62 protein-coding genes and 5 pseudogenes (2 of these 67 running past the window's edge) are annotated in these 57,671 nt (G+C 36.4%); 17 read left to right on the forward strand and 50 right to left on the reverse strand.

Going from position 1 to position 57,671, the window contains the following annotated elements; all coding sequences use genetic code 11:
- Positions 1-356: the 3' portion of a polysaccharide deacetylase family protein gene (locus tag NV377_RS05950; RefSeq protein ID WP_258200229.1), read on the forward strand. 742 nt of this gene lie to the left of the window's left edge; 356 of the gene's 1,098 nt are visible here — the last part of the coding sequence; the start codon falls outside the window, past its left edge; it ends in the stop codon at positions 354-356.
- Positions 357-432: 76 nt separating this feature from the next.
- Here the strand turns inward: NV377_RS05950 and NV377_RS05955 are convergent, their stop codons facing one another.
- Positions 433-858, reverse strand: a complete 426-nt coding sequence (locus NV377_RS05955) for a hypothetical protein (protein ID WP_258200230.1) — start codon at positions 856-858, stop codon at positions 433-435.
- Positions 859-1,128: 270 nt separating this feature from the next.
- Here NV377_RS05955 and NV377_RS05960 point away from each other — a divergent pair, with 270 nt between their 5' ends.
- Positions 1,129-1,422, forward strand: coding sequence for a phosphatidylinositol kinase (locus NV377_RS05960; RefSeq protein WP_258200231.1), 294 nt, complete (start codon positions 1,129-1,131; stop codon positions 1,420-1,422).
- Positions 1,423-1,872: 450 nt separating this feature from the next.
- On the opposite strand, the gene NV377_RS05965 is transcribed toward NV377_RS05960, so the two are convergent.
- The 4 genes from NV377_RS05965 to NV377_RS05980 form a co-directional block, all read right to left on the reverse strand.
- Positions 1,873-3,378 (reverse strand): helix-turn-helix domain-containing protein, encoded by a 1,506-nt coding sequence (locus NV377_RS05965; RefSeq protein WP_258200232.1) that lies wholly within the window; start codon positions 3,376-3,378, stop codon positions 1,873-1,875.
- A 142-nt stretch (positions 3,379-3,520) separates the two neighbouring features.
- Positions 3,521-4,528 carry a FecCD family ABC transporter permease gene (locus tag NV377_RS05970; RefSeq protein WP_258200233.1) on the reverse strand — a complete coding sequence of 336 codons (1,008 nt, stop codon included), beginning with the start codon at positions 4,526-4,528 and terminating at the stop codon, positions 3,521-3,523.
- Positions 4,525-5,520 (reverse strand): FecCD family ABC transporter permease, encoded by a 996-nt coding sequence (locus NV377_RS05975; protein ID WP_258200234.1) that lies wholly within the window; start codon positions 5,518-5,520, stop codon positions 4,525-4,527. The genes NV377_RS05970 and NV377_RS05975 overlap by 4 nt, the downstream gene beginning before the upstream one ends.
- A gap of 127 nt (positions 5,521-5,647) precedes the next feature.
- The gene (locus NV377_RS05980; RefSeq protein WP_258200235.1) at positions 5,648-6,658 is read right to left on the reverse strand and encodes an ABC transporter substrate-binding protein; all 1,011 of its coding nucleotides are present in this window, start codon (positions 6,656-6,658) and stop codon (positions 5,648-5,650) included.
- Positions 6,659-7,069: 411 nt separating this feature from the next.
- Between NV377_RS05980 and NV377_RS05985 the strand changes: the two genes are divergently transcribed.
- A complete protein-coding gene (locus NV377_RS05985) occupies positions 7,070-7,363 on the forward strand; it encodes a hypothetical protein (protein ID WP_258200236.1) in 294 nt (97 codons plus the stop codon).
- Between the two features lie 977 nt (positions 7,364-8,340).
- Here the strand turns inward: NV377_RS05985 and NV377_RS05990 are convergent.
- The 5 genes from NV377_RS05990 to NV377_RS06010 form a co-directional block, all read right to left on the reverse strand.
- Positions 8,341-8,475: a hypothetical protein gene (locus NV377_RS05990; protein ID WP_258200237.1), complete on the reverse strand. Its 135-nt coding sequence runs from the start codon at positions 8,473-8,475 to the stop codon at positions 8,341-8,343.
- A gap of 71 nt (positions 8,476-8,546) precedes the next feature.
- On the reverse strand, positions 8,547-9,152 hold the full coding sequence (locus NV377_RS05995; RefSeq protein WP_258200238.1) for a DUF1349 domain-containing protein: 606 nt from the start codon (positions 9,150-9,152) through the stop codon (positions 8,547-8,549).
- Positions 9,153-10,070: 918 nt separating this feature from the next.
- Positions 10,071-10,490: a GNAT family N-acetyltransferase gene (locus NV377_RS06000; RefSeq protein ID WP_258200239.1), complete on the reverse strand. Its 420-nt coding sequence runs from the start codon at positions 10,488-10,490 to the stop codon at positions 10,071-10,073.
- A gap of 128 nt (positions 10,491-10,618) precedes the next feature.
- Positions 10,619-10,915: a hypothetical protein gene (locus NV377_RS06005; protein WP_258200240.1), complete on the reverse strand. Its 297-nt coding sequence runs from the start codon at positions 10,913-10,915 to the stop codon at positions 10,619-10,621.
- Positions 10,916-11,190: 275 nt separating this feature from the next.
- Positions 11,191-11,370 (reverse strand): hypothetical protein, encoded by a 180-nt coding sequence (locus tag NV377_RS06010; RefSeq protein WP_258200241.1) that lies wholly within the window; start codon positions 11,368-11,370, stop codon positions 11,191-11,193.
- 94 nt (positions 11,371-11,464) lie between these two features.
- On the opposite strand from NV377_RS06010, the gene NV377_RS06015 reads away from it, so the two are divergent.
- Positions 11,465-11,791 carry a DUF4352 domain-containing protein gene (locus tag NV377_RS06015; protein WP_258200384.1) on the forward strand — a complete coding sequence of 109 codons (327 nt, stop codon included), beginning with the start codon at positions 11,465-11,467 and terminating at the stop codon, positions 11,789-11,791.
- Between the two features lie 409 nt (positions 11,792-12,200).
- Here the strand turns inward: NV377_RS06015 and NV377_RS06020 are convergent, their stop codons facing one another.
- The 6 genes from NV377_RS06020 to NV377_RS06045 all read right to left on the reverse strand — a co-directional run bounded on the left by NV377_RS06020 (position 12,201) and on the right by NV377_RS06045 (position 16,892).
- A complete protein-coding gene (locus NV377_RS06020) occupies positions 12,201-12,845 on the reverse strand; it encodes a CPBP family intramembrane glutamic endopeptidase (RefSeq protein WP_258200242.1) in 645 nt (214 codons plus the stop codon).
- A gap of 58 nt (positions 12,846-12,903) precedes the next feature.
- Positions 12,904-13,659: an ABC transporter permease gene (locus tag NV377_RS06025; protein ID WP_258200243.1), complete on the reverse strand. Its 756-nt coding sequence runs from the start codon at positions 13,657-13,659 to the stop codon at positions 12,904-12,906.
- A complete protein-coding gene (locus tag NV377_RS06030) occupies positions 13,656-14,405 on the reverse strand; it encodes an ABC transporter permease (RefSeq protein ID WP_258200244.1) in 750 nt (249 codons plus the stop codon). Before NV377_RS06030 ends, NV377_RS06025 begins: the two co-directional genes overlap by 4 nt.
- The gene (locus NV377_RS06035) at positions 14,402-15,115 is read right to left on the reverse strand and encodes an ABC transporter ATP-binding protein (RefSeq protein WP_258200245.1); all 714 of its coding nucleotides are present in this window, start codon (positions 15,113-15,115) and stop codon (positions 14,402-14,404) included. Before NV377_RS06035 ends, NV377_RS06030 begins: the two co-directional genes overlap by 4 nt.
- Positions 15,116-15,207: 92 nt before the next feature.
- Entirely contained in the window at positions 15,208-16,218 is a 1,011-nt protein-coding gene (locus NV377_RS06040) for a sensor histidine kinase (RefSeq protein WP_258200246.1), read from the reverse strand.
- Positions 16,215-16,892, reverse strand: a complete 678-nt coding sequence (locus tag NV377_RS06045; RefSeq protein WP_258200247.1) for a response regulator transcription factor — start codon at positions 16,890-16,892, stop codon at positions 16,215-16,217. Before NV377_RS06045 ends, NV377_RS06040 begins: the two co-directional genes overlap by 4 nt.
- A 73-nt stretch (positions 16,893-16,965) precedes the next feature.
- On the opposite strand from NV377_RS06045, the pseudogene NV377_RS06050 reads away from it, so the two are divergent.
- Positions 16,966-17,178: pseudogene (locus NV377_RS06050) on the forward strand (Ku protein); the annotation flags it as partial.
- A 225-nt stretch (positions 17,179-17,403) separates the two neighbouring features.
- Here NV377_RS06050 and NV377_RS06055 read toward each other — a convergent pair.
- Positions 17,404-17,475, reverse strand: a pseudogene (locus tag NV377_RS06055) (DUF3189 family protein); the annotation flags it as partial.
- Positions 17,476-17,962: 487 nt separating this feature from the next.
- On the opposite strand from NV377_RS06055, the gene NV377_RS06060 reads away from it, so the two are divergent.
- From NV377_RS06060 to NV377_RS06070, 3 genes are all read left to right on the forward strand, one after another.
- On the forward strand, positions 17,963-18,529 hold the full coding sequence (locus tag NV377_RS06060) for a C1q-like domain-containing protein (protein ID WP_258200248.1): 567 nt from the start codon (positions 17,963-17,965) through the stop codon (positions 18,527-18,529).
- A gap of 692 nt (positions 18,530-19,221) precedes the next feature.
- Positions 19,222-19,392: a hypothetical protein gene (locus NV377_RS06065; RefSeq protein ID WP_258200249.1), complete on the forward strand. Its 171-nt coding sequence runs from the start codon at positions 19,222-19,224 to the stop codon at positions 19,390-19,392.
- Between the two features lie 350 nt (positions 19,393-19,742).
- Positions 19,743-19,934, forward strand: coding sequence for a hypothetical protein (locus tag NV377_RS06070; protein ID WP_258200250.1), 192 nt, complete (start codon positions 19,743-19,745; stop codon positions 19,932-19,934).
- Positions 19,935-20,388: 454 nt separating this feature from the next.
- Here the strand turns inward: NV377_RS06070 and NV377_RS06075 are convergent, their stop codons facing one another.
- The 4 genes from NV377_RS06075 to NV377_RS06090 all read right to left on the reverse strand — a co-directional run bounded on the left by NV377_RS06075 (position 20,389) and on the right by NV377_RS06090 (position 23,212).
- Entirely contained in the window at positions 20,389-21,132 is a 744-nt protein-coding gene (locus NV377_RS06075) for an amino acid ABC transporter ATP-binding protein (RefSeq protein WP_258200251.1), read from the reverse strand.
- The gene (locus NV377_RS06080) at positions 21,129-21,812 is read right to left on the reverse strand and encodes an amino acid ABC transporter permease (RefSeq protein WP_258200252.1); all 684 of its coding nucleotides are present in this window, start codon (positions 21,810-21,812) and stop codon (positions 21,129-21,131) included. The genes NV377_RS06075 and NV377_RS06080 overlap by 4 nt, the downstream gene beginning before the upstream one ends.
- 69 nt (positions 21,813-21,881) lie before the next feature.
- The gene (locus NV377_RS06085; protein ID WP_258200253.1) at positions 21,882-22,685 is read right to left on the reverse strand and encodes a transporter substrate-binding domain-containing protein; all 804 of its coding nucleotides are present in this window, start codon (positions 22,683-22,685) and stop codon (positions 21,882-21,884) included.
- Positions 22,682-23,212: a thioredoxin domain-containing protein gene (locus NV377_RS06090; protein ID WP_258200254.1), complete on the reverse strand. Its 531-nt coding sequence runs from the start codon at positions 23,210-23,212 to the stop codon at positions 22,682-22,684. The genes NV377_RS06085 and NV377_RS06090 overlap by 4 nt, the downstream gene beginning before the upstream one ends.
- 749 nt (positions 23,213-23,961) lie before the next feature.
- On the opposite strand from NV377_RS06090, the gene NV377_RS06095 reads away from it, so the two are divergent.
- Complete coding sequence (locus tag NV377_RS06095) at positions 23,962-24,954, forward strand: S41 family peptidase (RefSeq protein ID WP_258200255.1); 993 nt, start codon at positions 23,962-23,964, stop codon at positions 24,952-24,954.
- A 134-nt stretch (positions 24,955-25,088) separates the two neighbouring features.
- On the opposite strand, the gene NV377_RS06100 is transcribed toward NV377_RS06095, so the two are convergent.
- The 8 genes and pseudogenes from NV377_RS06100 to NV377_RS06135 form a co-directional block, all read right to left on the reverse strand.
- On the reverse strand, positions 25,089-25,724 hold the full coding sequence (locus NV377_RS06100) for a hypothetical protein (protein WP_258200256.1): 636 nt from the start codon (positions 25,722-25,724) through the stop codon (positions 25,089-25,091).
- Between the two features lie 406 nt (positions 25,725-26,130).
- Complete coding sequence (locus NV377_RS06105; RefSeq protein ID WP_258200257.1) at positions 26,131-26,334, reverse strand: hypothetical protein; 204 nt, start codon at positions 26,332-26,334, stop codon at positions 26,131-26,133.
- Positions 26,335-26,409: 75 nt separating this feature from the next.
- Positions 26,410-27,183, reverse strand: coding sequence for a hypothetical protein (locus tag NV377_RS06110; RefSeq protein ID WP_258200258.1), 774 nt, complete (start codon positions 27,181-27,183; stop codon positions 26,410-26,412).
- A gap of 145 nt (positions 27,184-27,328) precedes the next feature.
- Positions 27,329-27,484 (reverse strand): DUF6199 family natural product biosynthesis protein, encoded by a 156-nt coding sequence (locus NV377_RS06115; RefSeq protein ID WP_258200259.1) that lies wholly within the window; start codon positions 27,482-27,484, stop codon positions 27,329-27,331.
- A 151-nt stretch (positions 27,485-27,635) separates the two neighbouring features.
- Positions 27,636-27,788 (reverse strand): hypothetical protein, encoded by a 153-nt coding sequence (locus tag NV377_RS06120; RefSeq protein WP_258200260.1) that lies wholly within the window; start codon positions 27,786-27,788, stop codon positions 27,636-27,638.
- A 252-nt stretch (positions 27,789-28,040) separates the two neighbouring features.
- Positions 28,041-28,415 carry a hypothetical protein gene (locus NV377_RS06125; protein WP_258200261.1) on the reverse strand — a complete coding sequence of 125 codons (375 nt, stop codon included), beginning with the start codon at positions 28,413-28,415 and terminating at the stop codon, positions 28,041-28,043.
- A 632-nt stretch (positions 28,416-29,047) separates the two neighbouring features.
- The gene (locus NV377_RS06130) at positions 29,048-29,296 is read right to left on the reverse strand and encodes a hypothetical protein (RefSeq protein ID WP_258200262.1); all 249 of its coding nucleotides are present in this window, start codon (positions 29,294-29,296) and stop codon (positions 29,048-29,050) included.
- Positions 29,297-30,497: 1,201 nt separating this feature from the next.
- A pseudogene (locus NV377_RS06135) lies at positions 30,498-31,118 on the reverse strand (class I SAM-dependent methyltransferase).
- A 668-nt stretch (positions 31,119-31,786) separates the two neighbouring features.
- On the opposite strand from NV377_RS06135, the gene NV377_RS06140 reads away from it, so the two are divergent.
- Both NV377_RS06140 and NV377_RS06145 read left to right on the forward strand, forming a co-directional pair.
- Positions 31,787-32,245, forward strand: a complete 459-nt coding sequence (locus NV377_RS06140) for a DinB family protein (protein WP_258200263.1) — start codon at positions 31,787-31,789, stop codon at positions 32,243-32,245.
- Positions 32,246-32,388: 143 nt separating this feature from the next.
- Positions 32,389-33,495 (forward strand): winged helix-turn-helix domain-containing protein, encoded by a 1,107-nt coding sequence (locus NV377_RS06145; RefSeq protein ID WP_258200264.1) that lies wholly within the window; start codon positions 32,389-32,391, stop codon positions 33,493-33,495.
- Positions 33,496-33,806: 311 nt separating this feature from the next.
- Here NV377_RS06145 and NV377_RS06150 read toward each other — a convergent pair whose 3' ends face one another.
- From NV377_RS06150 to NV377_RS06170, 5 genes and pseudogenes are all read right to left on the reverse strand, one after another.
- A complete protein-coding gene (locus NV377_RS06150; protein WP_258200265.1) occupies positions 33,807-34,334 on the reverse strand; it encodes a DUF4275 family protein in 528 nt (175 codons plus the stop codon).
- A gap of 296 nt (positions 34,335-34,630) precedes the next feature.
- Positions 34,631-35,092 (reverse strand): EVE domain-containing protein, encoded by a 462-nt coding sequence (locus NV377_RS06155; RefSeq protein WP_258200266.1) that lies wholly within the window; start codon positions 35,090-35,092, stop codon positions 34,631-34,633.
- A gap of 32 nt (positions 35,093-35,124) precedes the next feature.
- Positions 35,125-35,666: pseudogene (locus NV377_RS06160) on the reverse strand (DinB family protein).
- A gap of 68 nt (positions 35,667-35,734) precedes the next feature.
- Positions 35,735-36,682 (reverse strand): helix-turn-helix transcriptional regulator, encoded by a 948-nt coding sequence (locus NV377_RS06165; protein WP_258200267.1) that lies wholly within the window; start codon positions 36,680-36,682, stop codon positions 35,735-35,737.
- A 407-nt stretch (positions 36,683-37,089) separates the two neighbouring features.
- Positions 37,090-37,275, reverse strand: coding sequence for a hypothetical protein (locus NV377_RS06170; RefSeq protein ID WP_258200268.1), 186 nt, complete (start codon positions 37,273-37,275; stop codon positions 37,090-37,092).
- On the opposite strand from NV377_RS06170, the pseudogene NV377_RS25910 reads away from it, so the two are divergent.
- Positions 37,262-37,372 (forward strand): annotated as a pseudogene (locus NV377_RS25910) (tyrosine-type recombinase/integrase); the annotation flags it as partial. The gene NV377_RS06170 and the pseudogene NV377_RS25910 overlap by 14 nt on opposite strands.
- Positions 37,373-38,101: 729 nt before the next feature.
- On the opposite strand, the gene NV377_RS06175 reads toward NV377_RS25910, so the two are convergent.
- The 4 genes from NV377_RS06175 to NV377_RS06190 all read right to left on the reverse strand — a co-directional run bounded on the left by NV377_RS06175 (position 38,102) and on the right by NV377_RS06190 (position 40,807).
- Positions 38,102-38,425, reverse strand: coding sequence for a YolD-like family protein (locus NV377_RS06175; protein ID WP_258200269.1), 324 nt, complete (start codon positions 38,423-38,425; stop codon positions 38,102-38,104).
- Positions 38,422-39,690: a DNA polymerase IV gene (locus NV377_RS06180; RefSeq protein ID WP_258200270.1), complete on the reverse strand. Its 1,269-nt coding sequence runs from the start codon at positions 39,688-39,690 to the stop codon at positions 38,422-38,424. Before NV377_RS06180 ends, NV377_RS06175 begins: the two co-directional genes overlap by 4 nt.
- A complete protein-coding gene (locus NV377_RS06185) occupies positions 39,683-39,913 on the reverse strand; it encodes a hypothetical protein (RefSeq protein ID WP_258200271.1) in 231 nt (76 codons plus the stop codon). The genes NV377_RS06180 and NV377_RS06185 overlap by 8 nt, the downstream gene beginning before the upstream one ends.
- A gap of 489 nt (positions 39,914-40,402) precedes the next feature.
- On the reverse strand, positions 40,403-40,807 hold the full coding sequence (locus tag NV377_RS06190; protein ID WP_258200272.1) for a ribbon-helix-helix protein, CopG family: 405 nt from the start codon (positions 40,805-40,807) through the stop codon (positions 40,403-40,405).
- A gap of 236 nt (positions 40,808-41,043) precedes the next feature.
- Between NV377_RS06190 and ku the strand changes: the two genes are divergently transcribed.
- Both ku and NV377_RS06200 read left to right on the forward strand, forming a co-directional pair.
- On the forward strand, positions 41,044-41,880 hold the full coding sequence (gene ku, locus NV377_RS06195; protein ID WP_258200273.1) for a non-homologous end joining protein Ku: 837 nt from the start codon (positions 41,044-41,046) through the stop codon (positions 41,878-41,880).
- Positions 41,877-42,752: an ATP-dependent DNA ligase gene (locus tag NV377_RS06200; RefSeq protein ID WP_258200274.1), complete on the forward strand. Its 876-nt coding sequence runs from the start codon at positions 41,877-41,879 to the stop codon at positions 42,750-42,752. The genes ku and NV377_RS06200 overlap by 4 nt, the downstream gene beginning before the upstream one ends.
- 424 nt (positions 42,753-43,176) lie before the next feature.
- Here the strand turns inward: NV377_RS06200 and NV377_RS06205 are convergent, their stop codons facing one another.
- Positions 43,177-43,335 (reverse strand): hypothetical protein, encoded by a 159-nt coding sequence (locus NV377_RS06205; protein ID WP_258200275.1) that lies wholly within the window; start codon positions 43,333-43,335, stop codon positions 43,177-43,179.
- 137 nt (positions 43,336-43,472) lie between these two features.
- On the opposite strand from NV377_RS06205, the gene NV377_RS06210 reads away from it, so the two are divergent.
- Positions 43,473-45,170 carry a copper amine oxidase N-terminal domain-containing protein gene (locus tag NV377_RS06210; protein ID WP_258200276.1) on the forward strand — a complete coding sequence of 566 codons (1,698 nt, stop codon included), beginning with the start codon at positions 43,473-43,475 and terminating at the stop codon, positions 45,168-45,170.
- 324 nt (positions 45,171-45,494) lie between these two features.
- On the opposite strand, the gene NV377_RS06215 is transcribed toward NV377_RS06210, so the two are convergent.
- The gene (locus tag NV377_RS06215) at positions 45,495-46,283 is read right to left on the reverse strand and encodes a stalk domain-containing protein (protein WP_258200277.1); all 789 of its coding nucleotides are present in this window, start codon (positions 46,281-46,283) and stop codon (positions 45,495-45,497) included.
- A 467-nt stretch (positions 46,284-46,750) separates the two neighbouring features.
- Between NV377_RS06215 and NV377_RS06220 the strand changes: the two genes are divergently transcribed.
- On the forward strand, positions 46,751-47,197 hold the full coding sequence (locus tag NV377_RS06220) for a helix-turn-helix domain-containing protein (RefSeq protein WP_258200278.1): 447 nt from the start codon (positions 46,751-46,753) through the stop codon (positions 47,195-47,197).
- Positions 47,198-47,424: 227 nt separating this feature from the next.
- Positions 47,425-48,477 (forward strand): DUF8426 domain-containing protein, encoded by a 1,053-nt coding sequence (locus tag NV377_RS06225; RefSeq protein WP_258200279.1) that lies wholly within the window; start codon positions 47,425-47,427, stop codon positions 48,475-48,477.
- Positions 48,478-48,798: 321 nt separating this feature from the next.
- Here NV377_RS06225 and NV377_RS06230 read toward each other — a convergent pair whose 3' ends face one another.
- The 10 genes from NV377_RS06230 to NV377_RS06275 form a co-directional block, all read right to left on the reverse strand.
- A complete protein-coding gene (locus NV377_RS06230) occupies positions 48,799-49,503 on the reverse strand; it encodes a peptidoglycan recognition protein family protein (protein WP_258200385.1) in 705 nt (234 codons plus the stop codon).
- Positions 49,490-49,927, reverse strand: coding sequence for a phage holin family protein (locus NV377_RS06235; protein ID WP_258200280.1), 438 nt, complete (start codon positions 49,925-49,927; stop codon positions 49,490-49,492). The genes NV377_RS06230 and NV377_RS06235 overlap by 14 nt, the downstream gene beginning before the upstream one ends.
- Before the next feature lie 60 nt (positions 49,928-49,987).
- A complete protein-coding gene (locus NV377_RS06240) occupies positions 49,988-50,800 on the reverse strand; it encodes a DUF4393 domain-containing protein (RefSeq protein WP_258200281.1) in 813 nt (270 codons plus the stop codon).
- Between the two features lie 642 nt (positions 50,801-51,442).
- Positions 51,443-52,051, reverse strand: a complete 609-nt coding sequence (locus NV377_RS06245; RefSeq protein WP_258200282.1) for a hypothetical protein — start codon at positions 52,049-52,051, stop codon at positions 51,443-51,445.
- Positions 52,052-52,067: 16 nt separating this feature from the next.
- The gene (locus NV377_RS06250; RefSeq protein ID WP_258200283.1) at positions 52,068-53,315 is read right to left on the reverse strand and encodes a hypothetical protein; all 1,248 of its coding nucleotides are present in this window, start codon (positions 53,313-53,315) and stop codon (positions 52,068-52,070) included.
- A gap of 14 nt (positions 53,316-53,329) precedes the next feature.
- The gene (locus tag NV377_RS06255) at positions 53,330-54,979 is read right to left on the reverse strand and encodes a hypothetical protein (RefSeq protein ID WP_258200284.1); all 1,650 of its coding nucleotides are present in this window, start codon (positions 54,977-54,979) and stop codon (positions 53,330-53,332) included.
- A gap of 5 nt (positions 54,980-54,984) precedes the next feature.
- Positions 54,985-55,224: a hypothetical protein gene (locus NV377_RS06260; protein WP_258200285.1), complete on the reverse strand. Its 240-nt coding sequence runs from the start codon at positions 55,222-55,224 to the stop codon at positions 54,985-54,987.
- A 92-nt stretch (positions 55,225-55,316) separates the two neighbouring features.
- Positions 55,317-55,604, reverse strand: a complete 288-nt coding sequence (locus NV377_RS06265) for a hypothetical protein (RefSeq protein ID WP_258200286.1) — start codon at positions 55,602-55,604, stop codon at positions 55,317-55,319.
- A gap of 27 nt (positions 55,605-55,631) precedes the next feature.
- Positions 55,632-56,171 carry a stalk domain-containing protein gene (locus NV377_RS06270; protein ID WP_258200287.1) on the reverse strand — a complete coding sequence of 180 codons (540 nt, stop codon included), beginning with the start codon at positions 56,169-56,171 and terminating at the stop codon, positions 55,632-55,634.
- Between the two features lie 11 nt (positions 56,172-56,182).
- On the reverse strand, positions 56,183-57,671 hold the 3' portion of the coding sequence (locus NV377_RS06275) for a phage tail protein (protein ID WP_258200288.1). Its footprint extends 638 nt past the window's final position; the window shows 1,489 of its 2,127 coding nt (coding positions 639-2,127); the start codon falls outside the window, past its right edge; it ends in the stop codon at positions 56,183-56,185.

Genomic DNA, 57,671 nt, shown 5'->3' on the forward strand with positions numbered 1-57,671 from the left:
CTTATCAAATAAAGAAAGCAGATGATTTAATTACAGCAGTTATTGGTGTCAAGCCAGATTGGATCAGAGCGCCATATGGAGCTGTAAATGATATGGTGAAAGAGTCTATGAAAGACGATGATAGAAGTTTCATTGGATGGGACGTAGATACTCGCGACTGGGCTGGAAGTTCAGTTGAGGAAATGAGAAAGAACATTAACGAGAATACAAAGTCTAACAGTATTATTCTGATGCATTCATTTGGCGGTAAACATATTAAAAATACAGTTGAACTACTACCATATATCATTCAAGATTTACAGGATAAAGGTTTCACTCTTGTTACTTTAGACGAATTAAAAAAGAACAAGGCTTAAGTTTAAGCCTTGTTCTTTTTTTTGTAATAACATCTATTCATGAGAAAGCATAAAATTCAGCCTAGGCAACTTTAATTTACTTAATTTGTTTGAAAATTCTAATTGCTTCTTCATCTTTAGTCTCAATTGCAAATTTACCATTTGTAGGCCATTCAGTAAATTTAAATTCTGCCAGTGCTTTCTTCAGATCCGCTTCCGAATTAAATTCATAAATCTTTACTGGAGAATTATCCATATAAAAAACAACGCCGTCCATAGCATTAATAAGTCGAAACATCGGTTTTTCTTCCGCATCAACGTTTGTGCCAGTTTCGACATACGAATCTATAATAAATTGAAGTTTTCTTTCGTCTACATCAGCAGTTGATGGTTCATTAATTGGTATCTCATTAATCAGAGTTTCGTTACTAGATGATTTATTAACTCGTACTTCATTATTGGAACAAGCAGACATAACAAACATCGTTGAAAATACTATTAAACTTAAAAATAACTTTTTCAATACGGACTCTCCCCTGTACTTTTTTCTGAATTTTACAACAATTATAGCACTTGATTAATTAAAATCCATGGATATCTTCAAATCTATTAACATTACTCTTTGCTTTACCTTTATCTTCAATCATGAAGGACACTTCAATTGCAAATTGAAAACTTAACGTGCTGTGAGAGCATTCTTCTTTCCTTTTTTTTTCATTCATAGGCATATACCGTTTACATTATAGTTTCCAGTCCATAGACTATTGTGAATCATATGAATAGGAGGCTATTTATGAACAGTAATGATTATCAACAAATTTGTTGGAACTGTATGAATAAATATGTTGGCGTACAAACTACAGACGGTAAATCACATGATGGATTTATTGCACATGTTGACCAAAATTATGTCACACTTGCAATTCCTACTGATGAAATGGTTGATCGACTAACTGGTTTACCAGCACATGAAGCGTATAGGCAGTTTGGTTATCACCCAGGATTTTTCCCGAGACGTAGATTTTTCCAACGTCGAATTCCACTTTCAACTATCGGTGGTTTATTTTTACTCCCGTTTTTCTTCTAATCACTTAAGGGGGAATGATTACTCATTCCCTTTTCCCTTATAAAAACACATTTATAATCTCGTTCACCTATACTTAAATATTGATTTTTAATAGCTAATATATTGATCTACCTATTTTAACATTGCATTATATCCATCTAGAGCAAATCGAATGATATTACATATATTAGATTATCTTGATTAAAGGAGGTGCCCTTTATGAAACACAGAAAATTAATCGTTATCCGTGTTAGACCTGGTCAAAAGGTTCTTGTAATTGCTGAAAGACACCACCGTCGTCATCGTCCTCTAGTTTAATCATTAAATGATAGGGCATCAATATCATTTGGTGCTCTATTAACAATGACTTGAATAGCGCATTCTATCACTATTTTTACTTCTTACTTTACTTACATAATTATATCTTAATTGTAAACTTCCTATTTCTACCTGCATAGAGCGTTACTTTATTCATAAGTGAGAACGCTTATTTTGTTTTTTAAACGCAGTTAATAACTCTTCTATAATCCGTTGTCTGCCAAGCGGCGTCCAACTCATCACAAACCAATTGGGAATACGCATAACATTTCCGTCCCGCACCGCCTTGATTTGTGGCCACGCGTTCGTTTTCACTAGTCTCTCATAAACTTGCTCGCTTCCAGCGAGAGCATGATGATGATGAATCAACAAATGCTCGGTCTCTAGTACTGGGATGATTTCTGGCTGCATTTCTTGCCTCCACAGTTCACCTGAAGCTTGTGCGCCAGGATGCAAGGCAAGCTCTCCGAATACAAGCTCATTTAATGGGTGACGCTCTCTCCCTTGAATGCCAACAGATCGATGACTTACCTGCAAAATTGTAATTCGTTCTTCCCCTAATATTCCCCTGAGCGTCCGCCCTGCTGTTTCGATCTGAACATCTAGACGCGTTAGCATCTCAGATGCCTCTCGTTCCCGATTCACAAGCTCGGCAATTCTTTCAAAGTTTCGTTTCCAATCCCATACAGAAAAATCCATAAATACTGGTGCAGCCATTCGCTTGAATCGATCCTTAAATTCTGTATGATAATGATCCGCAATAATGAGGTCGGGCTTCGACCGCTCTAACTCTAGAAACTGACTGTTCAACCGCTCTATATACTGCTCGTGACTATGACCAGGATAATGAAACAAATTCACCTCGCATATCGGCTCTATTCCTAGCGATTTCAGATGATCTCCGAATCCAAGTGAAGAAGCTATCGCTACCTTCAGCTTCCCGCGCTTCATAAACAAAGTAGGCGAAACGCCAACCGTCCGCTGAAACATACGACTAAAATAAAATTCGCTTCGAAAACCAACGTCAGCAGCAACTTCTTTTACAAGACTGTTCTTCTTATTTAACTTCTGCTTGGCCAGATTCATTCGTAAATTACTTAAGTATTCCACTGGGGGTTGCCCTGTCTTCTGCCGGAATAAATTTGAAAAAGCGGCGAGCGACATACTACCCGCTGCTTCAGCCAATTGTTCGATGCTAACCTTCTCTTTATAATGTTGCTCCATATAAAAGATGCTTCGTTCCACTCGTTCGTCACGTACAGTCGCTGTTTGTTTGGATTCATTGAGCATAATGTCATGAAGCAGTTGTTCGAACTGGATCCTCAGAGCAGAGGAATCCATGCTTGAACCTTGTTTACTATGATGGTATAAATGAAGGATCTGTTGAAAAATCTGCTGAGGATGATGCACAGGAATATGACCTGAAGGCAATATATCAGACAAGGATGATTGCGCTTCATACTTTCCTTTAGCCTTGACAAGCATTAGAGGCTCAAACGTTATGGCGTAATATTCAATCGCAATTCCTATGTCAGGAAATTCCACGATCATTCCTGGAGTTAGCATATATAATTGAAAAGGTCGAATCTTCTTTAGAGTACCATCAATTACGACAATCTCTTCTCCCTCTGTTATAAAACAAAGCAGGTATACGGGCACCCGCATCCTCTTCGCTTTGCGAATTCCAGAAAATTTTCTCTTACGAATGGAAGATAGCAAGTAAATGTAATGAGACTCGTTCGCATAAGACGGCATTCAAAGTTGCACCATCCTTTCTCATTCATACTAAAATCATTCTTCATTATATAGCACGAAATCTTAATAATAAATAGAACATGTAAGGGACACCGATCAGCGCAGTAATTAATCCTGCTGGTATTTCATGCGGAGCAAACAACAGACGTCCCACGAGATCAGCTAGAATAACAATCAATCCTCCAAGTAGCGCTGCAACTGGCAAACGGATGAAACTGCGCGTACCGATTAAATGCTTGGCCATGTGCGGCGCCATTAATCCAACAAAACCAATGGTTCCCGCCATTGCAACGGCAGAACCTGCCAATCCCACACTAATTAGAATAAATAGCAGGCGCATAGTCTCCACCCTTAACCCCAAACCTACAGCCGACTGCGTATCCAAGAGAAGCAGATCCAGCGATCTAGATAACAACAAGACAACGACAATTAATATAATAATCCAATGTAGCAGTGGCCAGAAATGCTCCCATGTTCGTCCGTACAAGCTGCCTGCCATCCAAACCGATGCCTGAGATACGCGAAAGATTTTCCCTACCGTCAGTAGATAAGTAATTAACGCTCCCGCCATAGCAGAGATACCGACACCGATTAACAGCATACGTGTCGGGGAACTCGCTCCTCCTTTTCTCCAAGACAAGCCGTAAATAGCTGCGGCCGCAATAAAAGCACCGCCAAAAGCGATCCATGGCATATTACGTATAGGAAACGCAGGAGCCAGCACCATCACTGCCACAACCGCTGCAGCTGCTCCCGAGTTCAGTCCAATCACACCAGGAGAGGCGAGTGGATTTTTCATAATAACCTGCAGAATCGTTCCTGAAAGCGCAAGACCACATCCTACAAGAAACCCTGTGAGTACACGAGGAAGCCGAAGTTGATGAATCGTAAATCGGTATTCGTCGTTTCCGATTCCGAACATGCTCCGAAGGACTTCGTCTGGTGGGATGGAACGCTCTCCAAACATCACATGAAGTATAAGCACTCCGATATTCAAAAAAATCAATAAACCGATGACGATTATTGCCCGTCTCCTAGCAAAAGAAGACATCATAAAGATCTCTCCTTCCTCTGAGCTAGGTAGATGAGGATAGGAGCGCCAAAGAAAGCGGTAACTATCCCAGCTGGGATTTCCTGTCCAGGCAAAACAAAACGTGCTCCGATATCTGCAAGCAAAAGTAGCAGTGCCCCTAACAAAGCAGAATAAGGAACGACCCAGCGATAATCTCTGCCGACGATTAATCGAGAAATATGTGGAACGGCTAGTCCAACAAAACCGATTGGTCCCGCAAGTGCCACCGCACTGCCGACTAGCAAGACAACAGCACCTATACAAGCCGTCCGAATCAAAAGCATTCTCTGTCCAAGACCTTGTGCAACCTCATCGCCCAAAGCGAATACATTCAACTGCTTACTTAACGTAAACGCACTAAGTAACCCGATTAACAAATACGGGATCACTTTCATAAACAGCTCCATATCTCTGCCTGTCAACGAACCCGCCAGCCAATATCTCATCGTATCAAGTGATTGCTCATTTAAAATCAGGACCCCTTGTGTCAGCGAAGCAAATAACAGATTTAGCGTAGCTCCCGCCAAGACGAATCGAATTAAAGACATGGATGGTCCGCCCGTTGAACTAATTAAGAATACTGAAATACCTGCAACCGCAGCCCCTATTAGAGCGGACCATGCAAAAACGTTAAGAGAAGTACTTTCTAGCCAAAATGAAGTGATGACCGCCGCCAATGCTGCACCATTGCTAATTCCGAAAAGCTCTGGTCCCGCCAGTGCATTACGGCTCACCGCCTGCATTAAGCAACCTGCTACTGCAAGAGAGCCACCAATCATTATAGCTATCAGTGCTCTTGGCAGTCTAACCGTGAGAATAATCAATTGCTCACGCGAACCGTCATAAGCAAAAAAAGCGTCCCCTACAGCAAGGAACGGGATCTGTACGATGCCGAACATTATGCTGCATAGAAACGCGAAAAGCGTTAATAATGCCAATCCCATTAATCCTATTATTTTTTTTCGATTACTCAAGTACAAATTGCCCTTCCTCCGCCTAACGTCATCCGTATACAGTAAAATTGGATCGCTCATTCAAACGATCCAATTTTTGCGATTATGTTATACAAACTTTAGTTAACGTAAAATAACCTTACCTGGTTTATTTCACGCCTCCAACAAATGTATTCAGATCATCTACAACTTTGTTAACCGCTTGAATACCTAACCCACTCAGCCAATACTCCCAATCTACTGGATGTACCGCTTGATTCTGTACGCCTTTCAATGTTGCCCAAAGAGCGCTTTTTTCCAGCTTAGTGAATGCATCAGGTTCTCGGTTAAACCACAATATAACATCACCATCCACATCCGCAATTTGCTCTTCTGTCACATCCTTTGAAAAGCCAGCATCTTGCTGAGCAACAGGGCGAACGATTCCCGCTTCTTCCATAATAGTCCCAGCAAACGTTTCCTTAAGGTAAACTTGTATTTTGTCCGCTCTAGGTCGGAACAGTGAAACTTCCTTAATCTCCTGTCCTTCAAGTGCCGTTTTTAGAACTTCAATTCGCTGTTGGTACGTTTCTAGAAGCTTGTCCGCTTCAGCCTGCTTATTTACCGCTTCGGCATGAAGTTGCAAATTCTCCTTCCAAGTTACCCCCAATGTTTCTACAAACACAGTTGGAGCTATTTGCGATAATTGATCGTATATTGCGTCATGTGTATCTTTGTTACCAATGATCAAATCAGGTTGCAAAGCATCGATAACCTCTAGATTTGGTTCGTTTACTGAACCGATATTCTCAATACCTTCTGTTCCTTTCAGGTAAGCCGGGTATGGATCTCCTGCCGCCAAAATAGATGGCGCACCTACCGGCTTGATGCCAAGCTCAAGCAAATTATCTAAAGCTCCAATATCCAGCACTACTATCTTTTGCGGATTCTCGGGAACTTGAACTTCTCCATATGTATCCTTAATCAGACGCGTATCTCCATCACTTGTCGTTGTCTCCTCCTGCTTCAATTCTGTCGATGCAGGTATTGTGGGTTCAGGTGCGTTGCCACCATTGTCTTTTCCCCCATTACCGCAAGCCGACAGTACAAGCATCCATACGACCAACATCAAAACAAAAAATGTTTTGTTCCTACCATAACTACTAATCTTTCTGCGCATTCTGCTTCATCTCCTAGAACTAATTAATAATGATTATCATTATTAATTGTAGCTACTACTACTCGTTCTGTCCATGCAGTATTCTTTTGATTTCATATACTATTTTTAATACCTCTGTTATTAATGTAAATTTTATACATTTAATTGTTGGCAAAGTAATAATTATTAGTTGTATACATCAAATAGATGACTGATCAACGCTTATGATATGATCCGATGTTGCCAAGCTTATATAAATCGAACCTTTCGTGTGGATCACAAAGTTGTACAGCGGATTATGCAACAATATCGCGGCTTATACAATTAGTAATAAAGAAAACCCTCATCCAATCATTTCCCTCCGAATCTTTTTATCAAAATAATATTACTCTAATTGGGTACAATAAGGAAAAATTTGTAGGAGGTTCCAATATGACCAAAGAAGGCTTTATTAAAGAACAACGAAATCAGTACACCGATCTCGCTACTGTAGAATCTCAACGAAATGACTTAGTTGCCGAAGAATTCACAGACGGTCCATATGGGTCACCTGTTAATGCAGAATCATTAGGAAAAAGCACAGATTGGCGCGTTGATCAACGACCTCCTAATCGCTTTGATTATGAAAATCGGGAGTTACATTCCGGAAAGGAACGTAAATATCCAGGCGATCAAGGACAAGGTGACGCTGCCTTAGAAACTTTCAACGAACCCGGAACTGAGTAAGTTGATATTAGTACCCATCAGACCATTCCCCAAACAATGCTAGATGGGTCACTTAATTACTCACTAGTTTCACCCTAATTAGACCCTTTGAGGCAGGAACCAAAAGATTATAGGTAGTAATAGCGCTGTCCCGTATCCCCCTGCTTCTGCCTGAATACATTTACTTTTAAATGACTATATCTGTCTAGATCAAAATAAATTAAATTACATATATTAGGTTTATCTTGAAAAAAGGAGTTGAATTCTATGGGTATTGCAAGAAGAACTAAAGTTGTTAGAATTAGACCTGGGCAAAGAGTCCTTGTAATCGCTAAAAGACATCGCCGTCGTCTAGTCTAATCTTGTATATAGAGCGTCTGATTTTAGGCGCTCTAGTAAGATAGAATTAACTCCATTATCGGTTAGTCCAATCACTCAGCCTTACCGTAAAGTTAATTCGCTTTTTACTACATAGCGTATATGATGGATTGAAATGTATTAGTCTTTGAAACGAACAAATATGAATTGCATATTCGCCTATTGTTCCTTCACAAGCCCACTTTTAGAATGTCGGACATCGAGCGAATTAGCAGAATTAGAGTAAGCTTATATTAACAAAATTTAATTCTCATGCTTTGTAGATTTGATGTTAATTTCTTACCAGAGTCATCCCTAATTAACAGCTTTGAACGATTCTTTATTTAAGATGAACTCCCTAATCTACCTATCCACTCATTAAGTCTTCTTTATAATACAAACAAAGCCACTCTACAGAGAGTGGCTTTGTACTGATATTAGTAATTGTATGTTGTACAGACTGTTAGGTGTGATGATTTTAATCAGGCATGTTGAATACCCAATGAGTGAAAGTGACTTCAAAACCTTGTTTGGTTGGTGAACAGGCATATGGACAAGCCTGACTTATTGATGAGTGAGAAAAGCGCGCTCCGCAATGATTAGAGTTGAGACAAAACTTCTACTGCCGTGTTATTTTTCCATTATGCTATCAAGGCAGACCGATCTTCATACTCAAAACCATATAACGTCTTTTTCCAAAAATCGCCTTCTTTCTTGAATGGAAGAGGTGAATTAAGCCAACATGCAGCATCCCAATCCATTCTTATAATCCTCATTGATACCTCTACCGTTTTGCAATAAATTCTGTTAAGTAATCAACAGGCAATGAGTAAAAAGCGTTTTTTTCTTATTGTCCACTTCTTATATTCTTCACAGATCGAAGTTCTAATGTATAATTTTGATAAATGCGCTCCCCACCTTTTCCTGTAGGAGCTTGTGCTAATAACCCTACTTTTACGATATCGTCTATCGGAAGTGTGAAGAAACGCATCATATCGTATTTCACACCATCAACGGAGTAATGAAATGCAAATGAATTTCCAGATCTCGCCATTTGCAGCCATACTTCGTTACCACGTATGTTACAGCCGTTTGCATCATCTGATGTTTGATTAGTTACTACGCTAACTACAGCGTGAGTATCAAAATCGGTTAACTCCAAACAGGCTTTTGCCCAAACGGTAGAATCTTTCAAAACCATAATAGAAGTAGCATCGTATGTATCTTTGAAATCGTGACTTACTTTTACCCTCATAACAAAATCTCCGGAAACTTCAGTGTAATAAAAAGGAGCATTTGTAAGCGAATCTGGTGTAATCCCTTCTACTCCAATAGGTCCACTATTGTTAAAAAAGTCGGTTTTCCCTGGAGCATACATAATTAACTTATCTTCTTCAAAGCGGATACTGTCTTCATTTAGCCAAGTATAATTTTGAAACATTTCTTTATTCACTTAGCGTTCCTCCCCATACTTAAAGTTACTTTACTTTACAATATTACCATCATTTACTTCAACAAACTTGCTTAATTATGACCATTATTATTACTATTTTGATATTCGAATCTAATTATCTATATAGAACAATCAAGCCCCTCAGATAAAAAATCAACAGTTAATGAAACAATAAAGAACGATTCATTCACTCTATCTGCATTCTCCAGCAAATCTACTTATAAATATGGTGATAAAATTGAAATTAGGTCGCGTCTTTATAACCATACAGAGCAAACTTTAAATATATCGCACGGTGTATCTTTAATTGAATATTCTATTACAGATGTAGATGGATTTACCAGTGCAGAAATATATGGTTTAGCATTGGCGTCCAGTTCGTTCCAATCTGGTGATGAACTTAATTCTAGCATCAAACAAACTGCGTTCTTAACATATAATCTAAATAAAATCGGTTTTGATAATAAAGATGTTATAATGTCATTCCTAAATGACTCAGTACGACCTTCCGTTTTACCTCGAGGAATTATACAATTTCAGTAAAAGCAAAGTACTGGATTGAAGGAGATACTCTGGATAACTCAAAGTCTCTAGAAATATCAATTCCAATAATTATTGAATAGTTTCAATAAGAACAGTAACCATTTTGTTTACTTCAGTTAGACACACCTCTTATACTTAGAATCATTACTGTAGACTTGACCAAAGCAATAAATCTGCCAAAAAGAAAAAACCTTAATGCCAATAGCTTTAAGGTTTCCCCCTATTAGTAATGGGCCAAATACCGATCACGTTACCATTGGTGAACTTGTGTGCGGTACATGTTAGACACCACTTTCTAGCTTGTATTGAACTATCGTTACCCGATAACTTAACATCAAAGAACAACCTATTAAAACAGGCTATCATGTATATATTTTATTCATGTATCATAACCCAATATTTTTCTTCTGTTTTACCTTCTTCAACAACTTTCTTCCAACCATTATTTTCATAGAATTTCATTGCCTTTTGGTTTTCTGACACACACTTCAATCTTATTGGTTTATTCATTTTTTCTATGGAGGCATTAATCAGCTGACCACCAACACCCTTACCTGAGAAATCAGGATGAACAAACAAATTATGTATAAAATTATCTGGCAAGTACAAAGAAGCAAATCCAAGAATTTTAGCATCTTCCTCTGCTAAAATTATATACTCTTCTACAGTATGCTTTTCAAAATCTTCTAAAGTCATTTCTTCAATATCCGCCCAATAAAAACTTTTACGACGTGATTCTAGGTATATACGTCTTAAAGCAGGGTAGTCTAATTCACCTGCTACTCTAATATCCATATTTTCACTCTCACTTTCTTTTACAAAAGTAAATAATAACGTATCATCTAGAATTATTTCCCTCTATATTTTTTCGGGTTAAAATCAAGATTGTCCTTCTTCCAGCAAACTGCCCGTTAGAGGTTTTTTTATAATGACTTTCCTAAAAATTCCTTTACCTGACTCAAAAATGGGGTTTCCAACACGATCCCATTTATGTCAACGATAACGTACATAGGAAACTCCTTAACTCCGATTGCTGCTGCCCACTTAGAATCACGTTTTTGTTCTTGATCCCAAAATTGAACTTTTATTATTTCTTTCGTAAATTCGGGATTGAAGTTATGGAAGGTGTTCAATTCTGTTGTTTCACTATCAGGAAGATAGTTTTTATAAAACAAATGAATTACATATTTTTCTGTCTCTGCTGGTTTCAATTCTTTCATAACCTCTTCTTTTGTTGGACCTCCACAACCCGATCTTATAGTTGATCGCTTAATGACTATAGTCTAATACTATATTTTCCTATTCTGCAACTATAATTTCACAATACAACAATAGGACGATCAAAAGGTAATTTCACTAACAGTAAACTAGATTAGTTTAGTCTTATGTAAGGATAAATTTCCTAAACATGCAATTCAGCATTCACATGAATGTCATGACTGATCTACATAAAACATATAAACGCTCTGTATAACACAATAATCCCCTCCTACCATTAAGAAGTATGGGATTCTGCTAACAATACTATTCGTCTAGGCAATAGTACTAGCTCTGGGTCAGGCACTAATTCTGGTTCTAACACAGGGTCTAACACTGGATCTAATTCAAGTTCAGAAAATACTAAGCCAACTAGTTCAGTCGGCTTCTCACGTAAAGACCCAGCACCTCTAAACACTAAAATAATTTTCGAAATAGCTAATTACTCTAATAACTTTACTGGCGAAACTTCAATTTCAGAAACTATCAGAGGTGAAAAAGCTTGGCAATTAATTTATGAGGCTAATAGGTTTAATAACGCTCCACCTGAAGGATATGAATATCTCCTGGTTAAAATCAATTTTAAAGTAACAAAAAATCTTGTTGAAGATAAAGCAGTCTCTATAAGTGATTATGATTTCAAATTAGTGTCAGCTGAAGGTAAGGATTACGATCATAAGACCATTGTAGAACCAGATCCGGAATTTAGCGCTAATCTATATGAAGGAGCTTCTACCTCTGGATGGGCAGCTTATCTAGTTAAGAAAGATGACACTCCTTTATTGTCATTTGGACGTAATTACGATGGTACTGGTGGTATTTGGTTTAAGGTCGAATAACGCAAAATGCCTCTCTACAGTAATAGTAGAGGGGCATTGCTATGTGTATTGAGTTGCTAAGGAAATTTTTCCTTACCTCAACTATTTAGTAAATTACGTGCGGTACAGGAACCATGCTTATTTATAACGTGTAACATCAGTTAAAACACTGTATTATCAATAAAATTATTGTGATGAACCAGTTACAATATGTACCGAACTGCAATATTCGGGGACGTTTTGAGAATATGATTTCTAGATTTGAATATTGTAATAGGATGATGCATATTAGAATAAGCCACTTATTAATGAGTGGCTTATTTTTCATTCAAATATTTGATTAAGGCAACCAAATAAATAGGCGCACGAGATTAATTCTCATGTGGAGACCTTAAACCTACTTATGAACGTTCGACGAGCGGCACTATAGTTAGTTGAAGAGTACCACTAACAAATTATAAAAAGAATGAATAATAATTACTGACCAAAGAGAATTACTTTTCTTATATACAAACCCAAATATAATACTCAACACAAAAACTGTTAATATGGAACTTAAAATATAAGGGAATTCAAACAGACCTTTATAAAACCAAATAGGAAAATGAATCAATACAAAGAGTAAAGCTGTAATTGTATTTGCTTTCCAGAATCTATAAGAATCCATAAGTTTTCTTAATAAAAAACCTCTAAAGACAATTTCCTCAGTTATACCAACCAATAGAATAGTATTAAGCCATCCGTTAATTCCTATTTGAAAATCAATATTATTTTTTAAAACGATAAGATTTATTATTAAAAAATAGAATATCAAAGCTAAGGATACATAACATGTCCATTTTAGACCTTTTCTAAAGTTATGATGTAGCTGTAAATAGGAAAACGGTTTACTTTTTTCTATAAATTTAACTAATAAAATAACAGGAATGACCCAAATAACTATTTTAATAGTGGCTGATGTTATAGCTCTTGAAACGGGGTCCATCAAATCTAAATATTGAACCAACCATAATTCTTTGACCCACCATAGGGCATAAAATATTATAAAATATACCCAGATATATTTTTTATTCACTTTTAATTCTATCAGAAACTCCTCCTTTCATTATTTAGTAAAAATAATGAACCTAAACTTAGGCATCTCGTTTACGGTAAAACACAATAGCTACTGCAATAAAGATCAGTGTCCATAGCATTAAAATACCTGTCCCTTGAATTGGTGTAAGTACATTTATTTCATCAGAGGAAGGTCGCATATACATATAATATCCTGCCGTATCTGGAAAATAATTTTTAATATTAGGTAGAAAATCTCTCGACAATGGACTGACAATGAAATAATATCCAAGCAGTGTCACTAAAGCAGGAGTGGTTCGTCTTAATAAAGCACCTATAGCTGCACTGAGAAGTGTGGTTAATGTTAGATAGCCTGTTGCACCTACTAATGTTTTCATCGTGTCTATTTCAATCACTACTGCTGTGTCTCTCATCATAATAAAAACATATAGTACACCTGATGCAGCAATAATAAACGCCACAGGAATGGTCACAATTGCCAATGCCAAATGCTTCGTGGATAATTGAAACCCACGCCAAGGTATCGTAGTTAAAGTAGTTCGAATCTGTCCACCAGTATACTCCGAACAAGTAGCTAAGATACCAAGAATAATGAACCCTGCTTGAAGATATCCCATAGAGGCAAGTCCTATATTCAGTATACTTTGCGTTCCTGCTGCCCCTTGTAGACCAGCAGAAGTAAAAGCTGCGGCTAAAGCTAAATTAAAAATGAATGTACCAATAAGAGTGAGCCAAATCAATGGTAATGTAACTAATTTACCCAGTTCAGCACCAAGGATTTGTGTTATCTTTCTACTAGATGAGACATTCATGATGCAACGTCCCTCCTATGGAATACAATAGCTGCAATAAGGAAAATAATGACTAACCAAGCAAACATGACTAAACCGCCTGCGAACGGAGTGTGAAATCTTTCGCTCATAAACATAAACATATCAAGGCCAGCCCTATCTGGTAAGTAAAACGCTAACTTTGTAACCCTGGAAAGCAAGAAACTAAATGATACAATTGATGAATTTATCATGAGCACAGAAAGCGGAATAATACCATTCTTAGTTAGAACAGTAATCCCAAATGCTAACAGAGCCGTGAATGTCCAGTAACAAACTGCACCGATAAGTCTAGACCATACAAATGCAGGGGCATATTCACCAAGAATAAGATGCGTTGCTGACACAGTTGTTATAATAGCAACAATACAAAGCAGTATGCTCATCACTGTCACAGCGCCTGCTTTTGCCAGCAAAAAATGAAGTCGGGATGAAACAACAGTTAAACTTGTTGGAATCTGTTGTCCTCCACCAGCTTCACTGCTCTCAGTTAAATACTCACTGCTGACAGCAAGTACACCAAGAACAATGACACCTTGCACACCAAGACCTAATCCAATATAGCCAACTTCCGATAGCCGTGTGCTAACTCCAGTTATAATCTCTTCTTTTTGTGCTATGCTGTCCAAGGCAGCAATGACCGCTGGGATAAATGTTCCAATAAGAAAGGCAAGCCAAATGCCCGGCAAGGAGAACAATTTAGATAGCTCCGCATTGAATGCTCTCATACAACATCACATGCATTTTCAGATGTCAGGGCAAAAAAGGCCTCCTCCAGCGTAGCATGGTTACCTATTACTTCTTCCAATGTTCCATCTGCAACGATTTTTCCATGATTAATAATCACCACATCATCAACAGTCTCTGCAAGCTCTCCCAATAGATGACTGGATAATAACACCGTGTTTCCAGACTCAGCTCGTTCACGCAAAAATGTCCGAATCCACCGAATTCCTTCTGGGTCAAGCCCGTTTACGGGTTCATCTAAAATCAATATTTTTGGATCACCTAGTAGTGCAGCTGCCATTCCAAGTCTTCTCCCCATACCAAGGGAATAATTCCCAACTCGTTTACCGGCTGCATTAGTAAGACCTACTATTTTCAGAACTTCCTCAACACGTGAGCGTGACAATCCTGCGGCACGAGCAATCCAACGCAAATGTGCCCGTCCTGTTCGCATACGATGAGCTCCAAATCCATCAAGTGCGGCACCTACTGTTGTTATAGGATTATGTAATTCTACGAATGGCTTTCCATTAATTAGTGCGCTTCCTGAGGTGGCACGATCTAATCCAAGCAGGATTCGAAGTGTAGAACTTTTACCTGCCCCATTTGGACCTAAAAAACCAGTTACTCTACCTGGTCTAGCTTTAAAACTAATACCTGATAAGATTTCCCCAGTTCCTCGATGTTTGACTAAGTTATTAATTGTAAGCAACCATAACACTTCCTCTCTGTTATGGTTCTAATTATATAGAAGCAAAGTTACATCTCGGTTATCATGTTGTTTAATTCTGGGTTAACTTTAGGTTAAGCTTTGCTAATAGCTACTCTTGTGCCATTGTCATTTGATGTAAAGTCAGCTTTCAGCTTCATTTTTTTCAACATATAATTTGAAGTCGATAAACCAATCTCCGCCCCACGTTCATAGGAAGAGTTATCCATACCTGGACCTCTGTCTGCAACAATAATCAGTTCTTTTTCTATATCAACCACAATGTTTGCATATTTTCCTTCTGCTGCATGGCGAACAATATTCTGAAATAAATTATCCAGAACCCGTGTTATCCATTTAGGATCTGCTTCCCAATAAAAAGTCTCCTCTGTCGGTAAATCAACATCGAGCTGAATTTCTTTTTCTTCAAATACAGGATACCACGCAGCAACAGAAGCTCTTACTAAACGTCCAATATCTGTTGAAGTGGGTTGAAAAGGATGTTTCCCCGATGTAAGCAATGTATAGGAAAGTAAATCATCCATTAAATCTCCGACTCTTGTAATCGTATGGTTCATCTCTGTTAATGAGTTTTGTCCTTCTATACTCATTGATTCTTTATTTAATCTGGTGATATGTGCTCTCATAATGGTAAGTGGCGTACGTAAGTCGTGAGATAAATTCGCAATGAGTCGATGGCGTAATAATTCCTCTTCATATTCTCGCTTGCGACTATCTTCAAGCTGTTGAATCATCCAATTAAAAGAACTTCCTAACTGATCTATTTCATCCATACGATCCGTTTGAATAGATATTGGTTTAGGAAATGAGTTATTACTAGCTGAAAATGACATGACTTCCTGCAAGCGGATGAGACGTTTACGAAGTCTCAAGAAGAACATCCAAGATATTACAACAAATGCGACAATAATAAAACCAAACAAAAGAAGTGTAACGTAAAATTGATTTAACGTATTCAGATATTGTTCATTGATACCAGGAAACTCAATGAGCGCAGAGAAGAAAATAAGCACAATTGGAGGAAGAAAGATAAATAGAAAGTGTCCCTTTAGAAAACGATGAAATAATGATCTTTTCTGTTTCATAGTTTCACCCGATAGCCTATTCCCTTCAAGTTTTCAATAATCTCTGGGGAATCTGGATGACGTTCCAACTTTTGACGCAGTCGATGGATATGCACCATTAATGTTTTATCACCAGTTATATAAGTTTCTTCCCAAATAGCTTCATAAATTTGCTCTTTTGGTAAAACTTGATTAGGATGGCGTAAGAAATACATTAAAATTTGATGTTGTTTCCCTGTCAATATAATTTCTTCTCCTGTGCGTTTGTCAAATACCATTTGGACTTCTGGATCCACTTCAATATGATTTCCTAATGAAATGCGTTCGGAATGTGTTCCACCACTTCGACGGATTAATACTTCTAATCTTGCAACTAATTCATCCGTATGGAATGGTTTCGTTAAATAGTCATCAGCAAATTGTAAACCATCTACCTTATCCTCTATCGAAGTTCGAGCAGATAGCAGCAAAATAGGAATAGCAGGTGCTGCCTTTTTCAATCTTTTTCCCACCGTAAATCCGTCTAGGCCGGGTAACATGATATCCAAAATAACTATTTCATGCTGATTTACTTCTTTTTCGGCTCCTTCACCAGAAAGCAGCCACCGAACTGAAAATCCTCGCTGTTCCAATTCTTCTTTTACCCAACTGCCTATTTTCTCATTATCTTCAATATATAATACGTTTCTTTTCAAGTAACATCCCTCTCTTCAAATTGAGTTCACTATTAGACAGATTAACACAAATCAGCATTCTTCTGCGCGCATAATTAAAGTACTTGATTTTGTTGATCTATCAGACATAGATCCTATTAACTTTGATAAACCTTACTACCTCTCCCCTGACATGGCAGGTGCAGGAGCACACAGTTTACTGTTAGAAGCAATCAAACAAACAGGTAAGATTGGCGTTGCTAAAATCTCAATTCGTAGTAAGAGCAACTTAGTTGCTATTCGCATCGTGGATAATTGTCTTTGCTTGCTTCCCATAATGCTGACTCTCTATTCATTCTGTTACCCCCATTCGAAGTTTCAAAAAACAAAAATAGCACCCATGAAGGATGCTTGATATAAGTAGTATGACAACACTTTTAAAGTACAAAATATAATAATGTGCCTATCTGATAGAATGAAAGTTGTTGAAGACTATTACACAATGAATGAAGGTAAATCTACATATGAAAAAGTGGTTAGAAATACAAGTACTTTGTTTTAAATGATAAGCTGTTGCCAGAGATGTTGTATGTGTTCCACCATAGTCATTATAGATATAAATCATTATATCATCTTTTATCGTTTATCTTTTATCTTTTATCTTTTATCTTTTATCTATAACTATTATATCCGTTTTTCAAGTGGCAATTCATCAGACTCACTCCACTCCCAATTTGTTAGCGACTTTGACTTTTCTTAATGTTTTACTACTTTTAGTATTTTTGAAGAAGATCATAATAGAATCTATAAAACATTTCCTCTCGTTTCTTATTCACACCTAAAACTTACCTTATCCATTGCAAAATACACACGTTGCATCTTTACTCACTAGATTCACCCTTTCATAGATATATAGTGTCGTCATTTTGAGACACTTGAGCTATTCTCTCGAGTTTAATTTCGACGTAATCAAATAGACCGTTAAATGTGCTATAGCTCTTATCAAAAACACTGTCATTATCTATTAGTGAACATATGATATTAATACATTGGTACTAGCCCCTCCTAGATAAGTCTAAAACCAATGAAAAATAATAGAAGGTGGAGATAACATGGGTTATTACGGTCCTCACAAAAGAAAGTATAACGGATACAAAAACAATAATCACAATCACAATACCAACAACAATACATTTTATTTAACTGGTGGACTAACACCAGTCACTCCTGAACCAGCCTCAGGCTTTAGAGCCCTTAACTCTACAGTTTCCCAACCCCTTGCTGCAAACACTTTTGTAAAAGTCTTATTCCCGACCGAACAATTCGATTTAGAAAATGAATACGATCCAGCAACGTCAATATTTACCCCAAAATCACCAGGAGTATATTCTATTATTGCGAGTATTAATTTTGCACCAACATTTCCGTTCCAAAATTACAGAGCACGAGTAGAAATTCATCTGAATGGAGGAGCAGCCGTCGCAATTGATAATGACTTCTTTGGTCCAACATTCCCCGCTTTCGTGAATGTAGCAAGTGTCTCTGCAATTCTTAAATTACAGGCTGGAGATCGAGTAGAGGTTTTTGCTACAGCTAACATCTCAGGTACGCTTGAAGGACCAAATGTTGCCGATGCTGGCGCTGGCTCGAATTTTCAAGCTGCTAGATTCAAATCATAACTTCCACCGCGTCACGATTGTGTCCCCAACCGATCGTCTACGTCGCTACCCTCATCTGTTTGCATGCTCGGCAGAGATCTCACTCTGTCGTTTTTTTTTGCGTACTGTTCAATTAGTTTTAACACCCCGCAAAGGGTATTTGCTTTCATAATCTTTGTTATATTCGCACTTACACTCAATACATTCGTTGTTCATATAAATCTTCACTCCTTCGTAATTTGCACCTATTCTGCACTATCCTATTAACCGCTCTGCTGCTTCACTCACTAGATTCACCTACCTCTAATTGAAATGATGTTGTTGATTCAGCCCAATCAATAATTTCAGAAGCGATAAGTGTGCATGATACAATCTCGCGTCGATTGCGCTAAAATGTCATAACTTTCATTTTATTTTCTGTTTTTTAAATTCTTCAATAATCATTCCTGCCTTAAATTCGCTTCTACCCAACGTGCAGATCATGCTATAATCTCAAATAGGGGTGATATCAATGGGTTTCTTAATCGTTGTCGTTATTATAGCGGTACTATTTGGGTTTTTTAAAAACAAGAAGTGACTCACCTTTATAAGCTGCATACTCGGCTGTTGTCCCTCTCACTAGATTTACCCTTTCATAAATTGAATTTATAAAATACATACCTCAAAATCGTTAAAATGATAATATATTGATTATTAATAAGGAGGTAGTTAAAGTGCATAAAAAGAAATACTTTACCCTCTTGCCACCGTTTCTCATTTTAACAATCATCCTAGCTTATACTCTTCCAAGCGATAAAAAGACTTATGCTTTCCTTGCAGTTATTGCTTTTTGGATTACTTACTTTGGTTGGATTTATATTAAGAAAAAGAAGAGAAACGAATAACTTTAGAACGCATTTTTTCTTCAATTTCTACAAGTATGATCAAAGCTGGATTCTTTTCTAGACATATGGCTTGAGCTGCACCCGAAGTAGTAACTGCAAATTTATTTGATAAATAATTTGTTCATTTATTTTTTTTAATTGGTTTAGAGTCACTCCCAATCTTCGAACTTTGACATATTATTATCTATAGATCACCTCATACATATGTTAAAATTACCCAAAACGGATGGTAGTTACATCTGTTAAAGACGTTTTGTTTTCTAAAATAATCAAATAGAACTTATTAATAACGAAACTTTCCTTGGAATAAATCGTATTAATTGATAATAATTTCATTAAGGGTGGTTACTATGAATCAAGAAAACTTAACTTGTAAAGCTTGTGGAAGTAATACATTTACTAAAGGTGAAATAACCAATGGGTACGCTTTCGTAATGCCAATCGATAAATTTTTATCTTCAGGATCGCCAGTTATATATACATTTTGTAAAACGTGCGGAGAAGTAGCCTCAATTAAAATTAAAAAACCAGAGAAATTTTGAGCCCTGAAAACGGGCTCTTTTTATAGACTTCACTAATGTTTAGCAGTATAGGTTGGATTTAATTTGTGCTCTAAGCATTACTATACGACATGTAATTTCGTTTCCAGAGAAGTTGAACTTCTTTTAGACATTAAAAAACTCCCATCATTGCAGCAGTAGAAGTTTTTGTTATTTCTACTGTACATTATGATGGGAGTATATCATTGTGGCACAATTGAACCATGAAAAATTGCACCACCTTAATTAATTGATTGAAACAAATCAATTTCCTGTCAAAAATTAAAGTATATTACTCATGTGTCATCTTGTTGGAATTGATGAGAAATCTGTCATCGTAGTTATAGATGCTCTTGTTCGATGAAGAGTAAGAAATTATAGACAAATACGCTTGCATGGAACATCAAGTTATTCGTAATAACCCTCCAAGCCTGCAGTCGTTTCAATTTCCCTAGCCTTATTTGGATTTGTGTAAGTAACTTCTCAAAAATTTTTGTGTTCTTTCATTTTGCGGATTTTGGAAGATATCCTTTGGCGCACCTTGTTCTATAATGACGCCGTCAGCCATAAAAACAACTCGGTCTGCCACACTTTGCGCAAAATCCATTTCATGTGTCACAACAATCATAGTACGTTTACTATTGATAACAGATTTCATAACATTTAAAACTTCCTCAACCAACTCCGGATCTAGAGAGGAAGTAGGCTCGTCGAATAAAATAACATATGGATCAAGGGCTAAAGCACGGGCAATCCCTACACGTTGTTGTTGACCACCTGAAAGAGCTACAGGATAATTATGCTCCTTACCTTGAAGACCAACATTAGCTAAAATTTTGTAAGCTAATTGCTCAGCTTCTTGCCGAGATGTATTACGTGTTAGGCGTACTGGTTCAGATACATTATGAAGCGCATTTTTGTTTTTGAATAAGCCATAGTTTTGAAAGACCATTCCTGTTTTCTTGCGAATATCACTTACGTGTTTCTTCGTATAATTCTCTAAATCTACTTTGATTCCATCAATTTCTATAGTCCCCACTTGAGCTTCTTCTAAAAAATTTATACAACGTAAAAACGTTGATTTCCCTGAACCGGATGGCCCTATGATAGCTACAACTTCTCCTTCAGCAATTTCCAAATCGATTCCTTTTAGTACAACAGTAGAGCCGTAGCTTTTATGCAGATTCGTTATTTTAATCATTTTAACTCCTCTTTTCGATAGGGCTTTTCAACAGCATATTCAAGTTTAGATTGCAAGAAAGAAAGCACGATAGAAATCATCCAGTAAATAAGACCAACCATCAAATATGCTTCTAAAAACTTGTACGTCACGGCAGCCTCAAGCTTAGCACGCGCCATCATATCAATTACACCGATTGTAAAGGCTAAAGAAGTGTCTTTAATGATCATAATATAGTAGTTACCAGCTGGTGGGATGCTAATACGAACAACTTGGGGTAAAATTACCGTTCGTAAGGCTTGCCATTTCGTCATATTAACGGATAGACATGCTTCATACTGTTCTTTATCTACCGCTAAAAATGCTGAACGGAAAACCTCTGATAAATAGGCTGCATTTCGCAAACTAAGAGCAATAATAACAGCTGTAATGGCGTTCATTGAACTGAAGCTTGGAAATATTTGTGGCGCCCCAAAGTATAAAATGAATATTTGAATTAAGGTGGGCACTCCACGAGAATAGGAAATGATGACTTTTAGAATAGGATAAAGTATTTTGACTTTATTTTTAATAATGATGGAAAAGACAAATCCAATCACGATAGCTAATAGAAAAGATAATGTGCCTATATATAAAACAATTGGTAAAAATTTTATGATTTCTGGAAATAGACTGAGCATATACTCAAAATCAAACTTCATACAGTAGCCAACCTTTCTTATGTCAACTAACGAAAGGCCACTCTATAAAGAGTAGCCTTTCGTTTATTATTACTTGTGAGGAACCGTTACATCAATTGCGCTCCACTTATCTGAAAGTTTTTTCAGAGTCCCATCATTAAATAATTTTTCGATTTCAGCACTAAAAGCGGCTAAGAACTCTTTATTATCTTCAGATCGAACAAATGGGAAAGCATAATCGTAATTGATTAGATAATCCTCACCATAAATTTTCAATGGCAGGCCTTCCTTTGATATACGAGAAGCAGCAGTAATTTTTACATCAATAAAGGCATCTAAGCGACCTAGGGCTACCTCATTATAAGTACCACTCACATCTTGGTAAGGAGTAATAATAATCTCGTTTCCGTTTTCTTTATTCCACTTTTCTAAAAACTGATGTAAGTTATTACCAAGTAATACACCTACTTTTTTTCCTTTTAAATCTTCAATGCTATTAATATCCTTAGTGTCTTCATGTACAACTAGGGTTGCTCCCGAGTATGCATATGGCGAAGAAAAATCATATTTTTCACGACGTTCATCCGTAGCTGCAATTAGATTCGCTACCGTATCAATATTACCTGCATCTAACATCCCAAAAATCCCTGAGAACTCAGCAAATGTCCATTCAATGTCATAACCTAATGACTCAGCTACCAACTCTAGTACTTCAACATCGTAACCTTGTGGATTTCCCTTATCATCAACTGAAATAAACGGAGGATATATACCTGAAGAACCTACTTTTAATACTTTTTTCTCAGAGGTTTCATCAGAATTTTTTCCACATGCTACTAGTAAAATAGTTAATGATGCTATTAATGTTAAAAATAAGAGTCTTTTGAATTTCATGATTGTTTATTCTCCTTTAATAGTTGTTGTTCCAGCACTTGAATTAATTCTTCAGCGGAAATTTCCTTAGGGTATTGAAATTCTAAATTATTGATAAATACTGTTGGAACCATTTTGACGTCACGAGCAATGGCTTCAGCAGTCACTTGAAGACTAATTTCAATATTCTGTTCTTCTTCCTTCAATCCATGCTTCTTATCAATATATTCCTTAATACCATGACTTGAAAATTTATCCCATGTCTCCTGATCTTTAAATAAAGCCTTAACATTGTCTAATGTTTTTATAGGATCATTGTAGTCTAAGTTAAGATTGATCAGTGTTCCTGGTAATAGCATTTCTCGAGGTTTATCATAATGTTTAACAATTAATTCAACTTTGTTCTGGTTTATGTATTGTAGAAGCACTTCATCTACAAGTTTATAAAATGACGCACAATATGGACATGCTAGATTTAAGAACACTTCTACTTTTATTGGTGCTTCTGTATGACCTAACGTTAAATGTGTATTCTTGATTTTTTCCAAATTAAAAACCCTCTTTTCTATTATTTTTCACTAGATTTACATATTTCATTGTTTGTTAATTCGTTTGGTGAAATTAATAATGTTAAAACAAGCTGTAAATGTGAATTTCAAAACATTTTTTGCATAAAAAATTGTTGCAATTAGGAATTTATGTATTAAATATAACTAAACTTATCGGAATTGTCAACATATAATTAAAGTAGTACAAATTGTAATATTAGTGTGTTATATTCTCAAACTATAAGAGAAACTTTTTTATAAAATATGGATCTCTTGAATACGAAAAATGTAATCATATAGGTTTCTACTACTGTGATTTTAACAACTATTTCTTTATAATCTATCTTCCTCTCTTCAAGATAAGTAAACTACTATTTTCAAGCGTAGCAATAAGTCTTCAGTTTGTTGTTGCTTTAACCTGTTTGATCGAGGTGTTATAAATACTTCATAACAAGAACAAAAGGAACACCTTACTCATCACTTTTAAACAATAAATAGAGGTGATCAGCTCGTATAATGAACTAACCATCCTCTATTTACGTTACTACAATTGAATTAGTCTAACACTTTATTTTTCAGTCTAAAAAAGAAGGAGCCACATTCTAAGACTTGATTAATAAATTCTTAGATTGTAGCTGTTTAATTGAACTAACGTTCTCCATTAGCTGAATGAATGACTGGACTAATTTTACATTTACATCTATTCTATAACTGATATTGAAACTCGATGTGTAGAGAGGATGTTCTTATTGGCCCATTCCGAACTGAGCAACGATTTAATAAAAGACACGATTGAATCTCTAGCAAACCTGTTGGAGGAATTTTATGTTTTTCCAGAGAAAGCAGTAAAAATTCGAGTCGATCTTTTCGAAAAGCTATCTGAAGGTGAATATAGAGAAGCAGTTAATGGGTATGCCCTATCCGAAGTCATAACAAATCAAATGCAGAAAATAAGCAATGACCTCCATTTAAATTTATACTTTAGTGAAGACGTATTACCCTCAAAGTCCAATGATTCTGGGAGCAGTGACTATACGGAACTACGACTAAAACTAAATAACTACGGGTTTGAGAAGGTAGAGAGATTACCAGGAAATATCGGTTATCTAGTATTAAATGAGTTTGCGCCTCCTGAGCTTGCAGGTGAAACAGCTGCAAACGCTATGAGTTTTGTAGGAGATACAAGTGGATTAATAGTAGATCTTAGAAACAATTCAGGTGGAACCTCTTTTATGGTCGCATTTATCTCCAGTTATCTGTTGGATAATTCTTCACCCGTGCATTTAAACGATCTTTATTGGCGCTCTTATAATGTCACACAATCATTTTGGAGTTTACCTTTCGTCCCTGGAAAACGATTTGGAGGAAACAAGCCTATTTGCATATTGACCAGTAACATAACCTGTTCGGCAGCTGAGGAGTTCGCCTATAGTTTACAGGCCCTTGATAGAGCACAAATTATCGGAGAAAAAACCAAAGGGGGCGCAAATCCAGGAGGCATCCATCGAATTAACGACCATTTTCAAGCATTTATTCCGAATGGTCGTGCGATTAATCCGATTACAAAAGATAATTGGGAAGGGAGAGGCGTTATTCCCGATTTAAAGGTCGCTAGTGAAGAGGCTTATGATATAGCCTATAAGACACTCCTTAATAAAGTTCTAGAGAATAATTCAAAACATCCGAATCAGGGAGAAGATCAACTAATAGCAGAGATCAAAAACAAATTAACATTGCTTTAATCGTTACTTAATGCTATTTAAATAAAATCAATTCACAGATCAAAAAGCTGCCGTTGTAATTCGGCAGCTTTTTGAGTTAAGCTAAAGTGTTCCGTTAGCGTAACAAGGCTACTGCTTATTAATATATTTTTCTGTTATTGCATTACATAAAGAATTTTTATCTCACTAACAAAACCTTCTTTTACTTCAAATTGTAGGTACTCAACTTGCTCATTACTCAATACATATGCACAATTATTAGGGTCAGTTCTACCATCAAGAGCTATCTCTAAATCAGGATAAGAATTCTTTACTTCTTCAATCTTATCTCCAATTTCAATTCCCTTAGATGTTTTGTAGTCTTTTTTGTTAACGACCATCTCCATTATCCAAAAATCTTTACCATTTTCTTTAGGAGAAGTAAGTTTGATTTGAAGTCCATCGTATTCCAATGTTTTAATAAAAGACCCTTTTAGTGTATCTGCCTCATTACCAAGTTCTTCAATATTCTGCGAAATTGGTTCGCCTAATATTTTTTGTAAATCAACTTTGTTATCCCAGTCTTTAAGAGTGATAATTGAATTATTAATAATTAATGAATAATCATTAGTGTCGTTATCTTCAATTGTTTGTTCCGTATTGTCCTCATTTGTCCCTTTTGGTGTCTCCCCTGATATATTCTCGTTAGTACTGATCGCATTTTGATTGGGATTAGGTTCAGATACTGTACATCCTGTAAAAGCAGATGTGAGAATAATAAAAATCAAAGTTATCAAAATTCTTTTCATCATTTTTCCTCCTCGTACTTAATTTATAGTTCTATACGCATTATCTACTCTTTTTGTTGCGTTAAACTGCCCGTTAGCTTAATTGGTTACACTTATATAATTGTAAATTCCAATCAAGACCAGTAAGACCACGAACACAATTATAAAAATTAAGATGAACTTCAATACGTTTGATACTTGAGGTTTGTTTTGGGCTTGATTCTCAAGAGAAGTTATACGGCTTTTTAGTTCTTGAATCTCCTTTTCATTATCCATTGGTAATCCCCCTTATTAACACTACTTATCACGCTCCTACATAATACCATATATTGGAATCAGTCTGCCTGTTAGCTCAATGAAAAAACAGGCTTCCGTAGCGCCTACTCATCAATGTATATCATTCAACTATAGTTCTCTGTTAGCTGAACCGTCATTGTTTTTCCTTTGTGATAACGTAAGCTGTGATAAAAGAGATTTGAAGAGAAATAACAAATGAAATTATTAGTAATCCATTATCACCTTCGCGCATTAATAAAACTGATAACAAATTGAATGCTATAATCGTAATTAAAACCACAACAATAAAAACAGCAACCAGTTTTAGTAAGCTTCCACTTTTTGCTCGATTTCTCAAGCGTTAATCCCCCTAACAGTAATAAGAACGATATTTATCACTATCTTTATTATTGTTATATATCACGTAATATCACTATCTTGTTTTTGAAGTCACCGTTGATATATTCTCTTGAGAAAATTCATACCACGTTACATCCCTTTTAGCATCTTCTTCTTTAACAAAAGCTTTATATGAATCTTTAGTAACTAGTTTATTATTGATGTAGTATGCTATGGCGAATATGGTGAATGATTCATCAGTAGCACTTGATTCATGATAAGCAAATTTGTCTGTTTCACAGGAATTGGTTTGGAATCTTAATTTTCCATATCCGTTGTAAGTTAACCCGCCGCTTAACCATCTAAATGTTCCGTCAGTTTTAAGATCGCTTAACTGGTCGTTTCCAAAAAAACAGCCATAGACTTCACCGTTCATATAATGCAGGACTTCAACAAAATTTGGATTCTCATCTACTGTTAATCCAAGAACAACTTCGGGTATTTTGTCACCATCCATATCAAGCACTGCAAAGTGATTTATTTTAGATGTAGTTCCATAAATCTCGTTATTAGTTAAAAAATTATTCAAATATACCTTTTTCTTAGTTTCTATGCTGTAAAATTCAATTTTATTTTGCAATACTATCTTATATGCTTCCATTGCTAAACTCTTATTGTTCTCAGGTTTAATTTCAGAAGGAGTAATATGGGCAGAAGAAGTAATTGTTGGAACACTAGTGTCAAAAATTTCATTACTATTTGTGCTACTGTAATTATTTAGGTTTAAACTACTTTTATTGATGGAACACGCAGTTATTGAAATACTTAACAGAAACATAAGAAGCACACACTTAATTTGTGATTTCATTTAATCTCTCCTCAACTATTTGCTTCTGTCGCACTTCATAATACAGATTAATAAACTTAAAGCTATGTAGTTCTTATTTATACTCATCTAAAAACCTCCATTAATTTTCCGTTTTATTATTACGTAATAACTCGGAAAAAAGTTCTTATATGACAACAATATTTCTGTATAAGGATAAAGATGCAGCGCTTGGTTCCACATCTCCATCGAATTTCCACCAATTTGAAAGATACCAAGATGCTTTAGGACTAATTATCGATAGTACTCCAATAATTAAAAAGAGGATTACAAAAATCCACATTAGCTTCCCTCCATATTTGTTAATTGTTTATAGTCTGTTAGATTACACTAAATGTTTAATTGTATTATATTTTCTGTCTGTCATATAACGTTCAAGTATTCATGAACTTCCACAGGAAGTTGTCACTGAATCTACTACTCTGCCAATAGCATCATAGTAACCAAGGCGGAGCCGGTGAAACAATTACATAACCAAGCCAGCCTATACTTTCCACAACATCATAATCATAAATATTTCCATATGCTACTACTTCATTTGTTTCTTTTTTTATGACAACAGTTGGTTCTAATCTCTCATTCAACATATCAAGTATTTGCTTAGGTGTTAAAGGAAATTGGAATCTTGGACTAATGTAAAACAGTTCCTTTTCTGATTGAGGAAAGGTACAAATTGTTTCTAAATCTATATTTTGAAGTCACGTGAGTCAGCTCCTCTGCCAAAATCATCACCAGTGACCGAGGAGCGTATGCGACGATGCGTTAATGCAGTGTTATACGCTGTTACTACCCTCATTGAACTACTTTCATTATGTCATTTAACTCATTCGTTTTTACAATTATTTAAATTTCTCGAGATACAACCACAAAATCTCATAGTGGCCAACAAGTTTGTCCGAGATTTCTTCGATATTTCGGATTGCAGGATCTACGCCATATTTATCTACGCCTCCATCAAGAACAAACGAACCATTTAAAGGTATTTCATCCCTGAATTTATGTAAGGCCACAATATATTCTTGAGGTGTCTGTTTGTCGGGGGATAGCTTTTCTACGTCATGAGTTTCTATCGGTATAGCTAAATTAACCACAATCGTCATAGGTATGGTAATTAATCTACCGAGTCCTGTATAAGGAAACAGTTGCACCATCAAAATTATCATGAGAACCGTAATCAAAAAAGTTGCCACACTGCAAACAACTATTTTCTTCAAGGTATCACCTCTATAATTAAATTCTCAACATTATATACACTATTGATAATCATGTATTAACGTCCTTGTTTTTCATATAGTAATTGTGTATAACACTATATTTATGAACTTCGTTAATTTACTATGATGTTTGTAATAAACGAAACCTTAACAATATAATCACTTCATTATTATAACAAATAATTCCACATATAGTTCATATTACAAATGTTTTCGTTGTCGATTATACTCATCTTAATTAATGTCCAAGAGATGTTGCTATTGATAATTACGCTTCATGGAAGAGATTTTAAGATTTATGGCTATCGAGTAATTGAAGGATAATACACTTATGTATTTGCTACTGATGAAGAACACAACATTTTATAAATTGTCATGGACTAATGCTAATGAACCAAATAACTACAATACAACAATCCTCGTTATTCACCACAGTGTTTAAAAGCCAAAAAAAGCCACCCTTCCCATTACGGTAGAGCGACTTTCATTATGCCTCTTGCTAAGAAAAAATTCCTTTCATTTACTAATTAGAATCCTATTTATTGTTCTAACGTTCTTCGATAGCTGAATGACCTTATCACCAAACTGTGGTAGGTTTAGGCTTTTATTTAAAATACTATTTAACATACAACCTACTTTATAGATTGAGCTATTCCAAAGAGCACATCCGCTGTAACATGATTCCCTATCCGACTATCTACTGCCAGACGGTAATGCCATCCGTTTTTTTCAAACACTAAAATATTGAATCGTCCCCTAGTCTTTGGGGATTTAGTTGTAATGTAAAGGGCTTCACTACCGTCTTTGAATTTGTATTTTCCCCAATCTTTCTTTGACTTCCCTAAGTCTAATTTTTGCTCAATAGATCTTACATCAATCATATAGTGGTTTTTCTCTAAGCTTCATGGAGGTATTCTATTTGAAATTCGTCGTTATAATTCTCCTTGTCGTTTACACATCTACCAAAATGATGAGTAAATTCCATAGGTGGTAATCTAATCGGTAATTTAAGTTCTCTTTGATTAAACGTTTCGCATTAGTTTTCCCAGTTGAGATCCTCGATGTTTATCTTCTCCACTTCACCAACTCGGCAGCCGGAACAATAGAGAAACTCAAGTAGCGCTCGTTCCCTAAGTGACTGACAAGAGATCTTTAAGTGGATAACTTCTTCCTCGATCAAAAACTTAGGAATACGTTTATCCAGTTTTGGTTCTCTTAATTTTAGAGAGGGATCTGAAGTCAGGTACGTCTCCTCATAAGCATAGCGAAAAAGGGAAAGAACAAACCGAATTCGATGCCCTAGGTCGCTAGGCTTAAATCTATCAGCTTGTTTGGCCAAGTACTCCTTCAGCATTGTTAACGTTATCTCTGATATTTCGAGATCGCCAAGTTCCAACATCAGCATTTTTGCTGGAGGACATAAGCTTTTAATGTTTTCGGACTAAATCCTTGAATACGTTTGTCAGCCTCGTACAACCGCCACAACTCACTCAAGTTCATTACAAAACCTCCCTTTAGAAGCTATTAATCTAGTTTGCTTCTAAGTAGAGGTTTTAATTTACTTGCTTTTTGAACTAGCGTTCCCTGTTAGCTCAATTCGATTAATAAATCACAGAACACAACAAAAATGGAATAGCATTTTATACTTTTGCTTTTACACCCCTTTTTCTGTTAAAAGAGAGAATAATAAAGTTAATCCACGTTATTACTGGGATGGACGATACTAATGTATAACGACTATGAAAATCAATTCCAAACAATCTTGATTCCTCGTCTAAGTTGTACAGAAACCAATATGCTAATCCCAATATTAACATGTTGATGACAAAGGCTGATAACATACCTTGCCATTTTCTTTTTCTGTTCCTCATTATAAGGATGGATAATATTGTTGAAATGATTAAAGAACAGGCTATGAAAACAAAGTTCAATCCTGCACCACCTTATACTATATTTGTATAGTATTCGAGAAGTAACTTTACTATCCTTCCAGTTAGCGTGGAAAAGGCAGCCAAATTAATTCTGACTGCCTCATTTTGGTCTGTATTAAGCCCAAGTTCCCGGTTAGCATAATAACAATAATCAATGAATTTTAGTAATTATTATTTTCCTATACATCCCATTCATCATAACTGGTGAATCTTCTTCTACTTTTAAACTTTTATTATTTTTTGGAATTATTTCTTCAAAACTTCGACCAATATCAGTTCCCAATACGCTAATAATTGGTCTTAAAAGCACTTTTAGTAACGAAAGCTTTTAATTTTCAGGAGCAAATTTATCAAAAATAATTATTTTTCCTTCGTGCTTTAAAACTCTCGAAATTTCTTGAAAACATTTATTAGCATCTGGTACAACTGAAAGTATTAGACTTGCTACTACATAGTCGAATACTTCGTCTTCAAAAACCATATTTTGAGCATCCATTTCTAAAAATTTAATCGTAGAATCTTTGAACTTGGTTTTCGCCTTTCCAAGCATATCAGGTGAATAATCAATTGCAGTTATATCTAAGTCAGAGTAATTGATTAACTCTAAATCAGCACCCGTTCCTACACCGACAAATAAGATTTTTTGTTCTCCATTAAATGGTATTGATTGGAATATTTGTTTCCGAGCATTTAAGAAGATACCTGAATTAAAAAACTTATCATAAATTGGAGAACCGATTTTATATATAAATTTATTCCATGAATTATTCAAACCCCGACACTCCCATTTCAATAGTAATTATATTAATCAATTACATACCCAGATTTTTATCTCCCTTAATATTTTACCATAAATTTCTTGAATTCTTATTGTACTATCCTGCCGTTAGCATAACGAAGGGCTGCCCAATTGGCTGCCCCCATGGTATTGAACTATCTTTCCCCGTTAGTTCAATAAATGTTCATCACTAATACTATTCATTAAAGCTCTTAAAGAATCTCTTTACTCAACTGTGAAAATTTTCAAGCGTACCTGTCCTTACAGTATCTTTTTAGGCGTTTCCAAAATTGAAATTAAATTTGTAACGTCATCCTTTACAACTTCTCCACACTTCGACTGACCTTCAGGTTTACTGGTACTAAGATTCACGTTCTAATTAAAATGTTCAATGTGATTTTCCGAAATTTCTTCAGTTGGTTCTTTAGAGCAAGCAATCAGCAAAACGTAACTACAAAATATAACCAGAGAAATCATCTTTTTAACCATAACATAGATACCTCCCTTAATAGAAGGAGACGCGAACTTCTTAGTGAATGTTGCTACTTTATTTTCCGAGTCCAGAACTTTATCTGACATTTTCATTAAAATAAGAACATTTGTTTCCATTTATATTTATTTTTTGTATACTAAGATAGTGTTTAATGACAAGGAGGAATATTATGTATAGAAAAATTGATGATTTCATCCTAGATTGGTCAGTATCTATGGAGGGAACACTGCTAGTGTTGCAGGTAGTTACCGATGATAAATTGGATCAGAGTATTGTGGAGGGTCACAGTACATTAGGTTGGTTAGGGTGCCATTTAGCTGATACAGTTGTTTATATTAGTGGACTTATGGGTTTTGAGGTTCCAAATAGAATGAAAGATATTCCAAAAAATTCAAGAGAAATAGTGAGTTACTATGAATTAGTTTCGAGTAATTTTTCGAAAGAAGTTTCAAAACTATCCGATCAAGATTTAGTTCTTGAAACTGGAATTAAAGGTTACTCAAATAGGGGAAAATTACTACGTTTTTTGATTGATCATCAAACTCATCATCGTGGTCAAATGCTTGTACTTTTAAGACAAGCACATTTAACTGTACCTCCAGTGATGGGGCCAACGAAAGGTAATTAGGTTGTTTCGATTTGATAAAGGTGATTAAACTACATAGTAAGGAGTGAGAGAGTATACATTTATCCAATAGACAAGCTAGACAATTTATCCTTCTTAAACATGGACTATTAGGTACGCATAGATTTACAGAAAAAAAGGGGGTTATGGAATATATAAGTCAGGGTGGTTGTATTCAGTATGATCCAATAGATACTTGTGGAAAAAATGCAGAACTAGTATTACAATCTCGCGTACGAGGATTCAATAAAAAAATGCTATATGATTTATTATATAAAGAGAGAGTACTAATTGATTATCCTGATAAGAATCTATCTATAATATCTGTTACTCAATGGCCTTATTTTGAAAGATATAGAGAAGCAGCTCGAGAAAATGCTATGAAGTATGAACAAATAGAGATTCTATCTGATAAAATACGTGAAAAAATTAAGCAGTATGGAGCATTAAGTTCAGATGATATTAAATTCAGCGATCATTTTAACTGGCAATCAAATATTCATTGGAGCGGAGGGAATAATGCAGCTCGATCAGTTCTAGAGCAGATGTATGCGACAGGGGAGTTAGTTATACATCATAAAAAAGGTACTCGTAAGTATTATGATTTTTCGACTAATCATATAGATTCCGATATATTAAATACAGAAGATCCTCTTAAACATGATTTAGAACATTTGAAATGGCGTGTGCTTCGTCGTATCGGGGCAGTGGGTCTCTTGTGGAATCGAGCATCAGATGCATGGTTAAACATATGGAATTTTAAAGCAGAGCAGCGAAAAGAAGTCTTTCAACAATTAATATCAGAAAAAAAGATCATTCCTATTTATGTAGAAAAATTCAACGAGGCTTTGTATTGTTTGGTAGAAGATATTCCACTCATTGAAGTGATTAAAAGAAAACAGGAATGGGATGAACGTTGTGAATTAATTGCTCCTCTAGATAATCTTATGTGGGATAGAAAACTTATATATAAACTCTTTAATTTCGATTATAAATGGGAAATCTATACACCTGAGTCGAAACGGAAATATGGTTATTATATATTACCAATTCTACATGGAGATAAATTTATTGGTAGGACAGAGATACGTATTGAGAAAGAGACACGTACTCTAATAGTAAAAAAAATATGGTTTGAGCAGGAAACTAACAATACTTCTGGATTTCAAGCGGATTTAGATGGGTGTTTAAAGAAGTTTTCTATTTTTAATGATTGTAACTCAATAAAACATGATTATAGACAAACCAAATGAAATTAGTTTTATTTGCAATAGCGTATTCTTAGAAAAGGCTTATTAATGATGTTAATAAGCCTTTTCTTTATGAGCTGAGGTACTGTTTAGAAATACGCACTTTTGGGAGTTTTGGATTATATGTTATGCACTAGAACCATTAATATAAAGCATTGGCAGACCAAGACTTGATAAATAAAATCTTAGACTGCCACTGTTGTTATTAAACTAACGTTCCCCGTTAGCTGAATGAATGGTCAAATCTAATCCTCGAAATTCCGAGGGCGTATACCCGTTGCGCGAATACTGTGTTATAAGAAGTTGCTGCCAACTTAAATGCTACTAACACTATTCTTTTTATTAAGCCTTAAATAATAGGGTCCACACATTGATTCATGCGTTTGAACATAAGTCCAAGTAAAGCTACTATCAAAAATATATACATCTTGTTCAGTATCAAAATCTTCTGCAACTATCTCATTTGCACTTCTTAATAACGTTATATATGGAGAATTTTGATACATTACATATACTTCTTTTTTGTTTGTTGTATTAAATGCACTTCTTGCAGCATGCTCACTTATACAAGCTTGTTTTTTATAACTGAAAATATGCCATTTAAATTCGTTATAATAAATATCATTTTTTATTTCCTCACTTATATGACCTGCAAATGTGGCATCCCATAACGCAATGATTTTTTCTGATTCTTCGAATTGATTCGTTATTTTTACACCCTTACCAAATAAATTCCAATTGAATAAGTATTTTTTCTCGATATGTTTAACTGCCCAATAGACATTTTCTAGCTCTTCATCCGGTAACTTTTCTAGTATTTCATTTATTTTATCTTTAATCAATGTGTAGCCCCCAAACCATATTGTAGAAGAAAATATTTTAAATTACTTTGCAGCAATTTCTTATAACGATTTATTTGCGCGAACTTCGCAAATAATTCCATCCTTAGAGTATTCGCGAAATGTTTACACTAACCTGCCCGTTAGCTGAATGATTGTTACAAAGATACGACAGGATTTAGTGTACTGTCCTCCAGTCGTATCTTTGTTAACTACTACTCAAACTCACCGTTAATTCCAACTTACGCTTTACCACTACTTGTGATAAGGTTCTCCGCACAATCTGGTAACGGCAAGTTTTAAAAACATTCTATCTGCTCATTGCTCAGCATCGCACTCGCAATCGTCAGAAAGTCCTTCCGACCGATCTCAAATTGACCGTAGCGGAAGGAATACCCCCAATTTCGGTTCCCGCGAGTGAAGCTAAGCTGCTCTAATAGATCTCTAATCTGTACCTGTCTGCTCGAAATATAGCGGATTTTTCTGCGGAATGGCACAAACGATTCAGACATCTGATATTCGTAGACTTTATCATCATCCACTTCCCCGATAGCGGTAAATGCTTGGAGTGGTTCCCCTTTCGTTATTTCTGTACGCGGGGAATAATAGATCAACCAATCGCCTGCCCGCATCTTTCGTAAAGGTACTGACTTCCCGTGGCAGAGCTGGGCGAATCCTCCCAACACTCCAAACTTCACGTGGGATGCGGACACAACACCAATCCAAAAGCGGCTTTGTTGACTTATTTCATCTATTTGCATATCTCGAATTCCTTTCCTTTTTCAATAAATATTTACGTCGCTTCCCGATCTAATCCTTGTTTTAAGTGGTCCAGCTGCAGAAGATGGTGACGGTAGTGCATTTCAACAAGCAGAAACCATTCCTCAGCACACAGTCCACCGAATGACGGATGGGGCATTGTATTCTCTTTGGACGTTTTTTTAAGGAGCGGTTCGATCTCCTTCATTTTCTGGATAACACTGTGTAACCCTTGAATTAGCTGCTCTTTGCTTGCTGGCTGCTCCGGCGTATATTGTGGGGAAGGCGGAACATGAATACGAATGGGCGGGAAGCCTCCTTGAGCAAATACAGCCGCACCAACCTCGGTTTTTTCCGTACGAGGCACCAAGGGATCTTGGCTTGGCTTCAGACAGTGTTCAATATTACAAAGCTGCATATAAAGCGCCGAGCTAATGAGATGTTGAACCATCTGTCCGATTGACCACTCGTTGTCACTTGGCTTTTCCTTCAAATGCTCCATATTGAATTGATCCACTCATGAATATAATGTATCGCAGTTTCTTCAAAACGTTGTAATGCTTCTTTTGTTGTAATCATCATTGGTCAGCCCCTTTAGTCATCTTCTTATCTAAGTATACAAAAACGCTACTGACACCATTATGTCAGTAGCGTTTTAACATTTTATCCAGTTCATTTCTAACCCGATGTCGGAAGGATTCCGGCTCCAGCACAACCACTCCGGCTCCCCAGCCAAGCACCCAATGCAGCAATTCCTCAGGCTGCCGAACGTTAAGGGTCACCAGCAAACCTTCCGGATGTTCCTCTATGGTTACTATATAGAAGTTGTTCGATTCCCTTACCTTATCGGCAATCTCGGCTTGGACCCAAATGCTCACTCTGACGTTACGATCGTCTGGAGGCTGGTATTCATCTAAATGAAAATCTGCTGGCATCATAAATCTATCTTCCAGATCGATAAGCCTCGTCATTCGGGACAACCGGAAATGACGGATATCTTCACGCAATTCACACCATGCAATGAGTACCCATGACCCTTGATGAAGCACAAGTCCATAAGGAGCAACCGTACGAACACTTTGGCGGTTCCCATCAGCTTCGGCGATTCTTTTGGAATAGTGAAAACTTATTTTCCTTTCCTCCAGTATCGTCCGACGAATCGCTTCCAAGTATGTCTTCTCTTGTATTCGTGCCTTATCTTCAGCGGTTGCTAGCAAACGAAAGCTCTTGCGAATCCGGATTGCCTCAATGCGGATCGGTTCCGGCAGAATAGCTTCAATCTTACTTCTAGAAGTGCGAGACTTACTGCTATAGTGAGTATCGAACCACTGCTCGATACAATCTGTCCCAATGAGTAACGTCACTGCTTCTTCCACCGTGAAGCTGACTGGCGGCAGGAAATACCCCTCCATTAAGGAGTATCCCTGCCCTGGCGCCCCTATCACGGATACCCCAGCTTCACTCAAAGCCTGAATATCCCTGTAGATAGTCCTTACGCTTGTTTCAAATATAGCGGCCAAATCCTCTGCTCGTAGCACTTCGTTACGCTGCAGCTCAAGCACTATGGCTAATAAACGATCCGTTTTGTTCATGCGCTTCATCCTTTACCAAGAGATTCGCTGCCTCTTAAAATTCAAGATCTTCCTAATCCCCTTTTATAGGGTACCTTAAAACAGTATTTGCATGACATCACTTTTAATTATTCTACTACAAGAGGGCTCAAACTATAAATTAATTTTTCTCTGCCCTCAGGTATTGTGCTTTCATTAAAAAATCCATTTCTTGATTGTAATAGACGAAACCTTACCAATATACACATTCTCGTAATAAGAACAGCTGCAGTAATGGACGAGAAAATAAAGTCTTGGACTATCACCTATTTATTCAACTGACGATCCCCATTAGCCATACATGTAGCGCAAGCGCCACACCACAGATGATAGAAGTTAACGAGTTCTTCCATTAGAGTTCAATGATTGATCACTGTATATTAACCTGGTTATATAGTCCAATCGTCGAACTGCAAAGTCAAAAACTTAATTTCCTGCTCATAATGCGATAAATGACCCTCTTCAATCATTTTCACAAAAGCTTCCTCCCCATTAGCTGCGCCTTGCGAAAGGGTTGTACACAAAGCTTGAAGGCGTTCAATAACCCATTGCTTTAGGTTATCTGGAGCCGACATGAAATACGTCCAGGAACCACTTGGACATGGAAGTATTCAGATCACTTCTGACGTTTACTCTCACATTTCAAAAGAGCTAAAGAAAAAGAAATACTGATTAAATTGAAGCCTATACTGAAAACATTTTTAGTCCTCAAAATAAAAACAGGGGGACGTTTAGGGGACGATTAAGTAAATCGCCTTTCTCCACCAAAACTGTCCCCCATATAAAATCCATCTAAACCCTCGCCGTTAAGGCAATCTTCATATTAGTAATGAGTCAAATATTGATCAAGTTCCCATTGGTGAACTTGTGTTCTATTTATGTCCTGCACCATTTTATAGGGTGTTGCGATAGTCAAAACCTTGTAATACCAATGATAATTGAATTGTTGACTAGTAACAAACTGTAACGAACTGTACTATTGAGGGACGTTTGAGGGACGTTTTGAGGGACGTTTTGAGGGACGTTTTTCAAGGCAATTCTCTTCGTTTCCTTAGATCAATTATTCAATAGACGAAGTCTATGCTGGACAAGCATAAAAACAACCATTAGGATTTTTACTTCCTAATGGTTGTTTACTATATCAATTGTTCGCATTTCGCACCTTCATTATATCTAAGAAAGGAACTTCTACAATATCTCCATAATTACTTACATGTACAAGTTTTGTACGTGAGTCCATATCAACTACGCTACCTGTAACTTCTTCACTATTCCATACTGCTAATCTTACAATTGTGTTTTTCTGCCTTAACTACAACTAGACGCTCGCCTAATTCCTCAAGCTCGACTCGTCTCTTGTAGGACGTTTTGGTTTCGCGCTACCTTTTTTCGGTTTTGGTATCAATCAATTGTCACTCTTTCAATATCTCCAAGAATAAACCATTCACCATCTACTTTAAAACGACCTATTTGACGATCTAAACGTTCCACCACACCTATGATAACCAATTCTTCAAATGAGTGATACATTTTGATAGAGACAGGTTTACTATGCCGCAACGACTGTATCAGTGTATCGTTGATATAGTTTAACTCTTGCTCATCTAACTCGATTCGTTCTCTTCGCTTTTGTTCCTGATCTTTTTGGATGATTGATCCTTTATGCTCCGGCAACATCATACGCGATGATTCCCATAAGCCATTCCCTTCTAACTTTGTGCTCACTTGTAATGCCCTCCAATCATGTCTGCACGTCGTAGCGCTTGCCCTGAATTCGTAATCGATACAGCTCTAATAACGCTTGTAGCTCCATATTTTTGTTTAATGGCATCCGTCACTTTTTCTAGCGCCATTTTTTTATCTTGATCCTGGTCAAACAGCGACAATTGATATTCATCGTCACCAGTCAGCTTTGATAAGCTCACTCCCATTTGTCGTACTGACTGACCATCCCAATGTCTATTAAATAACTCTACAGCTGCATGATATACAGTGTTAGTAATATTAGTTGCATCATCCAATTTTAATTGACGGTTAAAACCAGTTGGATAGTCGTAGTTAGCTCCTTTACAAGTAACCGATACAACGTAAGCCATTAAGTCCTGACTCCGCACACGTTGACATACAATCTCTGATAGCTCTAATAAGATTATTTTGATCTCATCTAACTTACTGTAGTCTCGCGGCAACGTCATCATGTTACCGATAGATTTTGGTGTGACTTGATGTGTGCCTGGTGTTACTGGACTATCATCTATACCATTTGCAATACGCCAATACAATTCTGCATTAATGTCGGAGTTTTTCCCGAATTTACTACGCATACGCTGTTTGAGTTTATCCAATGGTGTATTTGCTAATTCTCCAATCGTATATATGCCCATTGATTGTAGATGAACATTCATCCTTCTTCCTACCATGAACATCTTCTCTATTGGTAATTTCCAAAGCGTATTCTCAAGATCCTCTTTAAGTAGAGTATACATCCCTGATTTATTCTTCTTCGCGTAATTATCACAAGCTGTTTTTGCGAGTATTTTATTTGTACTAATTCCATAGCGTGTATATATGCCAGTTGCTAACGCTACTTGATGCTGTATTAAATGCGCTAACTCATCTGCATTACATTGATAATGCGCCATGCTGCCTGTAACGTCCAAAAATTGCTCATCTATCGAGTAAGGCTCAACTAAATCAGTATATGATTGATATATCTCAGTAATCTGCATCGATACTTTAATGTATTCTTCCATTCGTGGTCGAATTACAACAAGCTCTGGACATTTAGCTAGTGCTGTTCCTAAATTTTCCGCTGTTGTAATACCAAATGATTTTGCTAATGGACAAGCGGCTAAGATGATTCCCGAACGCCTTTCCGGATCTCCTGCCACTACTAGCGGTTTATTCTCATATTCAGGATGCGCCATCTTTTCCACGCTTGCATAAAAAGACTGACAATCTGCTAGCATGATAACTCTTTGCTTAGTCATTGGCTGTAACCCCTTTTAACACTTTTACATCCTTTATTTTATATATCATTGTTTCGATATCAACGATGCCCGATACATTGAATGTACGAATTGATTGAGCGGTGTAACAGTATGCTTTGAAGCGTTTTTCACCTACTACAAGGACTTTTACATTGCGAATCGTTACTTCAAGCTTACTGTCAATATAGATCAGCTGCACTACTTTCCCAATTAGCTCTTGCATGGTATCACTCCTTGATAGAACGTTTGTTCCTATTATATGCGAACAAACGTTCTTTATTCAATGGTAATATTTTTAATTTTAAAATCTGGAGTGCAAACATCTTTGCTCGAATATGAAACTAATGTATACTCATCATAAAAATAGTGAGGTGTTGCTAGTGGTAATTACGCTCCACGGAAGAGATTTTAAGATTCATGGCTATCGAGTAATCGAAGGAGAATATACTTATGTATTTGCTACTGATGAAGAACACAACATTTATAAGTTAACTTGGAGTACTGGGAATGAACCGAATAACCACAATACAATAATCCACGTTATTCACCACAGTGTTTAAAAGAAAAAAAGCCACCCCACCAGTTACAGTAGAGCAACTTTAAATATTCTTCATGCTAAGAAAAAATTCCTTGCATTTACTAATTAGAATCCTATTTATTGGTCTAAACTCCGTTAGTTCAACAACCAACCCTTAATTAAGCTCTTAACCTATTATCTTTCCTTCGGTTTATCCCCAATTAAGCCAAACAAAAACATTTGCGAAAAAGCGTACATTTTGTACGTTTTCGATACACATGAAGGAATTGTTAGATCAAGGTCCAGGTAGGTGGTTAGTATTAACTGTGTAAATTCTTTTTGATTCGTTAAGGAGTATTCCTGCAATTGTTTTACAAACTCCTTGTTAACATTTTCTCTCCCCCCAAGCGCTTCTTGCAATTTGTACCCTGCCATATATAGTTCAGCGGCTACTTCTTCATCAGATCGCTGGTGTTCAGCTATATAATTGGAAATCCAATCACGGACTAGGGACGATGTATCCTTATTATTTTCCTTAGCAATCTGTTGGAAACTCTCTTTTATGTCTTTAGATATACGTATTTGTAAATTCGTATCCATCTAGTTGATGCCTCCTTAATATTAATATGCTAATTATAATACAATTGTAGTTACATTGTCAATACAATGTAACTACACGAATCTATGTACGATTCACCTGCTTCATTTGTTTATTTAATCCACTATCCTGCCAGTTAGGTTAATGAAGTAACGATTACTAACTGAGTTGCGTTTCATTTCTTTATCAAATATTCCATGAAACATTGGACATATTAACAAATAAAGGAGTGATTAATATGCACACAGTATGGAAAGGTGCTATCAGCTTTGGTTTAGTTCACGTCCCTGTTAAAATGCATTCTGCTACAGAGGATAAAGATATACATTTCAGACAACTACATAAGGATTGTGGTATGCCTATCTCCTACGAAAAGAAATGTAAACATTGTAATAAGGAAATCAGTCCTGATGATATCGTGAAAGGATTTGAATATGACAAGGATAAGTATGTCATTGTTAAAGAAGAAGAGTTATTAGCTATTCAGCCTAGTTCTGCTCGAGTTATTAAAATACTTGATTTTGTGGATCTAACTGACATAGATCCAATCTATTTCGAAAAACCTTACTACCTATCCCCTGATATGGCAGGAGCAGGAGCATATAGCTTATTATTAGAAGCAATAAAACAAACCGGTAAGATTGGCATTGCTAAAATCTCAATTCGTAGTAAGAGCAACTTAGCAGCTATTCGCGTCGTGGATAATTGTCTTTGCTTAGAAACAATGCATTTCCCTGATGAAATTCGAGCTATAAGCCAAGTGCCTAATGTACCTGCTGTTACAGAGGTTAATGATAAAGAATTGCAAATGGCGATCACTCTTGTGGATCAACTTAGCGAAAAGTTTGAAGCAAGTAAATACACAGATGAGTACCGTGTAGCTTTGACGGAACTAATTGAACATAAGATTGCAGGTGAAAGTATCGATATTGTTAATGCTCCAACTGCTGCTCGATCCAATGTTATTGATCTAATGGCTGCATTACAAGCAAGTATAGATGCTACTAAGCCGCAACCTCCTTCGCCAACTAAACGTAAACGCACTACTAAGAAATCTAGCGAGAAAATATCATGATGGATTTGCCTAAAGTGCCTATGGCTCCAGTTAACTCATCTGAAATACCTATAGGGTCAGAATGGCGTTATCAAATAAAATGGGACGGCGTAAGGACATTAGTAAGGCTTGATGGTCTAGGTGGTGTTGAGATATTTTCGAAGCGTGTAGAACCACGTAATGATACTTTTCCTGAGATTGTTGAATTGTTGAAACCTCTACGTATTGGCGCTTGTGTGCTTGATGGTGAGATAGCATATTTTGACGGGAATAGACCAAATTTTCAACGTGTACGACTAGGAGTACAAAAACAAAAATATGATGAATCACTAATTTTTGTGGCATTTGATATGTTGTATGATAATGGTGAGGATATAAGAGGATTACCTTTTATTGAGCGTTTTGAAAGACTTCAAAAACATTTTCCGAATCCACAACCTAGACTATTAGTATCTGATCTTTTTGAAGATGGAGAAGCACTTTGGGACTGGCTCAAAGAAAGAGAATGGGAAGGACTTATCTCGAAGCACATTGATAGTCCGTATGTAGAGGGTAAAGGTCATAAACATTGGTATAAGAAGCGTAAAGAGACGCGGCTTACCGTTGATGTGGTAGGTGTAAAATTAAAGAGCGGCCAAGCATCTAGCTTAGTATTACGCTATAAAGATCGATACATAGGCCATGTATCTGGACTAGATAATAGATCAAAACAGTTGATAATGCAGTTTGCTCAAGAGCATGTAGGGAGTTGTCCTTTTAAAGAACTCACACCAGGAATGAAGAAGTCTGATGTGATGTGGTTGAGCATTCCCTTTGCTTGTAAGGTTACTGCTTTAGAGTTTACTGACTCTGGATTATTGAGACAACCTAAGTTACTAGGATTTGGAGTGTGACATTAACATTAGATATAAAAAGCCACTCTTATCCATCATAGGTAGAGTGGCTTTCATCATGTGTTTTGCTAAGGATAATTTTCCTTACCTCAACTATTTAAGTAAACGCAGATCTTGACTGATCTATATAAAACATATAGGGCTACTCATTAATGAGTGGCTTCTTTTCATTCAAATATTTGATTAAGGTAACCAAAATTAATAGCCGCACGAGATTAATTCTCATGCGGCTATTTTCACTTCGCAAAAAAACTTGCCCTTATTTAGATACGGTTCACCGTAACATCTATAGAGCGAAATCTAAGGCACCCGTTTGGGTGCCTTAGATTTGTAGTTGAATATGAACCATCATATGTTTCAACTCATATGACTGAAGTTATACTCTAAGTTCCACACAAGCTGGACAACTAAACTCAAATATATATTAGTATTCATCCACCCATTCTTCACCTGCAGGTAATGTAACTGCTGTTAGCACCTTATTATTTTTTACGTAACTCAAATTATATCCCTCTGCAGATGATGCATCTCCTGCCGCGAAGTCAAGTGAAGCGCGAACAGTATCACCAGGAACTGCCACCATCGAAGCCGATACACTACGTGCTGCCCTGTCATGGTCTTGTTACATACTTCGTCTTTTTTCGCTATTACTTTGTTCCTGAAAAATAAAAAATAAAGTATAATGGATGTTGTTGGGATAATATAGGAGGTATTGATCACATGAAGAAAATTCGCTGTAATTCTTTGATTCTTTTATTACTTATCGTCACCTTACTTCCATTAGGTAGCTTTGCCAATGCCAGTGGTAGCGGAAGTCCTGAAATAACCGTATCAATCGACGGACGCTTCGTCAGCTTCGACGTGCCACCGCAAATGATCAACGGACGAGTTATGGTTCCGCTTCGTCCTATCTTCGAAGGCCTGGGAGCCAAGGTTGAATGGAATGATAAGACTCAGACCGTCACTGGTAACAAGGGGAGCATATCTGTAGTTCTCATCTTGAACGAGAAGAAAGCTACTGTCAACGGAAAGACTATTGCTCTGGACGCACCTTCTGCGCAGATCAAAGGTCGCACTTTCGTCCCTGCCCGCTTCGTAGCCGAGAGCCTTGGGGCCGACGTTAAATGGAATGACACTAAGCAGCAAGTTATCATCACCACTGGTGCTGAAATCGTCACGCTCGACAACTATTTCTTCGTATACAACAGCAGCAAGGTGAACGCGACAGACCTCGACGCGATCAGAAAGTTCTCCACCAATTTCAAGAGCACGAATAACATCATCTTCGACGCCAGCCAATATACGACTGCACCAAAGCTCTATGACGCATTGAAAGCCGAACAGAAGAAGCTTGGTGGTAAAGTCGCCGGAATCCAGATCTTTGGTCTGGCGAGCGATGTCCCTTCCTTCTCCTACGTCCATAAAATGAAGCCTACAGAAGGAAATTTTGAATGGAACGGCATCGAGTACGACAAGAGCGGAAAGCCCGAAAAGTTCGTTTCTGACCTGTTCTACTCCAACTTCAAGAACGACAGCAAATACCTGACGGACGTCACCGTCTACGGAATCATTCAGGAGAATCAACCGGTCAACATTGTACCGGAATGGCCTATCTCGCGCCTTCCGCTGACGAAAGGTGAAATCTCCAAGTATATCAGTAACTATGAATCTTACCGCAAGCAAATCGAAGGAAAATCCATCCCAACCGTTGCCCTTTCTGCCCCTGTCGAGTTTCAAAAAGGACTGGATGTAGCACAGGATGACATCGGATTCTTTATGAATCGAATGAAAGAAGAAAAAGAAGAATTCGGTTACTTCAGCAATACTGATCTCCGTACTTATTATAAGGATCTCGCCGTGAATCTGACAAAAGAGAACAAGTCAGGGGTAATGGATCTTGTAGTAGGTAGCGATGGAGACACAGAAGGAGCCACTCTGAAAAAGGATAGAAAGAATTACTTCTTCGATCGTAAAAGTGTAGCCAGCCTGAACTCCAACTACTACACAGCCTTTTTCTGGGGGTCAGGTGCGGCCAATGGACTAAATGCAAACAGTATCATTCACGATGGAATGGCGAAGGGTACAATGATCAATCCTATCGCTTTCACTATTGCAACTTACAACAGAGACGTTGCGAACTACTTGTGGCTACCGATCCCTACACCTGAAGGAGAGACAGGAGATAACTGGCATGGTGATGTCGCAGTGACCAAAGAACTTTTGAAGGAGAATAATCCATTCTTCTTCGTCTATAAGTATTACGAGGCGATCGAGAGTGGTAAAACACGTCTACAAAGCTTCTACGAAGCACAAGTAGCGTACGCTAAACTTTCAGTAGATAATAAAAAGAATCTACGGGCTTCGTTAGGATATGAGAACATTATTTCAATACACTATCTTGGTCTAGCTGACTATTAATAGTCAGAGGGTCTATCGGAATCCTCCGATAGACCCTTACTTTTTTCTTATGTCACTTGGATCTAATACCTTCTAGAGTCCTTCATATGTACCCGCCACCCAAGAGTTGGCCCATTTGATAAATTATCGCCGGGCATGAAAAAGTCTGATATAGCTTGGTTAGGAGTGCATTTTCCTTGTAGGGTTACAGCATTGGAGTTTACTGATTCAGGATTGCTAAGACAACCTATATTGTTGGGATTTGGTGAATAGCATTACAAACAAATAGAGCCACTCATACCCATACAGGTACAGTGGCTCTTGATTAATTAGATTAATTGCGTATTATTTTGAGAATGAATTTTCCATACCTTGAAGAGTTACATTGTAAAAGAGGTGTTTGAAACTATCGAATTCTATTTTAAGAATGTTAACTCCCCTTAAATCAATTGAAACTGGAATATTGTTATCGGACGCAGTTACTGATTGGCTACCCAATAGAATCTCATCACCAGTTTGATTGACACTATAGAATGTCACACCGTGAGTAATCTCACTTTTAAGTTCATCTATTGAATCAAAGGGATATGCTAGAATTCCTTTAAGCTCGCTATATTTACTATCAAGCATATAATATCCTTCTCCAAACGTTCCTGGAGGTCCATAGGTCGCACCACTAACAATTAGTGTTTTTAATGCGTTGAACGGTGTATATTCTTTCCCTAAAATAGAAAACTTAGCACTACTTCCCTTTTCAACAAGGTAACGGAAGGAATTTATTGCAGTTAGTTCCGTTATATCCGTTTGTTCCGCAACTGGAGCTTCACCAATATAAATAGTCGATGTTTTACCATCCCACGTTACCTCTTTTTCACCATTTGTTAATAGGTTAGACGTAGCACGTAATGGTAGGTATGTAGTTCCTTCGTAAATAATCGGTTCTACGACTTTTCCGTTAGCATCTGTAGGCTTAGCGAGTTTACCGTCTACATAAAGCGTAATACCACCTTTTACGACTTGGATCGTAATTAGTTTACTTGCTGCACCTACACTAGTAACGCCAACGACTACAAATAGCATTACTGCAATACCTAATAAGAAACCTTTTAATCTTTCTTTCCCTACTTTAATCAATATAATTGCCTCCCATGTAAATAATATCAATTTATACCATACCATTTCAGGGATATTTAGTAAACAATACAATATACTTGTCGAAAAAGATTGAGAACAAACTTTATTTGTATTTTGTAAAATACTTTTTGTTTATTGTAATTTTTCTGAATTCATCTCTATAACACAAAAAAGCCACTCTTATCCATCAGATAGAGTTGCTTTCATCATGTGTTTTGCTAAGGAAAATTTTCCTTAGCTCAATTATTTAAGAAAACGAATAACGATCATAACTGATCCATATAAAACATATAAAGCCACTCGCTAATGAGTGACTTCTTTATCATTTACATATTCAATTAGTTCAGAATTATCTACAATCCAGTGTTTTGAATATTAGATAACTGAATATAAAACAGGATTATCTTTCTTTCTGTCGAATGCTGAATATTAAGATTATTCCAAATAATACAGAAAGGAAGATCAAGTTGGAACTTTATCATGTATTTTTTCTTATCGGTATTATTTTGATAATATTAGCCTTGATAAAGGTGGTTACTAAAACCAAAAGATATGAAACCCCTTATTATTCAGAATCTAAACCAGCACCGACACATGCACCAAAACAAAGAGAAGAATCTGTCGTTATTAAACTAAAAATAAATTCAATAAGAAAACCGATTAGTTATAAATCATATTATACTGATAGAGAGCTTTTAAGTATCGCCTTAAACATAGAATACGCTAGAAAAGATAGAAACATTTCGCAACAACAACTATCAGATTGTCTAGGTTATAAAAGCACTAGTTTTATATCTCGACTTGAAACAAGCCAAGCAGAGAAAATTTCACACGAGAAAGTAATAAATATTGCGAAATGTTTAGATGTTGATCCTTCTGAAATATTAAGTGAATTAGAACATTTTTCTAGTTAGTAAATGAAAAACTCTATCATCAATGAACTGCACCTCCAATTGTTAGTTGTGAGTATCCAACAATTCGGGGTGCTTTTTATGTCTAATTTTTTACTATTAAATTCCCCCTTAGCTCCACTCTAGGTGATAGATTAATTAACATTTATCCATAGTTGTTTCCACATATCGCCAAAACATGACTTTTGAATTATACTTAAGGAAATTTCTGTGGTAAAGGTGGCTAAATAATGAGTGCAAATGTCCAAAAACAATTATTACCAGTAATCCCAACTACAAAAAATTACTGGTTAGTCAGAACACAAGGTGGAAAGTACTATGATGACTATAAAAGAAATGGGTTTATTGCAATCAACTGGAACGAGATCACCATTTCAGATATAGTAGACCTTTCAATCACTGATTTAGCTAGAACAGTTAAAGAGAAGTACCCTGATAAACAAGGACAAGGTAGAACCGCTAACCAATTACGTGTATTTTCCAAGGTTATTAAAAAAGGTGATGCTGTAATTATTACAAGTCATTCTTCGAATAAACTAACAATAGGCCAAATCATCGAAGATGAACCTTTTGTTGATGTAATAAACGATCAATTATTAGAAGAGAATAATAAACTTTGTCCCTATCATAAGAGAAAAAAGGTTAAGTGGGGTCCAACTTACAATAAGTATGAAATAGACATTGAGTTATTCAAAATGCTTCAACATGCACAGCAAACGATTAGTTCCGCGAACGATTATGCTGATGCGATCGAAAGTCTGACACATAATTTTTATACTAAAGGTAATGAAGCATATCTTGCTTTAAGAGTTAAAAAAGATGGAAAAATACCAATGTCTGAATTTTTCCCGATGGGAACGGAGATTTTGAAACTTGCAAGTTCGTTTAATGAATTCTCGAGTACTATAAAGATAGACATTGACGATATTGAAACAAAAATAAATGTGAACTCACCAGGAAAAATTAAATTAAAGGGAACAATTGCAACAATAACTATTGTAGGGTTACTCTTAGTAGGACTTACTGGGGGGAAATTCACCATTAACACACCTGAAAAATTAGGTGGATTGAATGTAGAGATTAGTACACCTGGACTAATAAAAGTAGTTAATGATTTTCTAGAATCTAGAAAAAGTGATGAGTTTCAAGATAAGTTACTCGAGAAATATATGGACGACTTGCAAGTAGATACGCCTGACGAATTAAAAACCCTACTTGACACTGTTAATAATAACTCAGCAGAAGTTCTAGAAGTTAGGAATAATGATACTTCTGAAAAATAAGTTTTTGGTATATACTAGTTCTAGAGAGGAGGATAATACCATGGATACCTTGTTGAACTTATTATCTATCATAGGCGCTACACTGGCATTGTTCGGGATAATCTTCCTTATACAAAGTTACACCGTTGGTCTTTTTCCATTTTTCAAGAAACAAATTTACAAACGTTTTTCTCGTGGTGACCTAATTTTCAGTATTAGTTCACTAATAATTTTTCTTAGTTTTTTTAATGTTCAGGCTCCATATTAACATACTAGCCCCTCTCTTTAAGGTGAGGGGCTTAATTATAACTATTTTTGCTAACGAAAAATTCCTTACCTCAACTATTTAGTAGCACGTAGAGCAATAGCGACTGATCGCCAACCCTCAAGCGTCATCTTAGGTTCACTGATTTTCTTCTTGATAAACTCTGCTCCGAACTCCGATACAAACCACTTAGGAGGATCTATTTGAGCAGTTTGCTTTTCTAGCAATCGAATAGTATCTGATTGTGCTTTCACTGTCTGCTTTAATCCGTCTACCTCTTTTCGTTCTGCTTCTGTCATCTCCTCATTCTCTCCTTTCGTTACATCACTTCTAAATTGGTCCATGTTTATAACAGGACATGCTTTCCAACTATAGCCAGGATACTGACTATGCCCCTTAACTTCAACTGCACTTGGCAATTGCAACTGTAGCCATTTAACAAGCTCTAGCGCTGATTTGTATTGAGCATCTGTCGGTTGTTGCGTCCTAAAGTCTCCAACAAGACAAATACCTAATGCATGCTTATTGCTGTTGCCTACGTGATAGCCTACTGTCGTATGATCTAGGCATTGATTGATTGTACCGTCTCTATCAATTACGTATGTGTATGCGATACCTGGCCATCCATTAGTATTAACGTGATAAGTTGCAAATGCTTGTGCTGAACCGCTTAGAGTCAAGGAATGATGAATAGCCAGTGAACGGATATCACTGGCTTTACGAGAGTTATATTTTTTTGTTTTGTGGACAGGTAGCCTACCTTTCAGATCAATGATTTGCATCGGGATCACCTGACTTACCTCTTAGAACTTGAACTGCCTTTGAAATAATTGGTGGAATCGGCACACCAAGGCGACCAGTGTTCTCTATAAGACTCAATAGCTCTCCCGCTAGATAAAAAAAGATCGCTGCATCCCTTATAAGATGAGCATCGCCTATAACTGTATCCAATAAATGTGCCACCGCTACAATAGACAACGTGCCAATCTTACGTGTGACACCAAACCATAGTTCTCTACTTGATGCTTTCCCTTCCTTTCCAGCCAAGGCTAGACCACTCACAAAATCAATTACAATAAATACAACTAATACTGTCATGAGCTGCGTCCACCCTCCGAATAAAAATGATGCCACTGCACCGCCAATTGCTATGAAAAACTTAATTATACTATCCATCATTACACCCCATTCCATAATTTTGAGCATAAAAAAAGCACCCTTTGTTGGATGCTCTAATGTCGTTGTATGGTCCTACATACTTCTGTTTTACCATGTAGGCCTAATACAATTGATAAAACTTTTACCGAATGAAGTTAAAACGTATCTTCCATTGACTATACTAATAGTTGCATTTTCCAATTCCCCTTCAGCTTGGTATTTTTCCAACTGTTTTTTATACGCTTCTTCCTCATCTTTTAATTGTTCCCGTAGGATTTTGTATTGATCTAATTCACTTCTTCGTATCACATCTGTGTCTTCTATCAATGCGCATCTAATTAAATTATCCATATATAAAGCGATATTATCATCGAAATCTAATATAACTAGATCATTTAAGTTACTAAATTTACTAGAAAGTGGAACCTCACCACCATTTTGATTTTTAACTATTTGCGAGTAGATTATATGTTCTCTTTTAGTAAAGACTTCATTAATAATCTTCGCTTCATCTTGACTTAAGTTTTTTATAATATCAATAAATCCAGGATGAGCATGTCTAACTGTATTAATATTTGAAGCACTGGTTAATAAATTTAAAAACAATTCTGCTATATCATCATTTGTTACAGTTAGTAATTCATCAATAACTCGTAACCCAAGTGTTGGGGGAACGGTGATTATTTGATCTTCTTCAACTAAATCTAACTTTTTTTTGTACTTATCCATATGCTTTTCGAAATATAACTGTGAATTGGAATTTGCCAATTTTAATGGCAATAAGATAGTATTGCAAAGATCAAATACCGTTTCCAAAGCTAGTCCAACTTTTTTTACTGCGGGTTGAGTTAAATCTGGATATATCATTTTGAAAGCCTCAAAACCTTTGTCACTCATTTTTCCAAGTCCTAATAAATCCATTACGGAAATCCCACCTCTCGAAAGATACTTCCGTAATTATACAAAACAATTATCAATTTTGGTAGTATTAGTAAATTAGGATTAAAAATATTGCTTTGCTTTTGTGATTTTTTTTGAGAGAATATTCAAACTACTATTAATAAAGGATGTTACTCGATATAGAGATTTAAATAATTCATATAAGAACTTATTAACTAATAGAAAAATAGCTTTTTTCATGTGATACACATCCTTATAAAGTGTGTTACAAATTCCAGTACACAGAAATAATAATTAGAAGTTGTAACTTTATATTAAATCGACTTTTCCTAGTTTCCTCTAAATATTCATAACAAACAATATTGTCCTAATTCATTTTTTATTTTCCTGCACAATACGTGACAAATATTAGCATATAATAGTAATATAGTACTATATAACTATTATAATGGAGTAATAACTGATGCCAAATTACTATTTTAGAGAAGTATGGTCTCCCTTAAAATTAATCGGGATTCGTATTTTCCGTGATGACGAAGAGAAAGTTTGGATAAAAATATGGTCTAAGCCTAGAAGACGCCTTAAAAGAATTTAGTCGAACACATTATCCAACCCTCCTTTCTCCCCTCCCTAATTTAGACAATAAAAAAAGACCATTACGGTCTACACATCAATTGCATCTATATAACGTGGATCGTATAACTTCATATGCTCGTATATCTGCTTTTGCAAGTTGTTGCCTTGCTCGGAAAGAGCTTCTGCACTAAATTGTGTATCGAGTATCGATTGTACAGCGTCAGATCCAACGATCCAATTAATAACTTCTATTGCTTCACCTTTTATGTCTACACCTACTCCTGCTGATCCTGATAGCTCATCTTTAGCAGTAACGACAATTAAATCATCAATAGCGACCAAATCAAATTGCTCTGTTTGTAATAACAGCGCATCAACAACATCTTGTTTAATCATGTCCTCTGAAACAGTCACAGTAGCTATTACAGTATCCTCTTTTGTGATGTTGATATCTCCATCACCGATCAATCGAAGCCACAATGTTGTGTTTTGTTGTGGTTTAGCATCATCTTCTATCAAATACAAAAATCTTTGCAAAGGTTGGTTTCCAGCTAATCTTGCAGCCATGTCATAATAAACATGTATCTCTGCTTCAATGCGATTTAACACTCGGTTGATCTGAGCTAACATGATTACTGAGTACAATTCATTTGCAACTATCCCTGTATCTAGTGTTTCCGATTTTTCTAACGCCATTATTCACCACTCCATTCTAAGTAATTTCTTTCCAAGTTCCATTTACCAACTGTCTACCATTCTGTGCTTGCCAAGTTGCTCCATTATTACGATTGCCTTGCTCAATATTGCTCCATACTCCATTAACAAGCATCTTAATGCCTTCTACATCAAGATTAAACTTAATTAAGTTCGAGCCGTTATCTAAATTTGCAATAAAATATAGTAATCTATTATTTATTGCTACACTGTGTATTGACCTCGTATAACCATTTGCGTTAGTTACTGTTAGTCCTGTGGATTTAATAGTTAATATACCAGCGCTAAACTTACCCGTATACAGCAGCCTGTTTGCTCCATTTGGTATAGCTAATAGGAAACCAACGCTATTCCCATCTACAATCACATCAAAGTCTAAATGCTGTACACTTGTAGATTGGAATGGACTATTTAGTAATACACTTACAGCACTGAAAGATACACCATTTGTAGTTGTTACATACGCTAATACGGGCGCTGTATTGTTTGCAATCAGATAGCTGAAAAAGATATATACCGTACCATTAAACTCTACAGCATTTATTCGTCTTATATAGTGACCAACAGGTAATGTGGCTACGGTTTGCATAGCTTGAAGACCACCGTTTAATGTTAATTTTCTGCGTACAGCTAATATATTACTTGTGCCGTAAATAATCCAAGTTTCACCACTAGCTATTGCGTGAACTTCACTAGCGCCATTTCTTGCAGAATCGCTAGAAGTTCCAGAAACATATGCTGCGCCTAAATTGGGTGCAGCTGTTGTCGTCAAAGATGCATGCCTTTTATAATAAGTATTACTTGTTGAGCCTTCGGTCATGCTTGTTTGTAAATAATGATAATTACCATGCATTAATTTAGCAAAATCTACATTGGTATACGGGGAAGAAGAACCGTTTGATCTTGACGAATATATATTTGTCGTCGGTAAAATAGTAGTCGCATCAAAGTAACAAGTAAATAATCTATCATTATCGTTAGTGTCTCCGTAGCTTCCTGTAACATGAACCATAGTGCCGTTGCCTAGTATTGTTTTAATTGAAATTACATAGTCAAAATCGGGATTTGATGTTGTACCTGCATCTAATTTACATAAATCTAGCCATGTAACTCCCTCATTATTTGAGTAGATTAGCTGATAGTTATTCTTTGACGCGAGATAAGCTGTGACTAGCCAACCATTAGACAATCTAGTGACCTGCGGCACAATAGAACCGTTATTTATGAGATTCGTTGTAATCGCCATAATCTATATACCTCCTAAGATGGTGGTGGAAACCATAAATCTCCATTAGTCGCACCAACAGGAGTTGTAAGGGAATTATAGGTTTTTATTCCGTTTGTTCTTTCTGCGTTGAGGTTTGCTTGTAGTGTTCCATCACTTACAGGATGCAGTTTCCAGCTCGTAGGCACTCCGCTAGTATTTATAGGATTGTGCATAAGCTTGCCTGTGTACATATTGTCTAAAATAACGGTCACACGGTTAATTGTCCATTTTCGGATCTCTATAATGCCGTAATCCGTAGCTGCTAATCCGATATTTACGTTATTATCAGCATTTACGTTAAACCGCATGATGGACTTATCAGCCATAGCCGCTATAATCGTGGCTAGATTCGCGTTAGCTGCAGCAACTTCCGTCAAGGCGTTGTAGTTCCTCCATCCGTTGTGTAATTCAGCGTTGAGGCTCGTTTGAACTGATCCATTAGCATAAGGTTCTCTCTTCCAACCTCCAAATTTAATAGTAGCGGTAGAATTATATCTTGATTTAAGTGTGAACTCGTTTGGTGTATTTTCCAAGAAGTAGAACCACGCAACAGTAGTACCAAGTTTTTCTACAATTAGATGACCAGCTGCAGGGTATAATCCACCCACCGTTGATGAGGTATACACAACTAGAATTGATAATGGTTCCATAGCATTAAATATAGCATCGAATGTTTCGCTTCCTTGCGTTATTCCTAACTCAGAAAACGCATTGTACCGTTTCCACCCATTATGCAATCCACTATTCCAATTTGGCATCACCGTTGTGCTTATGCTAGTCGCTGAAGGTGTTCCTTGTGCTGCTGCAAAATGAACTGAATCAACCCTTACTTGTGGCGCTGGTAGTGCGGTGCTGTCCGCGTAAAACTCAGTGAGCGTCATCGCTTTCATAGCTGTTTCAAAATCAGCAGGCACATTCTGTGTACTATTAAACGCTGTCACCTTGACAGATACTCGTTGATCTGGGTTTGTATTTGTTGCAAATTCAATAGGTATAATAAATTTAGATTTTTCACTATCAAACCTCAGAGAACCAATGCGAATATGTGGAATAGTACGGGAAGATGCCTCAATATATTTTTCATCACTGAACGTGTTACTGCCATTAACAGTGAGAGTACCGTAAAATCTTTTTGTTAAGTTTCCACTAATGTCAATGGTATTGAATCCACCGCTAACTGTTACATCTAAATAACCATTAAAATATGCAACTGGAAACTCAATGTTCATTTTTTGTTTCGGGGAATTTCCGATAGTTAGTTTAGTGCCTAAATATTTTTCGAAAATTCTCTGATCTAGATTGAACATACCAGTTGCAACAGGATTCTCCTTCGGCAACGAATCCATAATGTTTTGTCTAAAAGCCTCGTGATCATATGCTGTATAATTCCTTGCTACTTTCGTTCCTATCGCCCATGATTGTGCGCTTCCTTGAAGTCCTCTTGTTACGCCTGAAATTGTATTTCCTGATTTTGATGTATAGAGAATAGTTTCAGCATTCTCTCCTTGACCAATAACTGCTAAGTTTGGAGCTGCTGGAAGCACCGCACCATTTAGTAATGTGATACTTGTTTGTGATGCTGTGATCGCTGTAGAAACTTCTGTTATGGGACTATTCGCAATCGCTGGATACATGGTTATCATATTCTTTACTCCTTCCTCGCTTCATTTTCTGCTTGATTATCGTTATAATCTGCTTTACTATCATCTTTCGATATCTTTGGAGTAGCTTGTTCGATAGTTTCACCTAGCCACATTTCAACTTCTTTCAATATCTCTAATTGCTTTGCTCCATGCATAATAGATATCGCAATAATACAGTCCTTGATCTCCTCAATTGGTTGATCTACATCAGCTAAAATTTCTAGTTTTTTTGATATTTGCGCCATTTCATTCCGTCCTTTCTGAACGAAAAATAAGCCCTCGACAAGATCGAGAGCTTTTAATACTTATAGTATAGAACTGTAGTGTTACTGATTTACTACGGATTATTATTTTCCTTATTGTTGTGATAATCCATGAATTCTTTTTCTTTCTTAGCATTAACTTCTTCTAACGAAGTTCCTAACAACTTGTATCGAATAGCATTGACTGAATCTAATAGTTCAGCAAAAGCATGAAATGCTACAGCTCCTATAATGTAAATAGGAGTAAATGATAATACCGAAAATATTGATTCATCTATACTATAAATGTATATGCCGCCAACGATTCCTACTAGTAACAATATTGTTCCAACAACACTCAAAACTTTACTAATGATAATCACTCCCTTCTATATTTTTAATTTCAGGAGTTAGTTACTAGACTCTAGTTCTAGTAATTCATTTGTATATGTGATTATATCTTGTTGTGATTTGATGATTTTTTCTTGTGATTCAACAATTCTGTTCTCGTAAAATGAGATCATTTCTTCATTTTTCTCTGTTTTCAGCTTCTCAATAGAGTGATTAATTGCTTCATTAGCTTGCTGTATTTCAAGATTCGCTGTGATTATTTTCGCTTCAATATCTGCTTTTTTCCAAATCATTTCATTAGTTGTTTCTTTTGTCCCAGGAGATGTCAATTTAATTACACTTCCTTCCTTTGATGTTTCATATTTAACATCAAGACCTAATGCTTCCGCTATAGCCCTAACAGGAGAATATGATGAACCTTCGGTTATAATCGCATCACTTATAAGTTGTCCATCTAAGTATACTGGTGCTTCAGCAGTGATTTTCTTACCGACTTTTGATGTTGAATTAGCTAACACTGAACCAGATAATAGAAAAATAGCGCATGAGGATAAAATAATGATCTTCTTTTTCATGGAAGCACCTCGTTTTTTATCCATATTGTACCACATTAGTTCTGGGTATGGGAGTGTGCAGGAATACCATTCCATGTAACTGTAGTTCCATCGCCCTTCATGAGTTGAGTTCCAATAGGAATTCCTGCGTTATATGGTCCTGCTAATCCAGTAGATGCTCCACTGTCTGCCTTACCATTAATTGCTGTTATTAACGAACCTATAGAAGATGTTAGTGCGTTAAGTTCTTGCTGAAGAGTTCTACCATTAGAGTTATTAAACAATAAACTCCAATCTCCAACATCCATTCTGACAGCATAAACACCAGCTAGACCACCTAGTATCAGAGTTTTATTAGAATAGATTCCCATTTGTCCACTTGAAGCTGCACCATAACCTATGGTTAATTGATCTGAATCTTTAACAAACCTAAGTGATGCAACTCTCTGAGAAGATAAACTATAATCAGAATTGAACTCTGCAAAGTTAGTTGCGGATAACATGACTCTAAATAACTTTTCTGTTGCAGACATTTCTGCTAGTGGGTATGCTGTTCCAGTAGAAATCTTTGCCCCATAAATCGTACCACCAGTAATTGTACCTGTAGCAACGATACCACCTGAAAACGTTCCTCCTGTAGCGTGTATAGTACCAGTAATATTCGCTTGAGAGGCTGTTAATTGTCCTGCCATATTAACCCTAAATGGAGAACTAGCGAATTGCTGATGACCAAGGTGTATTCCATTTTGATTGGCTTTGAATACATTATTCAAAACGCCGATTTCAATTTCAATAAAGTTACCTAGTTTACCTATTACTTTTTCTGCTACAAGCCCAGCTGCTGTAAGTGCTGCCTCTGCTGTTTGTCCTCCATCACGAGTGATATAGAGTCCTTTAGATGATAATACTACTTGATCATTCGTAACTAGTTTGCTTTTTAATATAATCCCTCGTTCATCATAAATAACTTCAGTTTTCGAATTATTAATATCGTGTACTGCTTGAGCTGCAAAGGTTTCAAACGCTTCTGTACGTACTTTACCTCCGCTTATGATGTTATCAATGATCTGTTTTGATTTATTCAAGTCAGCAAGAATATCATCATAATCACTTAGATAATAGTTAGCCAGTGTAAAGTCAGGTTGCTTGTCTGGACTGAACAAAGGTTCTTTCAATTCCATTGCTCTAGCTGTAATCCCCATAATCTGCATTTCAGGATCGTGAATTTTAATGGTGTCTCCTAGAAACACTTCAGGTTCTTGATAATCGATTCGATGAAGATCAGCAACGTTTAGAGTAATGTCAATTACCGGAACTTCATTTTCTAATAATGATTTTCTAGTAAATTTCAATAACTCTAATGGATCTTCAATATCTTGATTTATGACTTCTCCATCAAAGTAGGTATTCGTTGTATTTGACCAATAAGCAGCATACGGTGATATTAAGTAATTCACTCGAATTACACCATTTACGATTGCACCAGGTATAGCATTCAAGAGAGCATATTCCGTTGTGGTGAGGTTTGATGCTGACATACCAATA

The organism is Paenibacillus endoradicis, assembly GCF_024721975.1.

What these genes read in the sequence shown, in the direction of transcription:
- NV377_RS05960 (WP_258200231.1), top strand. Translation starts at nt 1,129, where the DNA reads ATGAACAGTAATGATTATCAACAAATTTGTTGGAACTGTATGAATAAA.
- NV377_RS05970 (WP_258200233.1), bottom strand. Translation starts at nt 4,528, where the DNA reads ATGATGTCTTCTTTTGCTAGGAGACGGGCAATAATCGTCATCGGTTTA.
- NV377_RS05980 (WP_258200235.1), bottom strand. Translation starts at nt 6,658, where the DNA reads ATGCGCAGAAAGATTAGTAGTTATGGTAGGAACAAAACATTTTTTGTT.
- NV377_RS05985 (WP_258200236.1), top strand. Translation starts at nt 7,070, where the DNA reads ATGACCAAAGAAGGCTTTATTAAAGAACAACGAAATCAGTACACCGAT.
- NV377_RS05990 (WP_258200237.1), bottom strand. Translation starts at nt 8,475, where the DNA reads ATGAGGATTATAAGAATGGATTGGGATGCTGCATGTTGGCTTAATTCA.
- NV377_RS06000 (WP_258200239.1), bottom strand. Translation starts at nt 10,490, where the DNA reads ATGGATATTAGAGTAGCAGGTGAATTAGACTACCCTGCTTTAAGACGT.
- NV377_RS06005 (WP_258200240.1), bottom strand. Translation starts at nt 10,915, where the DNA reads ATGAAAGAATTGAAACCAGCAGAGACAGAAAAATATGTAATTCATTTG.
- NV377_RS06025 (WP_258200243.1), bottom strand. Translation starts at nt 13,659, where the DNA reads ATGAATGTCTCATCTAGTAGAAAGATAACACAAATCCTTGGTGCTGAA.
- NV377_RS06030 (WP_258200244.1), bottom strand. Translation starts at nt 14,405, where the DNA reads ATGAGAGCATTCAATGCGGAGCTATCTAAATTGTTCTCCTTGCCGGGC.
- NV377_RS06040 (WP_258200246.1), bottom strand. Translation starts at nt 16,218, where the DNA reads ATGAAACAGAAAAGATCATTATTTCATCGTTTTCTAAAGGGACACTTT.
- NV377_RS06060 (WP_258200248.1), top strand. Translation starts at nt 17,963, where the DNA reads ATGGGTTATTACGGTCCTCACAAAAGAAAGTATAACGGATACAAAAAC.
- NV377_RS06070 (WP_258200250.1), top strand. Translation starts at nt 19,743, where the DNA reads ATGAATCAAGAAAACTTAACTTGTAAAGCTTGTGGAAGTAATACATTT.
- NV377_RS06075 (WP_258200251.1), bottom strand. Translation starts at nt 21,132, where the DNA reads ATGATTAAAATAACGAATCTGCATAAAAGCTACGGCTCTACTGTTGTA.
- NV377_RS06080 (WP_258200252.1), bottom strand. Translation starts at nt 21,812, where the DNA reads ATGAAGTTTGATTTTGAGTATATGCTCAGTCTATTTCCAGAAATCATA.
- NV377_RS06085 (WP_258200253.1), bottom strand. Translation starts at nt 22,685, where the DNA reads ATGAAATTCAAAAGACTCTTATTTTTAACATTAATAGCATCATTAACT.
- NV377_RS06100 (WP_258200256.1), bottom strand. Translation starts at nt 25,724, where the DNA reads ATGATGAAAAGAATTTTGATAACTTTGATTTTTATTATTCTCACATCT.
- NV377_RS06110 (WP_258200258.1), bottom strand. Translation starts at nt 27,183, where the DNA reads ATGAAATCACAAATTAAGTGTGTGCTTCTTATGTTTCTGTTAAGTATT.
- NV377_RS06115 (WP_258200259.1), bottom strand. Translation starts at nt 27,484, where the DNA reads ATGTGGATTTTTGTAATCCTCTTTTTAATTATTGGAGTACTATCGATA.
- NV377_RS06120 (WP_258200260.1), bottom strand. Translation starts at nt 27,788, where the DNA reads ATGTTGAATGAGAGATTAGAACCAACTGTTGTCATAAAAAAAGAAACA.
- NV377_RS06130 (WP_258200262.1), bottom strand. Translation starts at nt 29,296, where the DNA reads ATGATTGATGTAAGATCTATTGAGCAAAAATTAGACTTAGGGAAGTCA.
- NV377_RS06140 (WP_258200263.1), top strand. Translation starts at nt 31,787, where the DNA reads ATGTATAGAAAAATTGATGATTTCATCCTAGATTGGTCAGTATCTATG.
- NV377_RS06145 (WP_258200264.1), top strand. Translation starts at nt 32,389, where the DNA reads ATGGAATATATAAGTCAGGGTGGTTGTATTCAGTATGATCCAATAGAT.
- NV377_RS06155 (WP_258200266.1), bottom strand. Translation starts at nt 35,092, where the DNA reads ATGCAAATAGATGAAATAAGTCAACAAAGCCGCTTTTGGATTGGTGTT.
- NV377_RS06165 (WP_258200267.1), bottom strand. Translation starts at nt 36,682, where the DNA reads ATGAACAAAACGGATCGTTTATTAGCCATAGTGCTTGAGCTGCAGCGT.
- NV377_RS06170 (WP_258200268.1), bottom strand. Translation starts at nt 37,275, where the DNA reads ATGTCGGCTCCAGATAACCTAAAGCAATGGGTTATTGAACGCCTTCAA.
- NV377_RS06180 (WP_258200270.1), bottom strand. Translation starts at nt 39,690, where the DNA reads ATGACTAAGCAAAGAGTTATCATGCTAGCAGATTGTCAGTCTTTTTAT.
- NV377_RS06185 (WP_258200271.1), bottom strand. Translation starts at nt 39,913, where the DNA reads ATGCAAGAGCTAATTGGGAAAGTAGTGCAGCTGATCTATATTGACAGT.
- NV377_RS06190 (WP_258200272.1), bottom strand. Translation starts at nt 40,807, where the DNA reads ATGGATACGAATTTACAAATACGTATATCTAAAGACATAAAAGAGAGT.
- ku (WP_258200273.1), top strand. Translation starts at nt 41,044, where the DNA reads ATGCACACAGTATGGAAAGGTGCTATCAGCTTTGGTTTAGTTCACGTC.
- NV377_RS06200 (WP_258200274.1), top strand. Translation starts at nt 41,877, where the DNA reads ATGATGGATTTGCCTAAAGTGCCTATGGCTCCAGTTAACTCATCTGAA.
- NV377_RS06205 (WP_258200275.1), bottom strand. Translation starts at nt 43,335, where the DNA reads ATGGTGGCAGTTCCTGGTGATACTGTTCGCGCTTCACTTGACTTCGCG.
- NV377_RS06210 (WP_258200276.1), top strand. Translation starts at nt 43,473, where the DNA reads ATGAAGAAAATTCGCTGTAATTCTTTGATTCTTTTATTACTTATCGTC.
- NV377_RS06225 (WP_258200279.1), top strand. Translation starts at nt 47,425, where the DNA reads ATGAGTGCAAATGTCCAAAAACAATTATTACCAGTAATCCCAACTACA.
- NV377_RS06230 (WP_258200385.1), bottom strand. Translation starts at nt 49,503, where the DNA reads ATGCAAATCATTGATCTGAAAGGTAGGCTACCTGTCCACAAAACAAAA.
- NV377_RS06235 (WP_258200280.1), bottom strand. Translation starts at nt 49,927, where the DNA reads ATGCTCAAAATTATGGAATGGGGTGTAATGATGGATAGTATAATTAAG.
- NV377_RS06240 (WP_258200281.1), bottom strand. Translation starts at nt 50,800, where the DNA reads ATGGATTTATTAGGACTTGGAAAAATGAGTGACAAAGGTTTTGAGGCT.
- NV377_RS06245 (WP_258200282.1), bottom strand. Translation starts at nt 52,051, where the DNA reads ATGGCGTTAGAAAAATCGGAAACACTAGATACAGGGATAGTTGCAAAT.
- NV377_RS06250 (WP_258200283.1), bottom strand. Translation starts at nt 53,315, where the DNA reads ATGGCGATTACAACGAATCTCATAAATAACGGTTCTATTGTGCCGCAG.
- NV377_RS06255 (WP_258200284.1), bottom strand. Translation starts at nt 54,979, where the DNA reads ATGATAACCATGTATCCAGCGATTGCGAATAGTCCCATAACAGAAGTT.
- NV377_RS06260 (WP_258200285.1), bottom strand. Translation starts at nt 55,224, where the DNA reads ATGGCGCAAATATCAAAAAAACTAGAAATTTTAGCTGATGTAGATCAA.
- NV377_RS06270 (WP_258200287.1), bottom strand. Translation starts at nt 56,171, where the DNA reads ATGGATAAAAAACGAGGTGCTTCCATGAAAAAGAAGATCATTATTTTA.